Source organism: Thauera sp. 63 (assembly GCF_000310165.2).
GTDB classification, from domain to species: Bacteria; Pseudomonadota; Gammaproteobacteria; order Burkholderiales; family Rhodocyclaceae; genus Thauera; species Thauera humireducens.
The window spans coordinates 56887-114557 of the sequence record NZ_AMXC01000003.1 but is presented as its reverse complement, the minus strand read 5'-3'; the positions used below and the strand labels follow the sequence as shown (position 1 = coordinate 114557).

Genomic DNA, 57671 nt, shown 5'->3' with positions numbered 1-57671 from the left:
ATATGCAGTTCTGTATCCGCCGCCAGCTCACCGATCTGTATCCATGTCCATCACCGAAGCCCTGCCGCTGTATCAGTCATTGGCCGACGAACTGCGCGACGCGATGCGCGACGGCCGCCTGCCTGCCGGCGCCCGCCTGCCCTCGGTACGGGAGGCGGCCTCCAGCCGCAGTTTGAGCATCAACACCGTGCTGGCCGCCTACCGTCAGCTGGAAGCCGCTGGCCTCGTCGAGGCCCGCCCGCAGTCGGGCTATTTCGTGCGCTCGCGCCTACCCTCGCCGCCTCCTGCGCCAGCCGGGCACCTGCCGGAGGAAGGGCGCCCGGCCGATGGCGCCGTGCTGAGTCGCATCGCGACCGTGCTGGCGGCCCAGACCCGCCCCGACACCATCGACCTGTCGCTCGCCTGCCCGAAGGGCGGTGACTTCTATCCCGGCGAACGCCTCGCGCGCATCGTCGCCGACCTGTCGCGGCGCCGGCCCGCCCTGCTCACCGACTATTCGCTGCCACCGGGCTCCGCCTTGCTGCGCGAACAGATCTGCCTCCATGCCGCCGCGCTGGGCATGAACCTGTCCCCCGACGCCATCCTGATCACCAACGGCTGCATGGAAGCGCTGCAACTCGCGCTGCGCGCCGTCACCCGCCCGGGCGATACGGTGGGTCTGGAGTCGCCGACCTACTTTAACCTGATTCCGCTGATCGACCGCCTCGGGCTGAAGACCATCGAGTTGCCCACGCACCCGGACACCGGACTTTCGCTCGACGCGCTCGAGCTCTTGCTGTCCGAGGGGCGCCTGCAGGCGGTGGTGGCGATGCCCAACGTCCACAACCCACTCGGCACCGGCATGCCGCTGGCCGCCAAGCGCCGGCTCGCCGCCCTGGCCGCGCAGTACCGGGTGCCGGTGATCGAGGACGCCCTGTACGCGGAACTGCAGTTCGCCACGCCCCTGCAGCCGACGGCCAAGGCCTTCGACCGCGACTGCTGGATCATCGTCTGCGCCTCCTATACCAAGACGCTGGCACCGGGCTTTCGGATCGGCTGGATGGAGGGCGGCCGCTTCGGCCGGGCGCTGGCGGAACTGAAGTTCTGCTCCTCGGTGGCGCAGCCGGCGTTGCTGGCCGAGGCTGTCGGCAGGTTCCTGGAAAATGGCGGCTACGCCCAACACCTGCGCCGGCTGCGGCGGGTGTATGCGGGCCAGATCGAACGCCTGCGCGGCCTGATCGATGCGTCCTTTCCACGCGGCACCCTCGCCACGCAGCCCAGCGGCGGCTTCCTGCTCTGGGTCGAACTGCCCGAGGGCTGCAACACCAACGCGCTGTTCGACGCGGCCTTGCCGCTTGGCATCGGCATCACGCCCGGCAAGCTCTACGCCCCCAGCGGTCGCTACAGCCGGCACCTTCGCCTGTCAGGCTGCTATCCGTTCACCGAACGCCATGTGCAGGCACTGGGCACGCTCGGCGCCCTTGCCAGCGCGCAACTGACCGAGGGCTGAGCATGCCCTAGCGCGACACCAGTCCGGCATCCGACGGCTGCCGTGTCAGACGTCGTTGTCGGTTTCGTTGGCGATGCCGTCGTCCAGCCCGTCGCTGCCGAGTTCCTCGACCTCGAGCTCCACGGTCTGCAGACGACGCAGGCGGTCGGGCGCCTGCAAGGCGTGCTGTCCGCCGTTGAACAGATCGCGGTTGAGTACCGATATGGCTTCAACCCAGGCGGAAGAAGCCTCGCAGCCGATCTGCGCTTCGCCGTCGCGGCACACGGTCAGCGCCTTCCCTTCCACGGTGAAGTGCACGCCGGGCAAGGGGCGCACGCGCACCACGTCATCGGCATGCGCGGCAAAACGCAACATGGTCTCGCGTTCATCGCCCAGCAGGTCGAGGACCAATGCCGGCAAGGCGTAGATCGGCAGGTCGCCGGTGCGGACCGGGCCGCGCCGGCCGTCGATGACGATCAGCGGGGTGGCGACGAGGGTACGGAACATTGCATCGTCAAACTCGCTGCGGCTCGCGGCGAGGAGCCCGGACTCGGCATAGCCACCGTGGTTCCAGCCCAGCGACGGCAGGTGGTCACCGAACAGCACGACGATCGCGTCGGGATCGCGCCTTCGCAGCTCGGCCAGGAAGTGCATCAACTCTCGCGACTTGTAATACACGGTGTTCGCGTAGGCGCTCACCAGGCCGTTGTCGGTCGCGGCGGTGATCACCGGCGGGCGCGCTTCGTTGAGCGGGTAGTCCAGATGTCCGAAGTAGGTCAGCACGTAATTGAACAGCGGCCGACCACCGTCGAGCTCGGGACCGATGCGCTCGAGCACCTGGCGATACAGGGAGGCATCGCTGAGGAACTCGCCATTCATGTCGTCGAGCACGAAGTTGCGGTCGGACCAGTACTGCTCGAAGCCGACACGGCGATAGGCGTTGATGCGGTTCCAGAACGGCGCGGCGTTGGGATGCGAGGCCACGCTGCGATACCCTGCCTCGCCCAGGTGACGGGGCAGGCAGGGCACATCGCGGCGCAAGCGGCCTTCGAAGAACACCGCGTCGGTCTGCACCGGGAAGCCGCACAGCGCCTCGAACTCGGCGTTGGCGGTGTAGCCTCCGAACACGGGCGACAGCGCCCGCGCATTGCCCGCGGCCTTCCATAGCTTGCGGAAGGCCGGATCAAGCGGATCGGCCGACAGTCCGGCAGCCTTGAGCGGCAAGGGGTCCCAGAAGGATTCGAGCACGATCATGTGCACGTTGCGCCCGGCGCGGTCAGGGTGCTGCAGCGCAGCCTTGAAGAGCCTGCCCGGGGGCCTCGCGCCGAGCAGGCTCAAGGCCTGATCGACCTCGGCCATCTGCGGAGGCTGCGCACGGCGCGAGAGATTGCGCGCCGTCTCCTGCACGAGGTGCAGGGGCAGGCCCCGCATTTCATAGTTGCCACGCTGATTCCAGACCCAGTCGCCAAAACGCGCGTCCATCCAGCCGACCACCGGCGCCGGATGCGACACCACGGCCGTCACCGCCAGGACCGCGCCTCCGAGTGCGACCCAGGCCCTGGGTTGCCGCCATGCGAACATCCACAGCAAACTGGCCACCGGCAGGGCGAGCATCGCGACACTGCCCCACAGCTGCCAGCCTTCGAGCAACAGGAAAAGGTTTTTCGCGGCGACGAAGTCGTCGGGCATCACCGGGCCACCGAGCACCGCGAGCTTGATTGCGTTGGAAACGGTGAAGGCCGAGAACAGCACCCCCATCGTCAGCACAAAACGCATCACGCTGCGCGCCATCATGAACAGCAACCCGCCCACGAACAGGTGTGCGCCAAGATCGCGCGGCCATGCACCTGCTTCGGGTGACACGCCCAGGGCAAAGGCGATACCGGTCTGCGCGAGCAGGTACCACAGCGTGACCAGACCCAGCGCCCACATCCACTCGCGCACCCGCGCGGTCGCGGACCCCGTTCCACCCGGACAGTTCGACGACGAGGAATGAATGAATCGATGCACGGCGGATTTCCGGAGCCATTCTGGGGCCCCGATAATACCGCCGTAACACAAGCGTGAGTCGGAATGCATGTTACCGGATGCGGCGCTGTCGCCACGGGATCACGGCGGTGCCCTGCACGGGCATCGATGCGCCGCCCAGCCGTGCTCGACGCCCCCGCGGCGCGAACTCAGGCGCCGACGATCCCGTCCCACAGCAGCTTCAGCCCCGACAGGCCGAGTGCCAACGTGGCGAAAAGGTAGAACGGGCGCTCCGGGATGCGGCGAATCAGCCTCAAGCCGAGCCAGACCCCGATGGGGACCAGCGGCAGCAGCATTGCCGACATGATCAACCCGTCGCGCGAGAACAGTCCGATCGACAGGTAGAACGGCAGTTTTGCGAGGTTGATGACGGTGAAGAAGAACACGGACGTGGCAACGAAGGTGTCCTTCGGCAGCCGACGGCTGAGCAGGTAGGCCATGATCGGCGGCCCACCGGCATGTGCGAGCGTGCTGGTAAAGCCTGAGCCAGCTCCGCACAGCCAGGCGAAGCGACGCGATGCGGGAAGCTCGCCGGTGCCATCGGCCCGCCCGGTGCGCAGCAGACGGTCGGCCGCGAACCCGATCGCGATCAGACCCAGCACGATCTTGACCATGCGGTCCGACAGGACGCCGAACGCGAGCGTTCCGACGCCAATGCCGAGCAGGGCGGCGGGGATCAGCATGCGCAGGTCGCGCCAGTCGGCCTTGCCACGCCAGGCGCGGATACCGGCCATGTCCATCACGATCAGGACCGGCAACACCACCGCCACCGCGTCGCGCGGCGGAATCCACATCGACATGAAGGGAACGGCAAGTCCGCCCAATGCGCCGCCGAGGCCCGCCTTGGAAATGCCGGTGAGCAGGATCGCGATCGCGGTCACCACCCAGCCTGCGACATCCATGCTCATCGGACCTCCCCATCCGGATCCACGTACAGGACGGCCTGGTCCCGCCCGAGCCGCTTGGCTTCATACAATGCCGCGTCCGCCTGCTCGAAAAGCTCACGCATGAGCGGCCACTCGAGTCCCCCCTCGGGCCCGCCCTCGGGCGCAACCCGATGCGTCCGTGCGTACTCGACCGTGACGGCGTCGGCCTTCAACCAGGCTACGCCGATGCTGACGGTCGCATGCGACGCCACCGTCGATGCGGCATGCGGAATCTGCAGCCTGCGTACGGCCTCGCACATGCGTTGGGCCAGGTCGAGCGCGGCCTTCCCGTCCGTGAGCGGCAGCAGGACCGCGAACTCCTCACCGCCATAGCGGGCCACCAACTCGCCGGCACGACCGACGTGAGCCTGAAGCGCGGCGGCAAGGGTCTTCAGGCACTGATCACCGGCCGGGTGGCCATAGTGGTCGTTATAGAGCTTGAAGTGATCGACATCGATCATCAGCAGCGCGAGCGGGGTTTCGCCGCGCACGGCGAGCGCCAGCTGGAAGCTCGCGGCTTCGTCGAGCGCCCGGCGGTTCGCCACGCCGGTCAGCGGATCGACCCGCAGTTGCGCCTCCAGCCCCCCAAGACTGCGCTGCAGGGCCTGGGTCAACACCCGTTCGCGCTGCCAGGCACGCCGCAACACGAGGCCGAACACGCCGGCCGAAGCCAGCAGCAACAGGCTGACCGGCAAGGCCAACGCCAGAATCTCCCGCCTGCGCACGTCGGCAAACACCTCGGCCACCTCGACCGAGGACAGCAGCAGCCAGCGCGTACCGAACACCGGACTGGCCATCGCCATCACCGCGCGGCCCTGTTCATCGCTTGCGTAGAACACGCCCCGCACGCCCCCCAGCGCCTGCACGACGGCGGCCGGATTGCCCTCAAGCGGGTAGCGATACTGCAGCACCGCCGCTTTGACCTCGCGCGGCGCATTGAGATAGCGTGCCTGCTCGCCGTCACGCCAGACAATGCCGGAACGCGCCGTCTGGCTCGGCGTCGGCCAGGGCTCGAGCAGCGGCAAGAGCGCGGAACGCAGGTCCTGCACCAGCCACACCGCGCCGATCGCCACCTCGTCGTCGTAAAGCGGCGCGAACACACTGATGAAAGGAAAGGCAAACGCCCGATCGGACACCGGCTCCGCCATCACGGCCTTGGCCGATGAAAGCGCCGACCGCAAGGCGCCCAGATCGGCCAAGGGCACCCGCGTCCCTTCCCGACCGTCGTCTGCACGATTGCTCAGCAGGACGGTGCCCGCGGAATCGACGAAATGCACCGCGGTGTAATGTCCGAGCTCATTGAGCGCCCGCAAGCGGCGACGCACGCCTTCGCGAGCGCTGACCTCGCCGTCGCCCAACCAGCGGCCAAGTGCGGCTGACAACAGGGTGTCCTCGACCAGCATCTCCGCATCGCGCAATGATTGCTGCTGCCAGCCGACAACCGCCTGCAACTGCAACTGGTTGATAGACTGCAGTTCTCTCTCGGCCTGATGGCGGTGGCGGTTCTCGCGCTCGACATACACCCCGTGAAGCCACGCAGTCAGGCAGATCACCAGCAGCACGAGCAACGCGGCGGCGGCAAAAGCCCCCTTGCGGCGCTTCAGGGCGGGATCGGATGCGGGTCGGGGTACGCTAGGCAAGGCCGGCTCGGGAGAATTCGGGGATCAACGAGGAAATCGCATGACAAGGACTGCATGTTCCAACGCGTGGCGAGTGCTCGCACGCTGCCTGCTGGCTGGATTGGTCAGCGGGATGGCAATCGTTTCAGGATACGCTGCTGCGAAAGACCAGGTCGTGTTCGGGATCACGCTGGAGCCCGACCGGCTCGATCCGACCAGCGCGCCTGCAGCGGCAATCGGCGAAGTCGTGCACTACAACGTGCTGGAGGGGCTGGTAAAGATCGAAGAGAACGGCCAGACAAGCCCGATGCTTGCAGAATCCTGGGACATGTCGGCCGACGGCAGGACCTACACCTTCCGGTTGCGGCCCGGCGTGCGCTTTCATGACGGACAGGCGTTCGATTCGGCCGCAGTGAAGTTCTCGTTCGAGCGCGCCCGACGGCCCGACTCCGGCAACAAGTCGCGAACAAAACTGTTCGACAAGATCGAGCACATCAGCACCCCCGACCCGCTCACGGTCGTGCTGGTGCTGCGTCATCCCGATCCTCACCTGCTGTATCGCCTCGGCGAGAGCCCTGCGGTGATCCTGCATCCCGCCAGCGCCGATCGCGCCATGGCTGCCCCGGTCGGTACCGGGCCCTTCCGCTTCGAGCGATGGGACAAGGGGCACTCGATCACGCTCGTCAAATGGCCTGACTACCGCGACGCCGATGCCGTCCGCCTGCAGCGCGCGGTGTTCCGCTTCACCAACTCCTTTGTCGACAAAGTCGAGCTGCCACCCGAAGTGGATGTGTTCTTCAACTTCGCCACAAAAACGGTTCTGCGCAACCGGCTGAACGAACGCTATCAGGTACTCATCGGCGGCTCGAGCAGCAAGGCACTGCTCGCGATCAACAACCGCCACAAACCGCTCGACGACGTCCGCGTACGCCGCGCGATCAACCATGCGATCGATCGTGCCGCCGTGATCCAGCACATCCTCGATGGTCGTGGCAGCGCGATCGGAAGCCACTTCTCACCCACCGAAATCGGCTATCTGCATCTGGCCGACCGCTACCCCCACGACCCCGGGCGCGCCAGGGCATTGCTGACGGAGGCCGGCGTCGAGGGTCGCCTCAGGCTCAAGCTGAGCTTGCCGCCCACCCCCTACGCGCGAGACGGCGGGCAGCTGCTCGTGCAACAACTCGCCGCAGTCGGCATCGACACGAACGTGGAACTGGTCAGCTGGGCCGAATGGCTGAACGGCGCATTCAAGGGCGACTTCGAGCTGACGCTGATCAACCACGTCGAGCCGCTCGACTACGACATCTACACCGACCCGTCCTACTACTTCGGCTATGACAGCGTCGATTTCCGCGCGCTGGTCGAGGCCCACCGCAACGCCGACAACCCGCGCCAGCGCAACCGCCTGCTTGCCGACATCCAGCGCAAGTTGGCAGACGATGCCGTCAATGCCTGGATCTATGCGCCGCAGGTGTCCACCGTGGCACGCAAGGGGCTGGAAGGGCTATGGGTGAACTATCCGATCTACGTCCATGATCTCGCCGCACTGCGGTGGCGCTGAAGGGACGCCCTTGCGGACGAATTCGTAGCCAGGCGGTGTGCGGCACACCCTGCCGCCGTGAACGGACGGAGGGGGCGGATCGACTTACCCGATCCGCCCCCTCCGGGCTCGACGCCTACTCTCCGCCTTACCTCGGCAACAGGCTCTCGCCCATCAGGAACTCATCCACCGCGCGGGCGCACTGACGCCCCTCCCTGATCGCCCACACCACCAGTGACTGGCCGCGACGCATGTCACCCGCAGCAAACACCTTCGGCACGTTGGTGGCGTAGCAGCCTTCGCCATCGGTCGTCGCCCTGGCATTGCCACGCGCGTCCTTGCCGACGCCAAAGGCCTCGAGTACACCGCCCACCGGCTGGGTGAAACCCATCGCGAACAGGACCAGGTCGGCCTTGATCTCGAACTCGGAACCCGGCACCTCGGACATCCTGCCGTCCTTCCACTCCAGGCGACAGGCCTTGAGCGCCTTGACCTTGCCGTTTTTGCCGATGAACTCCTTGGTGGCGACGGCGAAGTCGCGCTCGCAGCCTTCCTCATGCGAGGACGAGGTGCGCAGCTTGGTCGGCCAGTAAGGCCAGGTCAGCGGCTTGTTCTCCTCCTCGGGCGGCATCGGCATCAGCTCGAACTGGGTCACGCTCGCCGCGCCGTGGCGGTTGGACGTGCCGACGCAGTCGGAGCCGGTGTCGCCACCGCCGATCACCACCACGTGCTTGCCCTTGGCCGAGATCGGGTTGGGTTTGTCACCGGCGACCTGCTTGTTCTGCGGGATCAGGAACTCGAGCGCGAAATGCACGCCCCCGAGTTCGCGGCCCGGCACCGGCAGGTCGCGCGGCACTTCGGCGCCGCCCGCCAACACCACGGCATCGAAGTCCTGCTGCAGCTGCTCGGCGCTGACCACTTCCCTGGCGTCACTTACAATGCCGGCCGGCATTTCCTTGGCCGCCACCAGCACACCGGTACGGAAGACGACGCCTTCGGCCTGCATCTGCTCGACGCGGCGATCGATCAGCCACTTCTCCATCTTGAAGTCGGGGATGCCGTAGCGCAGCAGCCCACCGATGCGGTCGTTCTTCTCGAACACCGTCACGTCATGGCCGGCACGGGCCAGTTGCTGCGCGGCCGCGAGGCCCGCCGGGCCAGAGCCGACCACGGCGACCTTCCTACCGGTCCTGACGTCCGCAACCTGCGGCACCACCCAGCCTTCTTCCCAGGCCTTGTCGATGATCGCGTGCTCGATCGACTTGATGCCCACCGCCTCGGTGTTGATGTTCAGCGTGCAGGCTGCCTCGCAGGGCGCGGGGCAGATGCGGCCGGTGAACTCCGGGAAGTTGTTGGTGGAGTGCAGCACCTCGATCGCTTCGCGCCAGTGGCCGCGATACACGAGGTCGTTCCAGTCCGGAATGATGTTGTTGACCGGGCAGCCGTTGTTGCAGAACGGGATACCGCAGTCCATGCAACGCGCGCCCTGGATCGACGCCTGCTCGTCGCTCAGGCGAACGACGAATTCCTTGTAGTTCTTCAGGCGCTTGCCGACCGGCTCGTAGGCCTCCGACAGGCGCTGATACTCCATGAAACCAGTTGGTTTGCCCATTTATGCGGCCTCCTTCTGTGCTTCGCGCTGCTGCGCCATCTCGGCCAGCGCGCGGCGGTACTCGTGCGGGAACACCTTGACGAACTTCTTGCGCCAGGTCGCCCAGTTGTTGAGGATCTCGCGGGCGCGAACGCTGCCGGCGAAACGGACATGGCGCTCGATCAGGCCCTTGAGGATGAGCTCGTCGCCCATGGTCAGGTGGTCGATGTCGACACGGCCGTGGGACTCGAGCTCGTCGCCCGACTCCGAGCCCTTGCGCGCGGCGATCTCGTCGGGCAGCGGCTCGAGCGCGACCTGCGCCATGTTGCAGCGCTGCTCGAAGGTGCCATCCTCGTCGAGCACGTAGGCCACGCCACCCGACATGCCGGCCGCGAAGTTGCGGCCGGTCTGGCCGAGCACGACGACGGTGCCGCCGGTCATGTACTCGCAACCATGGTCGCCCACGCCTTCCACCACCGCGGTGGCACCGGAGTTGCGCACCGCGAAACGCTCGCCGGCGACACCGGCGAAATACACCTCGCCCTCGGTCGCGCCATAGAGCACGGTGTTGCCGACGATGATGTTCTCGGGCGTATCACCGCGGAACTCCGCCTTCGGACGCACGACGATGCGCCCGCCCGACAGCCCCTTGCCGACGTAGTCGTTGCCCTCGCCCACCAGCTCCAGCGTGATGCCGCGCGCCAGGAAGGCACCGAAGCTCTGGCCGGCAGTGCCGTTCAGGCGGATGTGGATGGTGTCGGACGGCAGGCCGGCGTGGCCGTAGCGCGTCGCCACCTGGCCCGACAGCATGGCGCCGACGGTGCGGTTGATGTTGCGCACCGGCAGGTCGATATTGACCTTCTCGCCCTTTTCCAGCGCCGGCTTGGCGAGCGCGATGAGCTGGTTGTCGAGCGCACCTTCCAGGCCATGGTCCTGGACCTCGGTGTGCAGACGCGGCACTTCGACCGGCACGTTCGGCAGGTAGAAGATGCGCGAATAGTCCAGCCCCTGCGCCTTCCAGTGCGAGATGCCCTGCTTCATGTCGAGCAGGTCGGCGCGGCCGATGAGGTCGTCGAACTTGCGGATGCCCAGCTGGGCCATCAACTCGCGCACTTCCTCGGCGACGAAGAAGAAGTAGTTCACCACATGCTCGGGCTGCCCCTGGAAGCGCGCACGCAGCACCGGATCCTGGGTGGCGACGCCCACCGGGCAGGTGTTGAGGTGACACTTGCGCATCATGATGCAGCCTTCGACGACCAGCGGCGCGGTGGCGAAGCCGAACTCGTCGGCGCCGAGCAAGGCGCCGATGATGACGTCGCGGCCGGTCTTGATCTGGCCGTCGACCTGCAGCCGCACACGCGAGCGCAGGCGGTTGAGCACCAGGGTCTGCTGGGTTTCGGCCAGGCCGAGCTCCCACGGCGAGCCCGCGTGCTTGATCGAGCTCCACGGCGAGGCGCCGGTGCCGCCGTCATGGCCGGCGACGACGATGTGGTCTGCCTTGGCCTTGGCCACACCCGCCGCCACCGTGCCGATGCCGATCTCGGACACCAGCTTGACCGAGATGCTGGCCACCGGGTTGGTGTTCTTCAGGTCGTGGATCAGCTGGGCCAGATCCTCGATCGAGTAGATGTCGTGGTGCGGCGGCGGCGAGATCAGGCCGACACCCGGTACCGAGTGGCGCAGGAAGCCGATGTATTCCGACACCTTGTGGCCGGGCAGCTGGCCGCCTTCGCCCGGCTTGGCGCCCTGGGCCATCTTGATCTGGATCTGGTCAGCGTTGACCAGGTACTCGGTGGTGACGCCGAAGCGGCCCGAGGCCACCTGCTTGATCGCCGAGCGCAGCGAATCGCCGGCGTTCAGCTCGAGGTCGCGGGCGATGCGGTTCTCGCCGATCACCTGCGACAGCTTGATCGCCTGCGTCAGCGGCTTGAAGCGCATCGGATCCTCGCCGCCCTCGCCGGTGTTCGACTTGCCGCCGATGCGGTTCATCGCCACGGCCAGCGTGGTGTGCGCCTCGGTCGAGATCGAACCGAGCGACATCGCACCGGTGGCGAAGCGTTTGACGATCTCCTTGGCGGGCTCGACCTCGTCCAGCGGCACGGGCGTGACCGCTGCCTTGAGCTCGAACAGGCCGCGCAGCGTCATGTGGCGCCTGCTCTGGTCGTTGATGATCTTGGCGTATTCCTTGTAGGTGTCGGCCTTGCCCGAGCGTGTGGCGTGCTGCAGCTTGGCGATCGCATCCGGCGTCCACATGTGCTCTTCGCCCCGGACGCGGAAGGCGTACTCGCCACCAGCCTCCAGCATGTCGTGCAGCACCGGGTCGGCGCTGAAGGCCGCCTTGTGCTGGCGGATCGACTCCTCCATCACCTCGAACACGCCGATGCCTTCGACCTGGCTGGTGGTGCCGGTGAAGTACTTGTCGAGCAGCGCCTGCTGCAGACCGACGGCTTCGAAGATCTGCGCGCCGGTGTAGGACATGTAGGTCGAGATGCCCATCTTGGACATGACCTTCATCAGCCCCTTGCCGATGGCCTTGACGAAGTGCTTGACGTACTTGGCCGCCGATTCGGCGTCGCCCGCGAGGTGCTGCAGCGTCTCGAGGGCGAGGTAGGGGTGAACCGCCTCGGCGCCGTAACCGGCGAGCACGGCGAAGTGATGCACTTCGCGCGCCGAGCCGGTCTCGACCACCAGGCCGGCGCGGGTACGCAGGCCCTTGGCCACCAGATGCTGGTGGATGGCGGACAACGCCAGCAGTGCGGGGATCGCCACGCGATCGGCCGCAAGCTTGCGGTCGGACACGATCAGGATGTTGTAACCACCCAGCACCGCGTTCTCGGCATCGGCACAGAGCGAGGCCAGGCGCGCTTCGACGCCTTCCTTGCCCCATTCGGCCGGATAGCAGATGTCCAGCTCGGCCGAGCGGAACTTGTTCTGCGTGTAGCGCGCGATGTTGCGGATCTTGGCCATGCCTTCGAAGTCCAGCACCGGCTGGCTTACCTCGAGGCGGAACGGCGGGTTGATCTCGTTGATCTCGAGCAGGTTCGGCTTCGGCCCAATGAAGGACACGAGCGACATCACCATCTGCTCGCGGATCGGATCGATCGGCGGGTTGGTGACCTGCGCGAAGAGCTGGCGGAAGTAGTTGTAGAGCGGCTTGTTCTTGGACGACAGCACCGCCAGCGGCGAGTCGTTGCCCATCGAGCCGGTGGCTTCCTCGCCCGCCTTGCCCATCGGCTCGAGGATGAACTTGATGTCTTCCTGGGTGAAGCCGAAGGCCTGCTGGCGGTCGAGCAGCGGCGCGACGCGCTCGTCGGCTGCAGCGGTGTCGAGCACAGCCGGCGCCTCGAGGGTGTCGAGCTTGATGTTGATGCGGCGCAGCCAGTCGGCGTAAGGCTTGGCGTTGGCCAGCGACTCCTTGAGCTCCTGGTCGCCGATGATGCGGCCCTGTTCCATGTCGATCAGGAACATCTTGCCCGGCTGCAGGCGCCACTTCTTGACGATCTTGCTGTCGGGAATCGGCAGCACGCCCGACTCGGAGGCCATCACGACGAGGTCGTCGTCGGTGACGAGATAGCGCGCCGGACGCAGGCCGTTACGGTCGAGCGTGGCGCCGATCTGGCGACCGTCGGTGAAAGCCACCGCGGCGGGGCCGTCCCACGGCTCCATCATCGCCGCATGGTATTCGTAGAAGGCGCGGCGCTTCTCGTCCATCTGCGTGTGCGACTCCCAGGCCTCCGGGATCATCATCATCATCGCGTGGGCAAGCGAGTAGCCGCTCATCACCAGCAGTTCGAGCGCGTTGTCGAAGGACGCCGAGTCGGACTGGCCAGGATAGATCAGCGGCCAGATCTTCTGCAGATCTTCGCCCAACAGCGGCGAATGCACGCCCTTCTCGCGCGCGCGCATCCAGTTGTAGTTGCCGCGGAGCGTGTTGATCTCGCCGTTGTGGGCGATGTAGCGGAACGGGTGGGCGAGGTCCCACTTCGGGAAGGTGTTGGTCGAGAAGCGCTGGTGCACCAGCGACAGCGCGGACACCGCACGCGGATCGAGCAGGTCGGGATAGTACTCGCCGACCTGGTTGGCCAGCAGCAGGCCCTTGTAGTTCACCGTGCGTGCCGACATCGACACCATGTAGAACTCTTTGCCGTGCTTGAGGTTGAGCGCGCCGATGGCGTTCGCGGCGCGGCGACGCACGACGTAGAGCTTGCGCTCGAGCGCCTCGGTCACCATCACGTCGGCACCGCGGCCGATGAAGATCTGGCGGATCACCGGCTCCTTGGCTTTCACGGTCGGCGACATCGGCATGTCGTGGTTGACCGGGACGTCGCGCCAGCCGAGCACGACCTGGCCTTCGGCCACGACCGCACGCTCGATCTCTTCTTCACAGGCCAGGCGCGAAGCGGCTTCCTTGGGCATGAACACCATGCCCACGCCGTACTCACCGGGCAGCGGAAGGCTCACGCCCAGCTTCGCCATTTCCTCCCGGTAGAGCTGGTCCGGGATCTGGATCAGGATGCCTGCGCCATCGCCCTGCAACGGGTCGGCACCGACCGCACCGCGGTGATCCAGGTTCTTCAGGATCTCGAGGCCCTGCAGCACGATGTCGTGGGTTTTCCTGCCCTTGATGTGGGCGATGAAACCCACGCCGCAGGCATCATGTTCATTGGCGGGGTCGTAAAGACCCTGCTTTTGGGGCAGATCCATCTTCTATTCCTCAAACGACAACGGAGTTCACGCGTCAGGGGTCGGGCATCCCCAAAAAACGAACGCGCACAAAAAAGCCGGGCGCGCGCGCACCGGCTTTGTGGTTTGCACCAAAGTGGTGCATATAACGCTTTTTGGTGACCGTTTCAGCGAAATTGTGCTGCTGCATGCACCATTTCGGTAACCGCCACCAAAGATCTTCTTGACAAAAAACTATACGCCCGTGAAACCACAGGTTCAAGATTTTTTTTGCACTGCGGCACGCCATTTCGGCAAATTGTTCCACGACATGAAACACGACGGCGGCGTCAGTGGATCTCACCCACCGCAAACAGCCGACGATGCTCCTTCATCGCATAGCGGTCGGTCATGCCTGCAATGTAGTCGGCGATCGCCCGCGGCTTGTCGTCGCGCGCCCTGGACTGATACTGCGGCGGCAGGATGTGCGGATCGTCCATGAATGCGACGAACAGGTCACTGATGATGCGGCGCGCCTTGTTGGTCATCCGCAGCACCTGGTAGTGGCGATACAGGCTCTCGCGCAGAAAAAGCTTGAGCTCACGCAGGCGCGGCAACAGGCTGTCCGAGTAAGCCACGAGGCGCGGCGCGGCGCGGACGTCGTCGAGCGTGAGCACGCCTGCGGCGGCGATGTTGGCGCGCGTCTGCTCGAGCAGGTCGATCACCATCAGGTGAATCATGCGCCGCACGGTTTCGTTGATCAGCTTGCGCCCTGCAAGACCCGGCCAGCGTGCCTCGACCGCGCGCCGCTGGGTCGCGAAGAGCGCCACATCCTCGAGTTGCTCGAGCGTGATCAGCCCCGAACGCAGCCCATCGTCGATGTCGTGATTGTTATAGGCGATCTCGTCGGCAAGGTTCGCGAGTTGCGCTTCAAGCGAGGGCTGGAAGCCATCGAGGAAGCGTCGTCCAACGTCACCGAGCAGTTCGGCGTTGGCGCGGGAGCAGTGCTTGAGGATGCCCTCCCGCGTCTCGAACATCAGATTCAGGCCGTCGAAGGCGGCATAGCGATCCTCGAGCAGGTCAACCGTGCGCAAGGACTGCAGGTTGTGCTCGAAACCGCCGTAGTCCTTCATGCATGCATTCAGCGCTTCCTGTCCCGCATGACCGAAGGGCGTGTGCCCGAGGTCGTGCGCCAGCGCGATCGACTCGGCGAGGTCCTCGTTGAGATTGAGCTGGCGGGCGATACCGCGGGTGATCTGCGCGACTTCGATGCTGTGGGTGAGCCGGGTACGGAACAGGTCGCCTTCGTGATTGACGAACACCTGCGTCTTGTACTCGAGCCGTCGGAACGCTGTGGAATGAACGATCCGATCGCGGTCGCGCTGAAACTCGCCCCTCGCAACCGGAGCTGGCTCGTCGTGGGCCCGCCCACGTGAATTCGATTCGGAGACGGCATAGGGGGCGAGTTGCAGCATCGTTTCGTCCTCGATTCAGGAAGGAGCGGGTTTGAAGGCGGCGCATCTGCACGCCGGCCCTGTCGGCGTCACCTCAGCGACAGCGCACCTCGATGGCCCTGCCAATCTCGGCTGGCACCGCGTCGCCATGGATCACGCCCTGCCCCAATGAGCGCAGGAGGATCAACCGCAGCCTGCCCGCCTCAACCTTCTTGTCGTGGGCCATCAAGTCGAGGTAACGCTCGACCCCCAGCCTCGGACCATACACCGGCAAGCCTGCGCGCTCGAAAAGCGCTGCGACACGGGCAACGTCGGCCTCGGTCAGCCAGCCCAGGTGTCGCGAAAGCTCGACCGCCATCATCGTGCCGGCTGCAACCGCCTCGCCGTGCAGCCATTCGCCATAACCGAGTCCGGTCTCGATGGCATGCCCAAAAGTATGGCCGAGATTGAGCAAGGCGCGCTCGCCCTGCTCGGTCTCGTCGGCCGCCACCACCTCGGCCTTGTTGCGACACGAGCGCTCGATCGCGTACGCCAGCGCATCCGGCTCACAAGCTACGAGGCGCTCGAGGTTGCGTTCGAGCCAGCCCAGGAACTCGGCATCCCGTATCAGGCCGTATTTGATGACCTCCGCGAGCCCTGCGGAAAGCTCGCGTGCAGGAAGAGTGCTCAACGTGTCGATGTCGGCCAGCACCAGCCTCGGCTGGTAGAAGGCGCCAATCATGTTCTTGCCCAGTGGATGATTGATCGCGGTCTTGCCACCCACCGACGAGTCCACCTGGGCCAGCAGGGTGGTCGGGATCTGGATGAAGGGCATGCCACGCTGATAGCACGACGCGGCAAAACCGCCCATGTCTCCAACGACCCCGCCTCCGAGCGCGATGAGCGTGGTCGAGCGTTCGCAACGCTCAGCCAGCAGCATGTCGAAGATGCGGTTCAGCGTCGGCCAGTCCTTGTGCGCCTCGCCATCGGGCAGGCTGACTGCGCTCACCTGCACCCCCGCAGCCTCGAGCGCAGCGCGCAGGCGGTCGAGATAGAGCGGTCCGACCACGTCGTTGGTCACGACGGCCACCCGCCGGGTCCGGAGGTGCGGCAGGATCAGGTCGGCGCGATCGAGCAGGCCGCGGCCGATGTGGATCGGATAGGCGCGATCGCCCAGGGCAACGTTCAGCGTACGCATGGCGTCTTCTTCACTTTCTGCAGCGCATTTTCGATCATCCGCACCATCGCCCCCGGATTGCCGCGCCCGCCCTCCACGATGAGGTCCGCGACCTCACGATAGAGCGGATCACGCGCGAGGTAGAGTTCCTCGATGCGCTGGCGTGGATTCTCGACCTGCAACAACGGACGGTTACGGTCGTGGCGGGTGCGCTCGAACAGGACCTGAGGGGGAACGTTGAGGTAGATGACGACACCCCGCTCCCGCATCAGATCACGATTCTCGGGCGTCGTCACGACACCCCCACCCGTGGCGATAACGATGTCGGGCTCCCGGGTAAGCTCGTCCATCATCAGCGTCTCGCGGCGACGGAACCCAGTCTCGCCTTCGATCTCGAAGATCGTCGGCACGCTCACGCCGGTCCGCGCCACGATCTCATGGTCGCAGTCGGCGAACCGGACATTGCGCCTGCGCGCAAGCTCCTTGCCAACGGTGGTCTTGCCGGCCCCCATCATGCCGATCAGTATCAAGCAGGTCACGCGCGAATCGCCGGAAGTCCAGATGAAAAAGGGCGGGCACCCTCTCGGGATGCCCGCCGCGGCATTGTATCAGCAGCGTGAAGGACTTACCGCAGGGTCAGCGCATCAGCGACGATACGCGGCGTGATGAAGACCAGCATTTCACGGCGTTCGGAGTTCTTCATGTTGGTCTTGAACAGATGGCCCAGCACAGGGATGTCGCCCAGCAGAGGAACCTGCTCCGTCGTGCTGGTATCAGTCTCCTCGTAGATGCCACCGATCACGACGGTGCCACCGTTCTCGATCAAGACCTCGCTCTTGACCTTCTTGGTATCGATCGCCGGGCCTGCGCTTGTATCTTCGCCACGCGAATCCTTGTTCACTTCGATCGACAGTTGCAGACGACCGTCCGGGGTAATCTGCGGCTTGACCTTCAGCGACAGCACGGCCTTCTTGAACGAAGTACTCGTAGCACCCGAACTGCTGGCCTCCTGGTACGGAATCTCCGTACCCTGCTCGATCAGTGCCTCCACTTGATTAGCAGTCAGCACGCGCGGACTGGAGACGAGGCGAATCTTGCCATCAACCTCCTGTGCCAGAACCTCTAGATTAAGAAAGCGCGTCAGACTACTGTTGAACAGAGTGAGGTTCAGGGCGCCAAATGCCGACTGAAGCGAACCGGACCCACTGGTTACACTTTCACCAACATTACGACCAAACTCAGACTGCGGCTTCATACCGGGGCGGTTAATCTCGATCGGGTTGGCAGCAGTAAACTCGGACGACCCAAAACCCAGCCTCCCCCCGCCACCCAGCTTTCGCGTGGACCGATCCCCATACCCCAAACGAACGCCCAGATCTCGACCAAAGGTCTTGTTGGCCTCGACAATCCGAGCCTCGATCAGCACTTGCCGCGGTGCAATGTCGATTTCCTGCACGAGCCGCCGCAGGGATTGCAACCGCGACGCCACGTCGGTGACGAACACCTTGTTGCTGCGCTCATCGACGACCACACTACCGCGCTTGGACAGGATTGTCTGGTCCTTGCTCTTGAGGAAATCAAAGATCTCCTTGGCCTTGTGGTAGTTGATCTGAAAGCTTTCGGTCGCCAGCGGCTCCAGATCATTGATCTGCTGCTTCGCCTCGAGCTGGAGCTTTTCGCGGGCAGCAAGCTCATCGCCCGGCGCGATCCAGATCACGTTACCGTTCTTGCGCATATCCAGGCCCTTGGCCTGCAGGATGATGTCGAGCGCCTGATCCCAGGGCACATCCTTCAGCCGCAGGGTAAGGCTGCCCTGCACTGAATCGGACGTGATGATGTTGAAATTGGTGAAGTCGGCAATAACCTGCAAAACCGAGCGGACATCGATATTCTGGAAGTTGAGCGAGAGCTTTTCACCCTGATACTGCCCGCGCGTGCCCTGCACGAGCTTGTTCGGATCCTCGACGACGCGCTTGACCTCAAGCACGAACCGGTTGTCGCTCTGATAGGCATTGTGCTCCCACAAGCCATTGGGCGTCACCGTCAGGCGAACCTTGTCGCCCATCTGCTGCGCGGACATCGACGTGACCGGCGTACCGAAATCAGTGACATCGCTGCGACGACGCAAATGCTCGGGAAGCGAGGCGCCCAGGAAGTCCACCACGATGTTTCCACCCTGCTGGCGAATATCGATACCGGTATCGGGGCTGCCAAGATCAACAACGACCCGCCCCTCGCCGTCCTTGCCGCGGCGGAAATTTACGTCGCGCACCCCCTGTCCGACCGCGGCTGTCGAGCGCGATTCGGCGAAGTTGCCCTGTGCCTGCGCCACGACACTGCCCTGCATCTCCTGCACGCTGGCGGGGCGGATTGCGATCACCACGCTGCGACCATCGATACGGACGTCATGGGGGTTCATCTTGACCATGTTCAGCACGACGCGCGTCCGGTCGCCCGCCTGGACAATGTTGGCACTGCGCAGATCGCCCTGTTCGATTGTCTGGGTCGTGCGCCCCAATGCATTGCCGGTCGCCGGGAAATCGAATGCGATACGCGCCGGGTTCGCCACGCTGAAACTCGGCGGCGGAGCACTCAACGGCTCTTTCATCGTCAGGCGGACATAGAGCGTACCCCCCTGTTCGGCGACTTCGAATCCTTCAATCTGGTTGGCAAAAGCCTGCACCTGCGCGGCATCCTGCGCGAGTACGGTGGGAGCGGGCGCAATGCCCGCGCAAGCGGCTGCCAGCAGCAGCATTCCGATGCGGTGTTTCATTTTCCGGCCTCCTGCCGCTCCTGCAATGTCAGCGCACTGGTCCGCTCGACCCAATCGCCATGCACGTCTTCGACGAGTTCCTTCAGTGTCACTTCGTTCTCGCTGATCTTGGTCACGACACCGAAGTCCTGCCCCATGTGATTCCCCACCTTCACCTGATGGAGGTTCTTGCCGGCCAACACCAATGCGTGGGAATTCTGCCCTTGCATCAGTACGCCCACCATGCGCAAGGACTCGAGCGGGTATGCCTCAAGGGGCTCCTTTCGCCGCTCCATGTCAGGGCGCAACGCAGTGTTCGCCGCACGCTTCTCGACTTCCATCCGCCCCGTACGGAACGGGTCATCTCCTGTCGTGCCCTGGTAGGAAACGACCGGAAAAGGCTTGATCTCAGGTAAAGGCTTGACCGAACCACGCATGGCTCGTGCCTGCTCGCCCATCCAGGCCTGAATGTCCTGCTGTTCGCCACCAGAGCAGCCGGCGACGAGGACGGCGCAAGCGACGAATGCCGCCTTGTTCATCGTTTCTTCCCCTTCGCAGCCTTGGCAGCCTGTCGTTGTTGCGCCAACTCATCCTCGTCGAGATAGCGATAGGTGACTGCCTTGGCCTCCAGCTTCAGACGCCCATCCTTCTCCGTACTCATCGCGATGTTGTTGAGAGTGACGATCCGCGGCAGCCCGGCGACATCGCTCGCGAACTCACCCAACTCGTGGTAACCCCCGGTCACGCGGATGTCGATGGGCATCTCGGCGTAGAACTCCTTCACGAGATTCGCACCCGGCTTGAACAGTTCGAACTGCAAGCCACGCCCCAGACCTGCCTGGTTGATGTCGGCAAGCAGCGAATCCATTTCTGCCCGGTTGGGCAACTGTTTTAGCAAGGCCCCGAACTGTCGGTCGATCTCCGCGAGTTGCCGCTTGTGCTCTTCCAGGTTAACGGCCTGCCGCTTCTTGCTTACCCAGCTATCGCGCAACTGCCGCTCCTCCGCTTCGCGCTGAGTGAGCGTGTCAGCTTGATGCTGCCAATCGAACCACCAGAACGCGCCCAGCGTGGCCGCGAACAATGCCAGCATGACCGCAACGCGCGGAGCCAGCGGCCACAAGCCGGGATCACTCGAGTCGAGCCCCTTGAAATCCCTGGCCAGACGCTGAAAGTCGAACTTTCGCACCGTCTTCTGTGTGTCCAACATCTTCATTTTCGCGCCCCCTTGCCCTTGGCCGCAGGCGCGGGCTTCTGCTGGACCGGCTCTTCGGTCTTGGGTCGCTCGATGTTGATCCCGAGCGTGAACTCACTGACCCGCCGCCCCTCGACAGTCGATGCCTTAACCTCCACCAGCGTAGGCCGCTCGAGGAATGGGGACTCCTCCAGGTTCCGCATCAGGTGCGACACCCGGGCATTGGATTGCGCGTAGCCAACCAGCGTCACCCGCGCTCCCGCCTGCTTGACGGACTTCAGATAAACGCCTTCAGGCATTCCTCTGGCGAGTTCGTTGAATATATGCACAGCCTCGGAGCGCGTCCCCTGCAGCGACTCGATGACCTGCTTGCGCGCAAGCAAGGAATCAATCTGTTCCTGAAGACGACGAATTTCGGCGATTTCCTGGTCGAGCTTGGCGATCTCGGCCTTGAGAAAGGCGTTACGAGCCTCCTGCCGCTCGATATAGCCCGAATAGACAGAATGGACGATGAAGCCGATGAGTGCGCCAATGACGACCATCGCCACCGAGAAGCCATAAAACCGCTGCTTGCGCAGCTTTCGCTTCTCGGCGCGGTGCGGAAGCAGGTTGATCCGTATCATGCGTCGAACCTCCGCAGGGCGAGACCGCAGGCCACCATCAGCGAAGGCGCATCAGCCAGCAGATTCTTCGGCCGCACCTTCGATGAGACGGTCATGCCGACGAAAGGATTGCCGATGATGGTCTCGACCTGGGTGCGAGCGGCCACCACCTCGGCCAGCCCAGGCATGACGGCGCATCCCCCGGCCAGAACAAGGTGATCGACCTGGTTGTATTGGGTGGAGGTGAAGAAGAACTGCAGCGCCCGGGATACCTCGAGGGCAAGACTGTCCATGAAGGGGCGCATCAACTCGCGCGAGTAGGTATCGGGCAGCGCCCCCGCGCGCTTGGCCACCTCGGCCTCATCGATGCTCATTCCGTACTGCCGGGCGATATCCTGGGTCAGCTGATTGCCACCGAACGCCTGCTCCCGCGCATACACCTGCTGCCGATTGCGGAAGACCGTGACATTCATGACGTTGGCGCCAACATCGACCAGACCGATGACCTTGTCTTCACCGCCATTGGGCAACTGGCGGCTGACGAGCTCAAGCGCGGACTCGGTCGCCAGCGACTCTACATCGACCACGGTCGCCTTCAGGCCCGCCGCCTGCGCCACCGCAACGCGGTCCTCGACCTTGTCCTTGCGGGAAGCGGCGATCAGCACCTCGAGTTCGTCGGGGCTGCCCGGCGCCGGACCGATGACCTGGAAATCCAGGTTGACCTCGTCGAGCGCGAAGGGGATGTACTGATTCGCCTCGGACTCCACCGAGAGCTCCATTTCCTGCTCTCGCAATCCCGTCGGAAGGATGATCTTCTTGGTAATGACTGACGAAGCGGGCAGCGCCATTGCGACATTGCGCACCCCAGGGCCGAAGCGACGCAAGGCACGCCTGACGGCATCGCTCACCGCCTCGAGATTGGCAATATTGCCGTCTGTGACCGCATCACGCGGCAAGGGCTCAATGGCATAGCGCTCGACTTTGTAACCTTCCTTGTCCCCCCCGGCGAGCTCAACCAGCTTGACCGATGAAGATGAGATATCGAGCCCAGCAAGCTGATTTGCAGCAGAGCCGAAAAAGGGGAGTTCAATCACAAAGAAAGTCCTTACATTTCTTTATGTTACGAGTCAAAGCTGACTTTTGTCATGAAATGCTATCAACAAGACCCGATACATGTAAAGGGAACTGTTTCACAACTAACGACTGGAAACAGCATCTCTGAAGGGCATCCCGTATAATGCGCGCCCTATTGACATCAATGTGGACTGCTGATGCGCTGGGTCCTTTATCCGGTCGCGGCGCTGCTGGCGCTTGCAATTCTCGGCCTGGCGACACTCGCGGCAGTGTCGCTCTTCGCCTGGCCGAACCTCCCCTCCCTTGACGCGCTGACCGATTACCGTCCGCGTGTCCCGTTGCGAGTATATACGGCAGATGGGCATTTGCTTGGAGAGTTTGGCGAGGAGCGGCGCGATGTCGTTCGCATAGCCGAGGTTCCCTCGGTGCTCAAGCACGCAATCCTTGCAGCCGAAGACGAGCGCTTCTACGAGCACGCCGGCGTGGATCCCGTTGGGATTGCGCGAGCGGCACTGGCAAACCTGACGTCGGGCGGCCGCGGGCAGGGCGCATCCACCATCACCATGCAGGTTGCGCGAAATTTCTTCCTTACGCGCGAAAAAACCTACAATCGCAAGCTTTACGAAATTCTACTCGCGCTCAAGATCGAGCATGAGCTCAGCAAGGATCAGATCCTCGAGCTCTACATCAACCAGATCTACCTGGGACAGCGCGCCTACGGCTTCGCCGCCGCCGCCCGCGCCTACTACGCAAAGACGCTGGACGCACTCACGCTGCCCGAAGCCGCGATGCTTGCGGGGCTTCCCAAGGCACCATCGGCCTTCAACCCGATCGTCAACCCGGCGCGCGCGACAGTGCGACAACAGTATGTATTGCGCCGCATGCTCGAGGCCGGATTCATCGGACGCGACGCCTTCGAGGAGGCACTTGCGGTCGCAACGCCAACGCGTAGTCAACGCGACACGCATGTTGCGCGAGCACAACAAGACAACAGCATCCACGGCGAGTATGTGGCCGAAATGGCTCGTCAGATCGCGGTCGAGCAGTTTGGCGACCAGGCCTATGAGCTGGGCATCCGGATCGTGACGACCATCACGCGCAAGGATCAGGAAGCGGCCTACGCGGCACTGCGCAAGGGTGTGCTCGATTACGACAGGCGACATGGCTATCGTGGTCCGGAGGCATTCGTCGACCTGCCACAGAGCGGCGTCAGCGATGAACGTCTGGATGAGGCACTGTCGGACATCAACGATCACGATGACCTGCTGGCCGCGCTGGTGTTGCAGGCCTCCCCGAAAGCCGTGACGGTCTACCGCCGCGGCGAAGAAATCACGATCAGCGGCAACGGCCTGCGCTTTGCCGCGCCGATGCTCGCAGAAAAGGCCCCACAGACAAGGCGAATCCGCCGCGGCGCGATCATCCGGATCCGCGATACGGGTGACAAGACCTGGGAGATCGCGCAACTGCCGGAAGTGCAGGCCGCACTGGTTTCCGTCGCCCCGAAGGATGGCGCGGTGCGCGCCCTGGTCGGCGGCTTCGACTTCGCCCGCACGAAGTTCAACCACGCCACTCAGGGGCAGCGCCAGCCAGGGTCGAGCTTCAAGCCGTTCATCTACTCGGCCGCACTCGAACGCGGCTACGGCCCCGGACACGTGGTCGCCGACGATCCGCTCTACTTCCCTGCCGGCGTGACGGGCAGCCAGGCGTGGGAGCCCAAGAACTACGATGGCAAGTTCGCGGGGCAGATGACTGTGCGCGACGCTCTCACACGCTCGCGCAACCTGGTGTCGATCCGACTGCTGCAGGACATCACGCCAGTCTTCGCCCAGGATTACGTTGGACGCTTCGGGTTCGACCCAGCCAAGCACCCGCCTTACCTGACGATGGCGCTGGGCGCCGGTAGCGTCACGCCGTGGGAAATGGCCTCGGGCTACGCCGTGTTCGCCAACGGCGGATTCCGCATCGACCCCTATGTCGTGAAGGAGATCTACGACGGCAATGGCCGCCTGGTCGCGCGCACCGACCCTCCCGTGGCGGGGCAGAGTGCGCCACGCGTGCTTGATCCGAGAAATGCCTGGCTGATGGACTCGATGATGCAGGACGTGATGCAGCGAGGAACGGCTGCGCGCTCGCGCAGCCTCAAGCGCAACGACCTGGCGGGCAAGACAGGCACGACCAACGACTATCTGGACGCCTGGTTCTGCGGCTACAACCCGGATGTTGTCGCCATCACCTGGGTCGGCTACAGCCAGCCGCGCAATCTCGGCCGTGGCGAAACCGGCGGCGCGGCGGCATTGCCGATCTGGATCAACTACATGAGCAAGGCGCTGGAAGGCAGCCCGGAGGCCCAGCGCCCGCGTCCCGACGGCCTGGTCCAGATTCAGGCCGGAGACGGCAGCCGGATGGATTACCAGTACGCCGAATACGAGCCGCCGGAACCTCCGCTTGCCCCCGACTGGCTGCGGAACATGTTTGCATCCGACGATCAGGGCCCTGCGCTCGAGGCGCCTGAAGAAGCCATTCCGCCGACGCCCATCCCCCTCAGTCGCCCGATTCCAGCCGCGCAAGCACCTGCACCGGTCGAAGACCGCATGCCGGTGCCCATCCGGCGCTGACGGATCAGTCCGGACGGACCAGGCTGACGGCCTCGCCAGCCTGGTCGCTCACCAGCGCAGCCAGCATTGCCCACAGCTCGTCGCCTCCGCGCGTATTGGCCCAGCGACCCTGCTCATGGCGAAAGTGGAATCCGCCGGACCGGGCAGCCACCCAGATCTCGCGCGCGGCGCTATGGCGGTTGATGATCATCTTGCTGCCGTTGTCGAACTCGACCTCCAGGATGCCGCCGGGCTTGGGTTCGATGTCGATATCGGCGCCGCACGCCTCCAGTGCGTTCTCGATACGCTCGAGCTCAGCCTCGGCCAGCGCGTTGAATGCAGCCTCTTCCATGCGGATCCCTTCTGTTAGCATTCCAGTTTTTCATGAATGACGGCGATGCGAGCCAAAATTACCGCAATCGCGCTTTCCTGCGCGCTCCTTTCGGCCTGCGGCATCAAGGGCCCGCTCTACCTGCCTGCCCCCAAGACCGGCACGTCCGGCCCGGCGGCACCGGGCGCCGATCATAGCAAACCCGTCCTGCACCCGGACCCGTTCTCAGACCGCGAGCTCCAATGACTGACCAGAACAACATCGCCGCCCCGCTGCCGACACCGACCCTGCACGCCGAAAACGGCGTGCTGACCCTCGAAAGCCTGTCGCTGACCCAGATCGCCGAGCAGTACGGCACGCCCACCTACGTTTACTCCAGGGCCGCACTGACGGCTGCCTTCGACGCCTGGAAGCAGGCCCTGAGCGGCCGCAAGGCGCTCGTCTGCTACGCGGTCAAGGCCAACTCGAATCTCGGCGTCCTGTCCGTGTTCGCCCAGCTGGGTGCGGGCTTCGATATCGTCTCGGGCGGCGAACTGGCCCGCGTGCTGGCGGCCGGCGGTCGCGCCGACCGGGTCGTGTTCTCGGGCGTGGGCAAGACCCGGAGCGAAATGCGCCAGGCCCTACTGGCAGGCATCCGCTGCTTCAACGTCGAATCCGCGACCGAGCTGGAGCGCCTCGACGCAGTCGCCGCTGAACTTGGCAAGACCGCACCGATCGCCCTGCGCGTGAATCCCAACGTTGATCCCAAGACGCACCCGTACATCTCCACCGGACTCAAGGACAACAAGTTCGGCGTCGCCTTTGCCGATGCCCAATCGCTCTACCGCCGCGCAGCGACGCTGCCCAACCTGCACATCGCGGGCATCGCCTGCCACATCGGCTCTCAACTGCTCGACCCGGCCCCCGTCGCCGAGGCCGCACAGAAGGTGGCGGACCTGGTGGATCGGCTCGCCGCCGACGGCATCGTGCTCGAGCACATCGACCTTGGCGGTGGACTCGGCATCCGCTATCGCGACGAAGCCCCGCCAAGCGTGGCGCAGTATCTCGCTCCGCTGCTGAAGGTGTTCGAAGGTCGCAAGGAAGAGCTCTGCTTCGAACCCGGCCGGTCACTGGTCGGTAACGCAGGGCTGCTGCTGACCCATATCGAATACCTCAAGCCCGGCGAGACGAAGAACTTCGCCATCGTCGACGCTGCCATGAACGATCTCGCGCGTCCGGCCCTCTACGATGCGTGGCACGAGGTGGTCGAGGTCGTCGAGCGCGATGTGCCCGCGCAGACCTACGACATCGTCGGCCCGATCTGCGAGAGCGGCGACTTCCTCGCCCGCGGACGCGAACTGGCCGCGACCGAAGGCGACCTGCTGGCAATCCTTTCTGCCGGCGCTTACGGCATGACCATGAGCTCCAACTACAACACCCGCCCGCGCGCCGCCGAAGTGATCGTCGATGGCAAGCAGTCGCATCTGGTCCGCGAGCGCGAATCCGTTTCGGCGCTGTTCGCCGACGAAAAACCGCTGAGCTGAATCCAGCTCCGGGGCGGGTCGCCTCAGGCGCCCGCCTCCTCCAGACTCTCGGACTCCTGGTACAAGGCGCGACCGAAGGCTTTCCACGCCCTGCCGCCGCTGGTATGCACCCCGATCTGCGCGCTCTGTCGCATCGTATTGAGCATCAACTCGGACAATGCAAACAGTTCGCCGGTCAGCTTGTCCTGCCGGATCGGGCTGCGCAGCAGTCGCATGACGTTGCCAGGTTCGCTGCTCAGGGCCTGCCGCGCGAGCTCCCGCAGCCGCACCTGATCGTCCCAGTCGATCCCCAAGGCCAGTCCCCGCTTATAGATTTCGCGCTCCAGCTCGTCGGCCGTGCGCGCATAATGCCCAAATCCACTCATTCCCAAGCCCCCGCAACCACGCCGGAAAGTACCGCTCCGACGACCGCACCCATGCATTCAGACGGGCAGTTTTCTTCTTCACAGCCTGCATTCTACAGACCCAAGAGGGTGAATTTGTCGCACTGCATCAAACGACTGTGTCGTAGTACCCTGCCGCGCGACATTCAGTTCGCATTTAGAGCCACCTTCTGCAGCCTCGTGCTGTTTGCCCTCCCGGCCGCCGCGCACGACGCACTGCCTCCCGCCGTGCAGCTGGCCCTGGCATCGGCGCAGATTCCCGACAGTGCGGTGTCGGTGTGGGTGCAACCCGTCGACGCAGCAGCGCCAAGCCTTCGCCATAACGCGGACACCGAGATGAATCCAGCCTCGGTGATGAAGCTGGTGACGGCCTTCGTTGCCTTCGACCAGCTCGGCCCGGCCCATACCTGGAGTACCCGTATCGCCAGCGACGCCGGCATGTCGCAAGGCGTCCTCAGCGGAAACCTGTACATCGTCGGCAGCGGCGACCCGGCACTGGACAAGGACCGGATCGGCAAGCTCCTGCGCCGCCTGCGGGGACTCGGCATCGAGCGCATCGCGGGCGACATCGTACTCGACGGCTCGGTGCTGCAACTGCCCCCCCACGACCCCGATGCCTTCGACGGGCGCGGCCTGCGGCCCTACAACAGCGGCCCTCACGGTCTGCTGATGCATTACAACACCCTGGAGCTGGCGCTCTTTCCCGGTCGCCAGCCCAATCAGGCGGTGACCGTCCTCGCCGAGCCGCCCCTGGCGGGCGTGGTGGTCGACAATCGCATCGTCACCTCGGCAGCAGGCTGCGACGTGTGGTATCGCGACCTCGAGGCACGCATCGAACCGGGCCGCCGCCTCGTGCTGAGCGGCAGCCTGCCGGCTGCCTGCGGCCCGCGTACCTGGAGCGCGGCGCCGCTGCCGCCGGCAGAGTTCGGTGCGGCGATGGTCGCGACCCTCTGGGCCGAAGCCGGCGGACGCCTGGACGGCCAGATCCGGTCCGGACTGATGCCACCCGATGCGCAGGTCCTGCTCACGCACGAGTCGCCGCCGCTTGCCGACATCGTGCGCGACATGAACAAGTGGTCGAGCAACGTCATCGCGCGCCAGTTGCTTGCCAGTCTGGGCGCGAGGTCTCCAGCGGAAGCGCCCGAGGCGCCGGACGCGGTTGCGCGCGGCGCGCACGCAGCAGCCGAGGGGCTCGCTGCGGCGGGGCTGAGTGTGGATGGCCTGATCATCGAGAACGGCGCCGGGCTATCGCGCATCGAACGGATCCGCGCCGGCACCCTAGGCCAGATGCTGATGCTCGCGTGGCAGCGACCGTGGATGCCTGAGTACATCTCGGCCCTGCCCGTCGCAGGGCTCGACGGTACCGCTCGCCGCCGGCTGCGCAACAGTCCGGCCAGCGGTCAGGCACACATCAAGACCGGAACGCTCAACGGCGTGCGCGCGATCGCCGGCTACGTCCTCGACCGCAACAGCCGCCGCCACGTGGTGGTCATGATGGTGAACCACCCGGAGGCCGGCGCCAGTGCATCAGCACAGGACGCCCTGCTCGAATGGGTGTGGAGCGCGCAGCCCTGAGGGCCGCAACCGCTCAATCCATCGGCAGCGCACGCCGCCCGATCAGGGCGAGCCAGCCCCGCACCACGCGATACAGCACCCACAGCCCGGCCACGCCGATCAGCAGCAGTGCGAACGGAATGCCGATCACGGTCAGCGCCAGCAGGACGGCGACAGCGATCCACAGCACGGCAAACCAGAACGTACGGATCTGCCAGCGGAAGTGACTCTCGACCCACGTGCCGCGCACCGCGGCCTGATTCCAGTAGTTCAGGATGATCGCGGCGATCGACGGCAGGCTGGCGACGAAACTGCCGATGATGGTCGCGGAGCCGACGACACCGGTGAACACGGCGAAGGCATGCAGCGCATAGATCAGGTGCGTGACCGTGACCATGTTCTCGGAGGGCTGGCCGGCCTGCAGCGGCGCGGGAACGGGGTTGCTCATCGTTTTTCCTCAGGACAGGGGGCGGTCGACCGAAGCGGCTATCTCCCTGATGACGGACGCTTGGACCTGCAGGGTGCCACGTCGTTCCGCCGCAGCGCAACATGAACGGCAGGCACCCAAGCCCTGCCGGCCGGGTCAAAGGCCCAGTTCGTCCCACATTGCATCGACCTTCGCCTTCACCGCCGTTTCCATGACGATCGGCGTACCCCACTCCCGGCTCGTCTCGCCCGGCCACTTGTTGGTGGCGTCGAGCCCCATCTTGCTGCCGAGGCCGGCCACCGGACTGGCGAAATCGAGGTAGTCGATCGGGGTGTTGTCGACCAGCGTGGTGTCGCGGGTGGCGTCCATGCGCGTGGTCAGCGCCCAGATCACCTCCTTCCAGTCGCGGATGTTCACGTCCTCGTCCACCACGATGATGAACTTGGTGTACATGAACTGGCGCAGGAAGCTCCAGATGCCGAACATCACGCGCTTGGCGTGGCCCGGGTACTGCTTGCGGATGCTGACCACCGCCAGGCGGTAGGAGCAGCCCTCGGGCGGCAGGTAGAAATCGACGATCTCGGTGAACTGCTTCTGCAGTAGCGGCACGAAGACTTCGTTGAGCGCCACGCCCAGCATCGCCGGCTCGTCGGGCGGCTTGCCGGTGTAGGTGCTGTGGTAGATCGGGTCGCGGCGCATGGTGATGCGCTCGATGGTGAAGACGGGAAAGTCGGAGACCTCGTTGTAGTAGCCGGTGTGGTCGCCGTAGGGCCCCTCGGGCGCCATGTCATTCGGGTGGATCGCGCCTTCGAGCACGATCTCGGCCGAGGCGGGCACCTGCAGATCGTTGCCCAGGCACTTCACCAGTTCGGTCTTGGCGCCGCGCAAGAGGCCCGCGAACTGATACTCCGAGATCGAATCCGGCACCGGCGTCACCGCGCCGAGGATGGTCGCCGGGTCGCAACCCAGCACCACCGAGACCGGGAAGGGCTCACCGGGATGCGCGCGCTGGTGCTCGAGGAAGTCCAGGGCGCCGCCGCGGTGCGCCAGCCAGCGCATGATCACGCGGTTGCGGCCGATCACCTGCTGGCGGTAGATGCCCAGGTTCTGCCGCTTCTTGTGCGGCCCGCGCGTCACCACCAGGCCCCAGGTGATCAGCGGCGCGGCGTCGCCGGGCCAGCAGTGCTGGATCGGCAGCTTCGCCAGATCGACCGCCTCGCCCTCCCACACCACCTGCTGGCAGGGCGCGGAGCGGACTTCCCTCGGCGCCATGTTGAGCACCTGCTTCAGCACCGGCAGCTTCTCCCACGCGTCCTTCAGCCCCTTGGGCGGCTCGGGCTCCTTCAGGTAGGCGAGCAGTTTCCCGACTTCGCGCAGCGGTGTGCTCCAGTTGCCGTCGGCCACATCCTCGCCCATGCCCATCGCCACCCGCTGCGGGGTGCCGAAGAGGTTAGCGAGGACGGGAATCGCCTGCGGCACCCCCTTGGTCATCGGGCGCTCGAACAGCAGCGCCGGGCCGCCGGCGCGCAGCACGCGGTCGGCGATCTCGGTCATCTCCAGGTGGGTATCGACCGGCACGGCGATGCGCTTCAGTTCGCCGCGCGCCTCGAGTTGGGTGATGAAGTCGCGCAGGTCATCGTATTTCATGCGGGCGTCTCTTGAAAGGTGCAGTGCGCACGTGGCGCGGGTCTGACGACAGACTCCGCCGTCGATCTCAAGTTGCAGCCGGGATCAGCGATGGGCGTTGATCGCGTCGCGGGTGTCGAGCGCCACCTTGCGCGCGGCCTCGGCGAAATCCTCGCCCCTGCCCGCATACAGCACTGCGCGCGAGGAGTTGATCATCAGTCCGGCCCCCTTCGCGGTCCGCCCGGCCGCCATGGTCGCGGCGATGTCGCCGCCCTGCGCGCCGATGCCGGGCACCAGCAGCGGCATGTCGCCGGTCAGTTCGCGTACGCGCGCGATCTCGCCCGGGAAGGTGGCGCCGACCACCAGGCCGCAGTTGCCGCTGGCGTTCCAGTCCTCTGCCACCGTGCGGGCGACGTGCTCGTAGAGCTTCATGCGCCCCCGCGGCGTGTCGACGTCGAGGAACTGCAGGTCCGACCCGCCCTGATTGGACGTGCGGCACAGCAGGATCACCCCCTTGTCGGGGTAGGCCAGGTAGGGATCGACCGAGTCGCGGCCCATGTAGGGGTTGACCGTGATCGCGTCGGCCTTGAAGCGCTCGAAGGCTTCGATGGCGTACTGCTCGGCAGTGCTGCCGATGTCGCCACGCTTGGCGTCGAGGATCACCGGCGTGTCGGGATGGGCGAGGTGGATGTGCTCGATCAGCGCTTCGAGCTGGTCTTCGGCGCGGTGGGCGGCGAAATAGGCGATCTGCGGCTTGAAGCAGCACACCAGGTCGGCTGTGGCGTCGACGACGGCCTTGCAGAACTCGAGGATGGCATCCGGCCTGCCCTGCAGGTGCGCGGGAAACTTGGCGGGATCGGGGTCGAGGCCGACGCACAGCAGGCTGTTACGCTGTTGCCAGGCGGCTTCGAGGGCGGTCATGAAGTGCATGTCAGGGTCCAGAGAATACGCAGTGAGGCCGACGCCGCGCTCAGGCCCGGCGCAGCAGGTCGTCGATGAAGAGACCCGCGAAGATCGCGGCACCCAGCCAGTTGTTATGGCGGAAGGCCTTGAAGCAACCGGCGCGGTCGCGCTCACGGATCAGGGTGTAGTGGTAGCCGGCAATGCCTGCCGCGACGAGCAGGCCGGCGAACCAGGCCACGCCGCGCTCCGCTGCCACGCCCACCGCGGCGAGCAGGCCAAGCGTGATCGCGTAACACAGCATCACCGCCGCGACGTCGAAGCGCCCGAAGGTGATCGCCGATGTCTTGATGCCGATCTTGAGATCGTCAGGTCGGTCAACCATGGCGTACTCGGTGTCGTAGGCGATCGCCCAGAAAACGTTGGCCAGCAGCATCACCCAGCCCACCAGCGGCACCTCGCCGAGGATGGCGGCGAAGCCCATCGGGATGCCGAAGCCGAAGGCGATTCCCAGGTAGCCCTGCGGGATGGCAAGGAAGCGCTTGGTGAACGGGTAGCTTCCCGCCAGGAAGAGGGCCGGCAGCGACAGCCAGAGCACGGTCGCATTGAGCGGCAGGATGAGCAGAAACGCCAGCAGCGCCAGGCCGGCGGCCAGCAGCAAGGCCTCGCGCGGGCTCACCGCCCGAGTGGCCAGCGGACGGTTGCGGGTGCGTTCGACATGACCGTCGAAGTCGCGGTCGGCATAGTCGTTGATGACACAGCCGGCAGAGCGCATCAGGAAGGTGCCGACGACGAAGATCACCAGCACCTGCAGCGGCGGCCAGCCATCGGCGGCGAACCACAGCGCCCACAGCGTCGGCCACAGCAACAGCAGCGTGCCGATGGGCTTGTCGATCCGCATCAGGCGGGCGTAGTGCGGCAGCTTGTCGGTGAGGCTCATCGTGTCGGGCATCGGGGCAGATCGAAAATCGCGGGCAGGAAGAACTCGCTGACCATCAGCGCGCGGTGGTGACGATGGAACAGCGAACGACGCCCCCACACTTCACGCGGCACAAGCTCCGAGGGCGCGTGCGCGGCCAGGGCAGCGCGGACGCGATGATAACGCGCATCGCGTGCATCGAGCCGGGCACAGGCGAGCGGTGCGCGCGAGATGGCCCGATCTGCGAACAAGGCGGCCCCCAGGGGACGGGCGCCGAAGCCATGGAAGAGGTTCCAGGCGCCACGCACATGTCCACGGGGCAACAGCGTGCGGGCGAACACCACCGGACGGCCGTCGGCGAGCAGCAGGACTTCCCTCACCCACACCCGCTCGCCGGGGCGCAGGCCGAGCAGCGTCGCCTCGTCGGGCACGGCCGAGGCGAGTCCCTGGGACAGCAGGTTCACGCTGACGTGCTCGCAGCGCGCGCGAATCCGCGCGGTCAGCGACGACGGGTCGGTGAGCCAGGGAATGAGGTGAGACGGCGCGCGGGTGCGCGGCGGGGCGGCCAGCCAGGTTTCGCTAGGAGGACGGATCAGCATGCTTGGTCGTCAGGACGAGGCCGGATTGTACTAGCGGAGCGCAGCAACCGAGAGCGCCTACCACCGTCGGGAGGGGTGGGCATTCGTTCCGAAGACTGCGGAACTCGCTCCGCTCGGACAGTCCTCGCCTTCTCCACGAACGCCCACCCCTCCCGGCTACCTCATTACGGCGATGCACGCTCACGCGCGCAGCAAGGCTTCCCGCCCGCCCAGCCAGCGCTGCATCAGGCGCTCGCTCGCCTCGGGCATGTCGCGCAGCATGCGCTCGGCCCATTCGCGTGCCGGATCGATGAGGTCGGTGTCGTCCTCGAGACTCGCATAGCGCAGCAAGGGCAGTCCGCTCTGGCGCGCACCGACGAACTCGCCGGGGCCGCGGATACGCAGGTCGGCGCGGGCGATCTCGAAGCCGTCGGTGTTCTCGTAGATCACCTTCAGGCGCTCGCGGCCGGTCTGCGACAGGGGCTGGGCGTAGATCAGGATGCAGACCGACTCGGCGCTGCCACGGCCGACTCGGCCGCGCAACTGATGCAACTGGGCGAGGCCGAAGCGCTCGGCGTGTTCGATGACCATCAGGCTGGCGTTCGGGACATCGACGCCCACCTCGATGACGGTGGTCGCCACCAGCACGTCGAGTTCGCCAGCGGAGAAGGCCTTCATCGTGGCGGACTTCTCGTCGGCCTTGAGGCGCCCATGCACCAGGCCGACCTTGAGCTCGGGCAGCGCTGCAACCAGCGTCTCGAAGGTCTCGACTGCAGTCTGCAGCTGCAGCGCCTCCGACTCCTCGATCAGCGGGCACACCCAGTAGGCCTGGCGGCCGCCGAGGCAGGCCTGCCGCACCCGCTCGACGACCTCGTCGCGGCGGGCGTCGGACACCAGCTTGGTGCGGATCGGCGTGCGCCCGGGCGGCAACTCGTCAAGTACCGATACATCGAGGTCGGCGTAGTGAGTCATCGCCAGGGTGCGCGGGATCGGGGTGGCCGACATCATCAGCATGTGCGGGCGCCGGCCCGCCTCGCCCTTCTCGCGCAGCGCGAGACGCTGGCGCACGCCGAAGCGGTGCTGCTCGTCGACCACCGCCAGCGCCAGCCGCGGCAAGGTCACCGGATCCTCGATCAGCGCATGGGTGCCCACGGCCAGCAGCAGCTCGCCGCTGCGCAGGCGTTCGAGCTCGGCCTCGCGCTCGCGCTTCCTGCGGCTGCCCGACAGCCAGGCCACCCCGATGCCGAGCGGCGCGAGCCAGTCGGACAGCTTGCGCCAGTGCTGCTCGGCGAGGATCTCGGTCGGCGCCATCATCGCCGCCTGCCAGCCGTTCTCTGCGGCCTGGAGCATCGCCAACGCCGCAACCAGGGTCTTGCCACTGCCAACATCGCCTTGCAGCAGGCGCTGCATCGGGTGCGGCGCAGCGAGGTCGAGGGCGATCTCGGCCACCGCGCGCGACTGGGCGCGGGTGGGCTGGAAAGGCAGGGTGTCAAGCAAGGCCGCGGTCAGCTGGCCGCGAGCGGGCAGCGACACGGCCTGGCGGGCGCGGCGGGCGTTGTAGGCACGGCGCAGCGACATCTGCTGCACCAGCAATTCCTCGAACTTGACGCGGCGCCAGGCCGGATGCTCGCGCAGCTCGAGCGCGGCCGGGTCGGCATCGGGCGCGGGATGATGCAAGGCGCGCAAGGCCTCGCCAAAGCCCGGCAACCCCAGGCCGCGACACGCCGCCGCGGGCAGCGGATCGTCCAGCATCTCGCTGGCGAGCGCGCGATCGATGAGCTTGCGCAGCGTGGCCTGCCCCACGCCCGCGGTGGTCGGATACACCGGTGTCAGTGCGTTCGGCAGGGCCTCCCCCGCCTCCACTGCGCGCACGCGGGGATGGACCATCTCGTCGCCGAAGAAGCCGCCCCGCACCTCCCCGAACAGGCGCACGCGACGCCCGGCCGCAAGCTGCTTCTGCTGCGAGGGATAGAAATTGAGCCAGCGGGCGACAAGTGTTCCGGAATCGTCGGCAATGCGCACGACGAGTTGCCTGCGCGGACGCAGCACGACCTCGCTCGACCGAACCTCGCCTTCCACCTGCACGGCAAACCCCGGGCGCGCGGCGGCGATGGGGGTCAGCCGCGTCTCGTCCTCGTAGCGCAGCGGCAGGTGAAGCAGCAGGTCCTGCGGCCCGCGGATGTCGAGCTTCGCCAGTTGTCCGGCAAGCTGCGGGCCGACACCGGGCCAGCCACGCAGGCGCAGCGCGGCCTCACGCACAGCAGCGGTGGCGACGGGCTCCGCGGGCGTCGAAGCGATCGATTTCGGGGAACGGGGCACGGAAACGCATGGGATGCTGCTGGCGCAGCACCCCTGGTGCACGCAGACAGTGCGGACTCAGCCGAGCACGATGGTGAGGTCGGCCTCGACCAACGCACCACGCGGCAGTTCGCGGACGCCCACGGTGGCACGGGCCGGATAGGGCTCGGCGAAGTAGCGCGCCATCACCTCATTGACCACACCGAAGTTAGACAGGTCGGTGAGGTAGATCGTGATCTTGACGACGTCGGCGAACGACGCGCCAGCGGCCTCAGCGACCGCCTTCAGGTTGCAGAACACCCGCACGGCCTGCGCTTCGACGCCGTCGACCAACTGCATGCTGGCGGGATCGAGACCGATCTGGCCGGAGAGGTAGACCTGGTTGCCGACCTTGACGGCCTGCGAATACGGGCCGATCGCGGCCGGTGCGTTGGGCGTGGAGATGATGGTGCGGGCCATGGCGAAAACCTCTGCGTTCGAAAGGCCCGCATTGTAAACCGCGACTGCCCGCCTGCGGCCGACTGGCGGCCGCGCGGCGGGATTCAGTCCTGCTGGCGCAGCGTGATGTCGCAGCCCATGCGGCCGATGACCTTCTGCAGGCCAAGACGTGCGCGGGTGTTGATCACCAGCGGCGCCATGAAGTTGGCGCTCAGGCCAGCGGAGGCCGGATTCGCGTTTGTACCGTCCTGTGCCCGCACGATCACCGCGACCGCCAGATCCTCCTGGTTCTGGAGCTGCAGCAATTCGGTCTCGGCGTCGGTCAGGACGAACTCGAGATTGACACCGAGGCGGGCCGGCGGCGTGACCGAAAAGCCGACCTCGGGGTCCTCCGCACTCTGCAGCAGGAAGACCTCAGGCTCACGCCCCTCCTCATGCACCAGCGCAAAGCGGCGGCAACTTTCGAATCCGGGCAGCCCCTCGGGAAACTCGATGATGAGATCGTCGGCAATCTCTGCGCTGCCGAACTCGGGGCTCTTGATCTTCATGGTGCGACTCCTCTGGATGGAAGGTTTCTACGCCCGGTTCAGGGCTTCTTGCGTACGGGTGGCAACAGCATACCGGCTTCATGGCCCGCCTTGCGCAAGGCGGCCTGCGCCTTCTCCGCCGCTGCACGGTCGGTGAAGGGGCCCAGCACGACCCGGCTCTGGATCGTCGCGGGCAAGCCCTTGGCGGTGAGCTCGCGCTGCAGGGTGAGGGCATTCGCCGGATCGCCGAACACGCCGAGCTGGATACGGAAGCCGTCGGCCGGTGCCGGCGGAATGACGGGCAGGGCGGACGGCGGCGCGATGGGCGCTGCCTGCACTTCGGGCGCCGCATCAGCGGCAGGCGTGACGGGTTGCACCGGGGCCGCGACGGGTACGGGCATAGGCGAGGGCGCGGAGGGCGCTGCCCGCGCAACTGGCGTCACGGCATCGGCCGGAGCAGGCAGCGCGTCCTGCGCGTCCCGGGTCGCACCCGGTTCCGGCTGCACGGGGGCCTCCGGGGTACGGATCGCGATCACCGGCGCGGCCGGCGGCAAGCCGATCTGCCCATTTCCGGCGACAGCGCGCTCCGGCACGGTCCCCTGCTGTTCCAGCATCAGTGCCACGACGAGCAGCAAGCCCGCCGCGGCCAGGGCCAGACCTGCGCGCTTGAGGGCCCGGTTGCGCTGACCGAGTTGAGGATCGCTCGTCGCGTTCATCGCGGGGCGCCTCCGCTGCGCGCGAGCGAGAGCACGAGTTCGGCCTCGGCCACGGTAATGCCGCAGCGCGCAGCGATCTCCTCGGCAGCCATGCCCTGCTCGGCAAGGCGCAGCGACTCGCTGTATTCGGGCGACACGCCGCTCGCACTCGCGCCCGCATCCTCGAGCTGCGTACGCAGGCCGGCTACCTCGAGCTGCAGGGCATCGATCTCGGCATGCTGGCGCGACACGAGCGCCCGCAGCTCGGCTACCTCCCGCCGCAGGTGACGGGATTCGAGTTCGAGCTGGAAGGTATCCGCAGAGCGCTCCACTACGGCATCGGAAGCAGCTTGGGGCGCAGCGGGAGGCGGCGTCACAGGACGAGGCCGAAGCTCGGGGGCGTAATCGAAGCCGTCGTCCTCAGCGCCCTCGTCGTCGACCACCGTCACCGCTGGCGCGCTCGTGGCACGCGGTGGTGCGCGCCGCGCGACGATCAGCGCGCGCAGCAACTGCCAGGCAGCAAAGCCCACGCACACGACTACAAGCAGCCACACGAGCTGACGCAGGCTCACTCCGCCCTCCCCCCCGACAAACGCCGACCGAGGTCCGACTGCCGGAGCGCCGCGGTCATCTGCGTTGAAAAAGGAAGGGTCATGGACACGGGTGGGGACGAGTGAATTGGCCCGATAATACTGGCCGCCCCTGCCGACGACAAACCAAGATGGATTTTTCGCTCCCTGCCCTGCTGTTCTGGCTGAAGAAGCTGCTCGCCGCGCTCGTGCTGCCGCCGCTGCTGCCCCTGCTGCCGGTCGTCGCCGGCCTGCTCCTGCTGCGCCGCCGCCCACGCCTCGGGCGGGTGCTGGCGTGGGGCGGCGTGGCGCTCAACCTCTTGCTGACCCTGCCGGCCAGCGTCGGCTGGCTGGCGAAGCAGCTCGAAGACCCGAGACCGCTGTCCCTCGAGGCGAGCCGCGGCGCACAGGCCATCGTGGTCCTCGGCGCCGGGCGGCGCGACTATGCGCCGGAATATGGCGGGGAGACCCTTAACCGGCTCGCGCTCGAGCGGGTGCGCTACGGCGCCCGGCTCGCGCGCACGACGGGTCTGCCGCTGCTCGTCAGCGGCGGCGGCATCGGGGACGAGACCGCCGAGGCCGTCCTGATGAAATCCGCGCTTGAGGAAGACTTCGGCCTTACGGTGCGCTGGGCCGAAGCGCGCTCGCGGGACACGCGCGAGAACGCGCTGTTCTCGGCGCAGATCCTGCGCGAGGCTGACGTACGACACGTCCTGCTCGTCACCCATGCCATGCACATGCCGCGTGCGCAGGCGGCATTCGAGTCGGCGGGGCTCATCGTGACGCCGGCGCCGACGGGGTGGCTCGCTGACCACGGCGCCCCCTCCGAAGCGCGCTTCCTGCCCGGCCAGCTCCCCAATGCGAACAGTGCCTATGCCGGCTGGTTCGCGGTGCACGAGGCGATCGGGCGACTGGTCTACCGCCTGTCGCAATGACCGCCCGTGCGAACGGCCTTCGTGATCGACTCGCTGACCGACTTCAGTGACTGACTTCAGTGACCGCCGAACGACGGCGCGCGTTTTGCCAGGAAGGCGGTGACACCCTCGGCAAAATCGTCGGTGGCGGCACAACGCGCGAAGGCTTCCGCCTCGCTCTGCAGCTGCGACTCGAGCTGGTTGTCGTGCGAAGCCGTGAGCAGACGCTTGATCTCGGCGTAGGCGTGCTGCGGCCCCGATAGCAAGCGACGCGCCAGCGCCGCGACCTCGTCGTCGAGCCGGTCGGCGGGCACGACGCGGTTCGCCACCCCCAGGCGCAGCGCCTCGGCGGCATCGAAGCGCTCGGCCAGCAGCAGCAGCTCGGCCGCCTTGCGCCGACCGACGATGCGGGGCAGGAAGTACGATGCGCCGCCGTCGCCCGACAGCGCGATCGAGGCGTAGGCGGTGGTGAACTTCGCGTTGTCGGCGCAGACCGCAAGATCGCAGCCCAGCATCAGCGACAGGCCGAAACCGGCGCAGGCACCACGCACCTTTGCGATCACCGGCTGCGGCAGGTTCTGCAGGATCTCCACGGTGGGGTTGATGTGCTGCACGATCAGCGCCTTGAATTCCGCCAGACGCGCCTCACGCGACAGATGCAGCTGGCCCGCGAAGTCCTTCAGGTCGCCGCCCGCCATGAAATGGTCTCCCGCCCCCTGAACGACGACCACGCCGTAGTCCTTGCGCGCCGCGAGCGCGCGTGCGGCCGCGGCCAGGTCGGGCATCATCGCGATCGACAGGGCATTGAGCGCCTGCGGCCGGTTCAGGGTCAAGGTCGCGATGCCATCGGTGACATCGAGCAGAACGGTATCCGCCATCGGGAAATCCTCCAGAGAAAAATGCCCGCCATGCGCACGGGCGCAACAGCGGGCATTCTGACACGGAGCGCCGCGCGCCCGCGCTACTGCAGGACTCCGGCGCTCAGCCGCCGAAGTCGTCGAGCATGATGTTCTCGCGCTCGACACCGAGATCCAGCAGCATCTTGATGACTGCCGCGTTCATCATCGGGGGGCCGCACATGTAGAACTCGCAGTCCTCGGGGGCCGGATGGTCCTTGAGGTAGTTCTCGTACAGCACGTTGTGGATGAAACCCGTGTAGCCGGTCCAGTTGTCCTCGGGCAGCGGATCCGACAGCGCCAGGTGCCACTTGAAGTTCGGATTCTCCTCCTGCAGCTTGTCGAACTCCTCCACATAGAAGGCCTCGCGCATCGAGCGCGCGCCGTACCAGAAGGTGATCTTGCGCTTGCTGCTCAGGCGCTTGAGCTGGTCGAAGATGTGCGAACGCATCGGCGCCATGCCCGCCCCGCCGCCGATGAAGACCATCTCGTGGTCCGTGTCGCGGGCGAAGAACTCGCCGAACGGACCATACACCGTGACCTTGTCGCCCTTCTTGAGGTTGAACACCCACGACGACATCTTGCCCGGCGGAATGTCGTCGCGCCCCGGCGGCGGCGAGGCGACGCGGATGTTGAACTTCACCACGCCCTTCTCGTCCGGATAGTTCGCCATCGAATAGGCGCGGATCACGGTCTCGTCCACCTTGGAGACGAAGCGCCACATGTTGAACTTGTCCCAGTCGCCGCGATACTCGTCCTGGATGTCGAAGTCCTTGTAGTTCACGACGTGCGGCGGGCACTCGAGCTGCACGTAGCCGCCAGCTCGGAAGGCCACTTCCTCGCCCTCGGGCAGGCGCAGCGTCAGTTCCTTGATGAAGGTGGCCACGTTGGGGTTGGACTCCACCGTGCATTCCCACTTCTTCACGCCGAAGACCTCTTCCGGCACCTCGACCTTCATGTCCTGCTTGACCGGGGTCTGGCAGGACAGGCGCCAGCCTTCCTTGGCGTCGCGCTTGGTGAAGTGGGACTCCTCGGTCGGCAGCATGGAGCCGCCGCCTTCCTTGACCACGCACTTGCACTGCGCGCAGGTGCCGCCACCGCCGCAGGCCGAGGGCAGGAAGAGCCCGCTTTCGGCCAGGGTCTGCAGCAGCTTGCCACCGGCCGGGACGGTGATCTTCCTTTCGCCATTGATGTCGATGGTGACGTCGCCGCTGGCCACCAGCTTGGAGCGGGCAACGATGATGAACACGGCCAACGCAAGCACGATGGCGGTGAACATCCCGATGCCGAGTACGATTTCGGTATTCATGTGTTCATCCCGTCCTTAGAGCTGCACGCCGGAGAAGGACATGAAGCCCAGCGACATCAGCCCGATGGTGATGAAGGTGATGCCCAGGCCCTGCAGGCCCTCGGGCACGTCGCTGTACTTCAGCTTCTCTCGGATGCCCGCAAGCAGCGCGATCGCCAGCGCCCACGAGGCGCCCGAGCCAATGCCATACACCGTGCTTTCAGCGAGGTTGTAGTCGCGCTCGACCATGAACAGCGAGCCCGCCATGATCGCGCAGTTCACCGTGATCAGCGGCAGGAACACGCCCAGCGCGTTGTAGAGGCTGGGCACGTACTTGTCGAGCAGCATCTCGAGGATCTGCACGATGGCCGCAATCACGCCGATGTAGGACAGCAGGCCAAGGAAGGACAGGTCGACGTCCGGCAGCCCCGCCCACGCCAGCGCGCCTTCGCGCAGCAGGTAGGTGTAGATCAGGTTGTTGGCCGGGACCGTGATGGTCTGCACCACGATCACCGCGACGCCGAGGCCGATCGCGGTCTCGACCTTCTTCGAGATGGCGATGAAGGTGCACATCCCGAGGAAGAAGGCGAGCGCCATGTTCTCGATGAACACGGCCCGCACGAAGAGGCTCAGATAGTGTTCCATTTCAGTAGGCCTCCTTGGTCACGACCTGAGGAGCCATCTTGAAGGCCGGCTTCTCGACCTGATCCTTCTTCCACGAACGCAGCGCCCAGATCAGCAGACCGATCAGGAAGAACGCGGATGGCGGCAGCAGCAGCAGGCCGTTGGGCACGTACCAGCCACCATCCTTGGCGAGCGCGATGATCTCGACCCCGAACAGCTTGCCGGCGCCGAACAGCTCGCGGATCACGCCCAGCGTCAGCAGCACGACGCTGTAGCCGAGGCCGTTGCCGATCCCATCCATGAAGGACAGCAGCGGCGGATTCTGCATGGCGAACGCTTCGGCGCGACCCATCACGATGCAGTTGGTGATGATCAGGCCGACGAACACCGACAGCTGCTTGGCGAGGCTGAAGGCATAGGCCCGCAGGATCTGGTCGACCACGATCACGAGCGAGGCGATGATCACCATCTGCACGATCATGCGGATCGAAGCCGGAATCTGGCTGCGGATCATCGAGATGAACATGCTCGAGAACCCCGTCACCAGCGTCAGGGCGATGGACATCACGAGCGCCGTCTTCAGGTTGGACGTCACCGCGAGCGCCGAACAGATGCCGAGGATCTGCAACCCGATCGGGTTATTGGCAAAGATCGGGTTGAGCAGGACTTCCTTTATGGTGGGCTTGGACATGATCAGACCCCCTGGGTACGAAGTTTGGCGAGGAAGGGACCGAAGCCCTGCTCGCCCAGCCAGAATTGCAGCAGCCTGTCGACACCGTTACTGGTCAACGTGGCGCCAGCAAGTGCATCGACCTGATGCGTCGCCTCGGGGTTCGCCGGATCAACGCCCCCCTTGACGATGCGGATCGCCGGTTTGCCCTGTTCGTCGAACAGGGTCTTGCCCGGCCACAGCGCCTTCCACTTCGGATTGTCGACTTCGCCGCCAAGGCCCGGCGTCTCGGCATGCTGATAGAAACCGAGGCCGACCACCGTGTTGAGGTCGCTCTTCACCGCGACGAAACCATGCAGTGTCGACCACAGGCCGTAACCGCGCACCGGCAGGATCAGCGAATCGAGCCGGCCGTCCTGCTCGACCATGTACACGGTCGTGAAGCGCTCCCGTCGCTTGATCAGCGCGATGTCCTGCTCGCCGGCCAGAGCCTCGGACAGCTTCGGGTCCTTGGCCGCCTTGAGCGGATCGAACACGTTGGGATCGTAGGCGTCGGTGTACTCGCCGGTTTCGAGATCCACGACGCGGGCCTTGATCCGGCTGCTGAACAGATCCTTGATCTCGCGCGAGGACATCGAGGCTTCGCCGAGACCGGCGATTGCAAGGATGCTGCGCTGCTTGTCGAGCTGGCGGTTCTCGATCTGCACCGGCTTCAGCGAAACCGCTGCACCGGCGACGAAGACCGAGCTGACGAGGCTGACCGCCAGCGCCACCAGCAGCGTGCGGCTCGTCGATTCTTTCTTAGACATTGCGCGCAAGCCTCCGCTTGATGTTGGCCGCGATCACGAAATGGTCGATCAGCGGCGCACACAGGTTGGCGAACAGGATGGCCAGCATGATGCCCTCGGGGAAAGCCGGGTTAACCACGCGCACCAGCACGGTCATGACACCGACCAGGGCACCGAAGATCCACTTGCCGGTGTTGGTCATCGACGCCGACACGGGGTCGGTCGCCATGAACATCATGCCGAAGGCGAAACCGCCCATGACCAGGTGCCAATGCCAAGGCACGGAGAACATCGGGTTGGTGTCCGAGCCGATGGCGTTGAACAGCAGGCTCATGCCGACCATGCCCAGCATCACGCCGGCGACGATGCGCCAGGAGGCGATCTTCATGATCAGCAGCACCGCGCCGCCGATCAGGATGGCCAGCGTGCTGGTCTCGCCGATCGATCCGTGCACCGTGCCGAGGAAGGCGCTCATCCAGTCGATGCCATTGCCGACCACCGCCTCGATGCCGCCGGCCGCGCCGAGCGACAGCATGGTCGCGCCGGTGTAGCCGTCGACTGCGGTCCACACGGCGTCGCCCGAAATCTGTGCCGGATAGGCAAAGTACAGGAAGGCACGGCCGGTCAGCGCCGGGTTGAGGAAGTTCTTCCCGGTGCCGCCGAAGACTTCCTTGCCGATCACCACGCCGAAGCTGATGCCCAGCGCCACCTGCCAGAGCGGGATGTCCGGCGGGCAGGTCAGCGCGAACAGCACCGAGGTGACGAAGAAGCCTTCATTCACCTCATGACGGCGGATCGCGGCAAACAGCACTTCCCAGAAGCCACCGACGATGAAGGTCGTCAGGTAGATCGGCAGGAAGTAGGTCGCCCCATGCAGGAAGTTGGCCCACAGGCTGGCCGGGTCCAGCCCCGCCAGCGCGCTGGTCAGCGCGATGCGCCAGCCGTCCTGCGCCGCCATCAGCTCGGCGCTGCCGGCGAGGATGGTGTTGGCCTGGTAGCCGACGTTCCACATGCCGAAGAACATCGCCGGGAAGGTGCACAGCCACACCGTGATCATCATGCGCTTGAGGTCGAGACCGTCGCGCACATGGGACGTGGTGCGGGTGACACTGCCAGGCTTGAACAGGGCGGTGTCGATGGCTTCGTACAAGGCGTAGAACTTCTCGTACTTGCCGCCTTTTTCGAAATGATGCTCGATGCTGTCGAGCCAGGAGCGCAGACCCATTCTCAACCCTCCTTCTCGATGCGTGTGAGGTTATCCCGCAGGATGGGACCGTATTCGTACTTGCCGGCGCACACGTAGGTGCACAGCGCCAGGTCTTCCTCGTCCAGTTCCAGGCAGCCCAGCTTCTGCGCCATCTCGGTATCGCCGACGATGAGCGAGCGCAGCAGCTGCGTCGGCAGGATGTCGAGCGGCATGACTTCCTCGTAGTTGCCGATCGGCACCATCGCGCGCGCGCTGCCGTTGGTGGTGGTGGTGAAGTTGAACAGCCTGCCGGGCGAGAGCTTGGAGATGTAGAGGTTCATCACCGAGTGCTTGTCGACGCCCGCGCGCAGATAATGCAGCATCTCGCGCTCGGTGCCTTCCTCCAGGCAGGACACCTGCAGGTGGTAGCGTCCCAGGTAGGCGCAGGCGCCGCGCGAGCTGCGGCCGCCAAACACCGAACCGGAGATCACCCGCACCTTCTTGCCGGGCAGCAGCTCGCCGGCGGTGAGCTCGTCGAGATTTGCACCCAGACGCGCACGCACCAGGCGCGGCTTGTCGACCATCGGCCCGGCGATGGACACGACGCGCTCGGTCCACAGGCGGCCGGTGGAGAACAGTTTGCCGATCGCGATCACGTCCTGGTAGTTCAGGTGCCACACCGATTTGTGCGCATTGACCGGATCGAGGAAATGGATGTGGGTGCCTGCCAGGCCTGCCGGATGCGGGCCGGCGAAGGTCTCGGCGCTGACGTTGGCCAAGCCGGAACAGGGCATCTTCGTGCCCTCCGCGTGACACACGACCACGCGGGCGATGCGGGCCAGCGCCTTGAGACCGCGCGCGAAGTCGGCGGCGTGTTCGGCAATGACGATGGTCGGATCGACGGCGAGCGGATGGGTGTCCATCGCGGTGACGAAGATCGAGCTCGGCGTGCCATCCACCGCCGGCACCTTGCTGTAGGGGCGTGTGCGCAAGGCGGTCCACAGACCCGAGTCGATCAGGTTCTGGCGCACCTTGTCCTGTGCCAGCGTCTCGAGTTCGGCATCGGTGTAGCGAGCGAACTCGACCGCTTCCTCGCCTTCGAGGTCGATCACCACCGACTGCAGCACGCGCTGCTCGCCGCGATGGATTGCACTGATCGTGCCCGCGCCCGGCGCGGTGTAGACCACGCCCGGCGTCTTCTTGTCGGAGAAAAGGACCTGGCCCAGCTTCACCCGGTCACCGACCTGGACTGACATCGTCGGCTTCATGCCGTGATAGTCGAAGCCGATGACGGCCACGCTGCGCACAGGCCGACCGGCCTCGACACGCTGCGCCGGGGCGCCGGTGATGGGCAGGTCCAGTCCGCGTTTGATTCTAATCATGCGTCTCTCGCCCAAACTGTCGTGACTATGGGCGGGAGGCGAGCGTCCTCCGGGCAGGACTGCCATCCGAAGGCTGCCGACGCGCTCCCGCATCAAACAAACCCACGGATTATAAAAGATTGTTACCAACCGATCACGGTGATCGATCAGGTGACGTGCACGTTATCCGTAATATCCGAAGGGTGGAAACGGCGGATGGCAGTCCTCGACCGCCATCCGCTCGATCCCTCACGGGACAACGGCCAGCCCCAGCGAGAGCACCCGTCAGACGCGCTCGAACACCCCTGCGGCGCCCATGCCGGTGCCGACGCACATGCTGATCATGCCGTAGCGCAGACCGGGATCGCGCTGCATCGCGGCCATCAGCGTCGCGGTGCGGATTGCGCCGGTCGCGCCCAGGGGATGGCCCAGCGCGATCGCCCCGCCCAGCGGATTGACCTTGGCCGGGTCCATCTCGAGCTGACGCATCACTGCCAGCGCCTGGGCGGCGAAGGCCTCGTTGAGTTCGGTCCACCCGATGTCGCCCATGCCCACCCCTGCACGCTGCAGGGCGCGCGGAATGGCCTCGATCGGCCCGATGCCCATGACCTCGGGCGGCACGCCGGCCACCGCAAAGCTGGCAAAGCGCGCGATCGGCCTGACGCCGTAGCGCTTGACCGCCGCCTCGCTCATCAACAGCACCGCGGCCGCCCCATCGGACATCTGCGAACTGTTGCCCGCCGTCACCGAGCCGCGCGCAGCGAACACCGGCTTGAGGCTGGCGAGCTTGTCCGTGGCCGAATCCGACCGCGGCCCCTCATCCTGCGTCAGCACCCGCTCGACGATGCGCACCGTGCCGCCTTCGCCCGGCACATGTGACTTCACCGCATACGGCACGATTTCGGCCGCGAACTGCCCGGCGGCGATCGCCGCGCAGGCGCGCCGGTGAGATTCGACCGCGAAGGCATCCTGGTCCTCGCGGCTCACGTCCCACTGCTGCGCCACCCGCTCCGCCGTCAGCCCCATGCCGTAGGCGATGGCGACATTCTCCGCATGCGCGAAGATCGCCGGGTTGAGGCTGACCTTGTTGCCCATCATCTGCGGCATCGCGCTCATGCTCTCGGTGCCCGCGGCGATCATCACGTCGGCCTCGCCGAGGCGGATGCGGTTGGCGGCGTCGGCCACCGCCTGCAGCCCCGAGGCGCAGAATCGATTGATCGTGATCCCCGGCACGCTGTCGGGCAGTCCCGCCAGCAACAGGCCGATGCGCGAGACGTTCATGCCCTGCTCGGCTTCCGGCATCGCGCAACCGGTAATGACGTCGCCGATCTCGTTGCCGTCGAGGTTGGGCACCTTCGCGACCACCTCGCGCAGTACCTTCGCCAGCATGTCGTCCGGCCGCACGTTGCGGAAAGCGCCGTTGCGCTTCGCCACCGGCGTGCGCACTGCGGCGACGATGTAGGCGTCCTGAATCTGTTTGCTCATTCTTCGAGTCTCCTCAGTTGCGCAGCGGCTTGCCCGTCTCGAGCATGTGCGCGATGCGCTGCTGGGTCTTTTCGGTCTTCAGCAGTTCCACGAACTGTGCGCGCTCGACGTCCAGGATCCACTGCTCGCTGACGCGGCTGTTGGTCTCGACCTCACCGCCGCACAAGGCAATGGCCGCCGCCTTGGCGACGCGGTAGTCGTGCGCCGAGATGAAACCGCCCTCGGCCATGTTCACCAGCATCATTTCGCAGGTCGCGATGCCGTTGCGCCCCGCCACAGTGACGGCCGGATTGACCAGCGCCGGCCGCCACGCCGATTCGGCCATCGCCCGTGCGCGCCGGATCGCGGCGTAGAGGATCTCGTTGGCGTTGATCACCACGTCGTCCCCCGCCCGCCCGAAGCCGAGCTGGATCGCCTCCAGCGCGCTCTTGGCGACGGTTGCCATCGCGATCGTCTGGAAGGCGTTCTGGATGTAGGGAAAGACGTCGCCACCCGCCGCACGCTGCGCCATCGCATGGGCCTGCAAGGCGAACTCCTTGCTGCCCCCGCCTGCCGGGATCAGGCCGACGCCGGCCTCGACCAGGCCGACGTAGCTCTCGAGCGCGAACACGCGGTGCGCGGCATGCATCACGAACTCGCAGCCGCCGCCCAGCGCCATGCCCTGCACCGCCGCGACGACTGGCACCTGCGCATGCTTGATGCTCATCGACGCGCGCTGGAACTTCGCCACCATCTTCTCGAGCAGGTCGAACTGCCCGGCGCGGCAGGCCTCGCCCACCTGCTGCAGGTTGGCACCGACCGCAAACGGCGCCGGCTGCCAGACCACCAGGCCGTCGAGGTCGGCCTCGGCGCGCGCGATGGCCTCGAGCAGGCCGTCCATCACCTCGTCGCCGATCGCGTGCATCTTCGACACGATCGACACGATGCCGATGCGCGCGTCCAGGTCGGCGCGCCGCCACAGGCGGACGCCGGCGTTCTCCCACAGCGTCTCGCCGCGGTCGTCCGGCGCTTCGCCCAGGACCCGATCCGGATAGAGCTGGCGCTGATACGCGGGCAGCGCCGCGCGTGGCTTCAGCACTTTCTCCGCGGCACTGAAGGAACCCGCAGCCGCATGCACGCCGTCGCGCTCGAACACCCAGGGCGGCAATGACACGCTCGACATCGCTCGGCCGTGCTCGATGTCCTCCTGGATCATCGTCGCCACCTCACGCCAGCCCGCCGCCTGCCAGGTCTCGAACGGCCCCTGCGCCCAGCCGAAGCCCCAGCGCATCGCCAGATCGACATCGCGCGCGTTGTCGGCGATGTCCCCCAGATGCACCGCGCAGTAGTGGAACACGTCACGGAAGATCGACCACAGGAACTGCGCCTGCGGATGTGGGTGCGCCGCGAGCTGGGCGAACTTCTCCGCCGGGTCCTTCAGCTTGAGGATCGCCTCGACCTCCGGAAAGACCTCGCCGCCGCTGTCGCGGTAGTCCTGCAGGTGCAGGTCGAGCACCTGGATCTGCTTGCCCTGCTTGCGGTAGATACCGCACCCGGTCTTCTGCCCCAGCGCCCCCTTGGCGATCAATGCCTGCAACCACGCGGGCATGCTGAAGTGCGCATGCCAGGGGTCGTTGGGTAGCGTCGCCTGCATCGTGCCGACGACGTGCGCCAGCGTATCGAGCCCCACGACGTCCCCGGTGCGGAAGGTGGCGCTCTTGGGCCGGCCGATGCGCGGGCCGGTCAGCAGGTCGACTTCGTCGAAGGCGAGCCCCAGGCGCTGGGTGTGGTGCAGTACGGCGAGGATCGAGAACACACCGACGCGGTTGGCCACGAAGTTGGGCGTGTCCTTGGCGCGCACGATGCTCTTGCCCAGACGCGTCGTCAGCCAGGCCTCGAGCGCATCGAGCATTCCCGGATCGGTTTCGGCGGTGGGGATCAGCTCCACCAGCGGCATATAGCGCGGCGGGTTGAAGAAATGGATGCCGCAGAAGCGGCTGCGCGCCCCGGCTGGCATGCCGGCGGAGAGCGCATTGATCGACAGGCCGGAGGTATTCGATGCGAACACGGCGCCGGGCTTGAGGTGCGGGGCGACCTTGGCGTAGAGGTCGAGCTTCCACTCCATCTTCTCGGCGATGGCCTCGATGACGAGATCGCATTCGCCCAGCCGGGCGAGGTCGCTACCGTAGTTGGCGGCCTCGACGTACTGTGCGCGATCCTTCGCCGCGAACGGCGCCGGATCGAGCTTCTTCATGCCGGCGACGGCCTTGTCGACGATGCCGTTGGCCGGGCCTTCCCTGGCCGGCAGGTCGAAGAGGATCACCGGCACGTCGGCATTGGCGCAATGGGCGGCAATCTGCGCGCCCATGACGCCGGCGCCGAGCACGGCAACCTTGCGGATGATGAGACGACTCATGCGGTTCTCCGGATGCGAAGCGGCCGGACCACCGGGCCCGGCCGCGGCCCGCTGGCGGGGTTAGAAAGCGTGGTTGAGCTGGACCGAGAAGATGTTCACCGAGGTATCGAACGAGCCACGGACGAACTGCGCGGTCTGGTTGGTTCCGAGCACCGTACGGCGGTCGATCTTCTCCTTGTCGAAGAAGAGGTGCGCATAACCGGCATCGACCGAGGTCTGCTTGCTCAGCTTGTAGTTGAAGCCGACGGCCAGCCAGGTGCGGTCGGAGTCCGGCAGGCGCACGGTGCGGTCCGCGGCATTGCGCACGGGCGACTGGTCATAGGCGACGCCCGCGCGCAGGCGCAGCGCGTCGGTGTACTGGTACTGCATGCCGAGGCCGACGCGGTAGCTATCCTTGAAGCCGAGGTACTCGTCGGTGAGCGTCACCCCCGCGGTGCCGTGCTGGACCTTCAGACGCGGGATCGAGCTCCAGCCCGTCCAGGTGTAGTCCGCGAGGATCTGCAACTTGTCGGTGGCCTGGTGGGAGATCGCCAGCGAGGCGGTATCCGGCAGCTCGATCGACACCTTCGCGGGCGTCGAACCCGGCCCTGCCTCGACCTTGCCATTGACGTCCAGATCGATGGTGGAACGGTAGGTTAGACCCACGCGCGTCGCCGGCGTCAGCTGGAACATCGCACCTGCGTTCCAGCCCCAACCGGAGTCGTCGCCCGACAGCTTGCTCTCGACGTCAACCGTGCGCGGCAACAGTGCAGTCACCGGCTGCATGCCACGCAAGTCGGCCTCGAACTTCACGTAATTGACGCCAAAGCCCAGCGAAACCATGTCGTTGACCCGGAACGCGATGCTCGGGTTGATGTTGATCGCCTTGATCTCCGAGTAGTTGCCCTGGTAGCGCCCGATGAAGGTGTCGTCCCATTCGGTGGCGTTACCGAAGGTCGGTGAGATTCCCAAGCCGAGGCGCAGATCCTTGTTCACCGACATGGCCCAGTATGCGGCGGGCACCAGCGAGTTGCCGCCCGCATCGCCACCGTCGGTGCCGAGCGGATAGGCGGGTACCGGCGGCGCAGCAACACGCAGGGCATTCGTTCCCTTGTCCGAGAACTCGAGCGAGCGATGCAGCACGGTCAGCGCGCCCGACACATGGTGGCCCTCGCTCAGGTAGAGCATCCCTGCCGGATTGAAGTAGATCGTGCTCGCATCCTCGGCCACCGCCGCCGAACCGGCATAGGCATAACCCGTCCCCGCCCCGTTCTGGTTCTGCAGCGCAAAACCCGCAGCCATTGCGTTGCCCGTCGCCAGCGCGGCGGTTGCCGCAGCCACATTCATTGCCAGACGCTTCAGTTGCATGTGATGTCCCCTCACTTTGTCATGACTTGCGGGTTTGTCCCGCTCTACTGAAAAAACGCACTACTCACCAACAAAACTCATCCGGCTGGCAGCGGACGCTTGCGTCCCTTGTCGTCGAGGGCGACATAGGTCAGTCGCGCCTCGGTCACCTTGACCACAACGGGGTTCTCGGGATCGCGCTCGGCGAACACCTCGACATCGACCGTGATCGACGTACGCCCGATCGAACTGACCTCTGCGTAGAAGCTCACGAGATCGCCGACCGATACCGGCTGCTTGAAGACGAAGGAATTGACTGCGACCGTCGTCACGCGCGAACGCGCACGGCGCACGGCGGGAATCGCACCGGCGATGTCGACCATCGACATCACCCAACCGCCGAATACATCACCCGCCGGGTTGAGGTCCGCAGGCATCGGCATGACCCTCAGCGCGGGCTGCTTGTCATGGGGTAGCTCAGAGACAGGTACGGATGGCTCGCTCATGGTTCACTCCTGGGTGACGGTTTGCGGCGCACCTTCCGCCTGGCCCGGGATGTCGCCAATCCGGGTTTTCCCGCGGCTGCGGTCGTAGTGCAGCGGCCCACCGGTGTGCGGGGCAAAGCCCGCGCCGAAGATCACCCCCGCATCGGCCAGATCGGCATCGGCGACCACGCCCCCTCGCACGCAGCGCTCGGTGGCGGCCAGCAGCGGCGCAAGGATGCGTTCGGCCAGTTCGGGCCCGGCTGCGCCGGCCTCGCCCTTCTGCGCCTTGCCATCGACCCAGCGGTAGTAGCCTTCGCCGCTCTTGCGTCCGAGCTTGCCTTCCTCGACCAGGCGCAACAGGCGCTGCGGCGGCCGCGCGCCCTCGCCGGCCAACGCCTTGCCGGCGGCAACCGCGATGTCCAGCCCGACGGTATCGACCAGCTCGACCGGACCGATCGGCATGCCGAAGCGCACCAGCGCGGCATCCACGGTTTCCGGCGAGCGCCCCTCCTCGACGCAGCGCAGCGCCTCGAGCATGTAGGGCCCGAGCACCGCATTGACGAGGAAGCCGGGCGCGCTCTTCACCGGCAACGGCAGCTTGTCGATGGCACGCACGAAGCCGGTCGCACGACGCAGCACTTCGGCATCGGTACTTTCCCCCTGCACCACCTCGACCAGGGGCAGCATCGGAACCGGATTGAAGAAATGGATGCCGACGAGGCGCGACGGGTCCTGCAGCGCCGTGGCGATGTCCTCCAGCCGCAGGCTGGAGGTGTTGGTGGCGAGCACCGCGTCGGGCTTCGCGCGACGCTCGAGATCGGCGAACAGGCTGCGCTTGACCTCGAGATTCTCGAAGATGGCTTCGATGATGAGATCGGCGCGCGCGACACCCTGCCCCTGTGGATCGGGAATCAGCCGGTCCAGCGCGAAGCGGACCTGACGCGCGTCGCCCTTGTAGCGACGCTCGAACAGCTTCGCCGCGCGCTGGACGGCCGGCGCGATGCGCTCGACCGACTGGTCCTGCAGTGTCACCCGCATGCCGCGCAGCGCGCACACCGCGGCAATGTCGCCACCCATCACGCCGGCGCCGACCACATGCACATGCTTCGGTGCGAAATCGTTGTCCTTGCCGAAGGCCTTCAGGCGCTCCTGCAGGAAGAACACGCGTACCAGGTTCTTGGTCGTCGGCGAGGCGAAGATCGCCTCGAGCGAGGACGGATCGCCCGCCGGCACTGCAAGCGCGTTGCCCTCGTGCTTCTCCCAGATGTCGACGATGGCGAAGGGCGCAGGATAGTGGTCGCGGCTGACCTTCACGGCGGCCTGCTTGCGCGCCTTGTCCGCCACCTTGACGCGCAGCGGGCCGTTCATCGCATAGCGCAGCACGCGCTCCTGCAACGGCAGCTTGCGCGGCGGGGCATCGGACAGCGCCATGATGCGCGCGGCGGACTCCATTACGCGCACGGGAACGCAGTCGTCCACCAGCCCGAGGCGCCTGGCTTTGTCCGCATCGACGCTCTTTCCGGTCAGCATCATGTCGAGCGCGGCCGCCGGGCCGATCATGGCCGGCAGGCGCAGCATGCCGCCCCAGCCCGGGACGATGCCGAGCATCACTTCCGGCAGGGCGAGCCTGGTGCCGGGCTCTTCCACCGCGATGCGGTAACGGCACGCGAGCGCCAGTTCCAGGCCGCCGCCCAGGCAATGCCCGCGGATCAGCGCGAGCGTCGGGTATCGCACTGCGGCGAGGCGGTTGAAGAGGCTCCAGCCGCGCTCGACCAGGGCGCGCGCGGCGGCGGGCGAATCGAGCTGCGTGAATTCCTCGATGTCGGCACCGGCGATGAAGCCGGCGGACTTGCGCGAGGCAATCACCAGCGCCTTCGGCGAGCGCGCATCCAGCGCATCGAGCACCTGCGCGAACTCGGCCATGACCTCCACCGACAAGGTGTTGGCTGCGGCATCGGCGCAGTCGATCTCCAGCCAGGCCAGACCGTCGTCCTCCCGGCGCAGTCGCCAGTGCTTCCAGGTCTGTTGCGTGAATTGCGTCATTGCACGACCTCCACGAGCATCGCGCCGCCCTGCCCACCGCCGATGCAGATCGACGCCAGCCCAAGCCTGCCGCCGGTGCGGCGCAGCACGTGCAGCAAGTGCAGGACGATGCGGGCACCGCTCGCTCCGACCGGATGCCCCAGCGCCACCGCACCGCCATCGACGTTCAACCGTGCCGAATCGGGCGCACCCGGTGCGGCATCCACTCCGAGATGGGTGCGGCAATATTCGTCATCATCGAACGCGCGCAGGCACGCGATCACCTGCGCAGCAAACGCCTCGTTCAGCTCCCATGCGTCGAGATCGTTCGGTGCCAACCCGTGGCGCTGCAGGATCGGCATCGCCGCATGCACTGGCCCCAGCCCCATCTGATCCGGTGCGAGCCCGGCCCATTGGCTATCGACGATGCGTCCGATCGGTCGCAGGCCATGACGCTCGACCGCTTCGGCCGACGCCAGCAGCAGCCAGGCCGCGCCGTCGGTAATCTGCGAACTGTTGCCAGGCGTGACGCGGCCGTACTTCTTGTCGAAGAAGGGCTTGAGCTTCGCCAGCCCGGCCATCGACGAATCGCGCCGCACGCCGTCATCGGCGCCGTACACGGTGCCGTCCCGGTCGATCAGCGGCACGATTTCGTCCGAGTAGTGGCCGGCGTCCTGCCCGGCGACCACGCGCCGGTGGCTCTCCACCGCATAGGCGTCCATCTCCTCGCGCGTGATGCCGAACTTGAATGCGAGATTCTCGGCGGTCTGCCCCATCAACTGGCCGACGATGGGGTCGGTCAGCCCCTTCATGATGCCGATGACCGGTGCGAGGTAAGTCAGACGCAGGTACTTGAGCGCCACCAGCTTCTGACCGACCGTCTTGGTCGCATACCAGTTCGCCAGCCAGCGCACCATCTTCTCGGAGAACAGCAGCGGGGCGTGGGACAGGGCATCCACACCGCCGGCCAGCACCAGCCCCGAACGGCCGCACTGGATGTTGGCGATCGCAGAATCCAGCGCCTGCATGCCCGAAGCGCAATTGCGCATCACCGTCCACCCGGGCACGGCATTGCCGCACCCCATGCGCAGCGCCACCACGCGACCGATGTTCACTTCATCCGCCGCCGGACTGGCGCAGCCCAGGATCACCTCGTCGAGCTGGTCGGGCGCGAAGGACTGGCGCATCAGCAGCGCCGTACCCGCCGCGGTGGCCATGTCGGCCGCGGTGAAGGGACCGGGGCCGGTACGCGCCTTCAGGAAGGGCGTACGTGCGCCATCGACGATGAACACTTCACGACTCATGCCGCCTCCTTCAGGGCCGGCGCGACCGTCGGCGCCTCGTCCAGCGCGGCCTTGAGGCCGAAGTCATACGGGAAGTCATCGACACGGATGACCTTGTCGCGCAGCAGGTTGCGGCGCTCGACGATGCGATACTCGTCCTCGCTGATCACGCCGGCATCGCGCGCCTGGCGCCACATTTCGTCCGCGTCGCCAGTGGTGAGCAGACCGGGCTTGAAGCGGCCGTCGCGCTGCGCCTGCTTGAGCTTGTCCTCGACCGGTTCCGCCGCGATCGTCGCCGCCAGCGCCGCTTCGAGCGCGCCGACGGGCTCCTCGATATCCGTCGGCAGATAGACGTCGGACGTCAGCCGGTCGCGGGTGGCCGATGGCGTGATCAGCAGCGCCGCGACCTCATGCCCCAGCTTGTCGGACGGCACCACGTAGGGCCGGCCGAGCGGGAACACCACGAGACGGCGCAGCACGAGAGCGAAGAGCCTGTTCGGGAAGTTCGCGATCACGCCCTCGAAAGCCTGCTGGATGCGGAACATGCAGTCCCAGATCGCCCAGTGCATCAGCGGCGCATCGGCAGCCGGCCGGCCGTCGGCCTCGTAGCGCCTGAGCGTTGCCGTGGCCAGGTACATCAGCGACAGGATGTCGCCCAGGCGGGCCGACAGCTTCTCCTTGCGCTTGAGCGCGCCGCCCATGGTCCCCATCGAGATGTCGGCGATGAAGGCGAAGGCGGCCGAGAAGCGCGTGAGCTGCTGGTAGTAGCGGCGCGTCTCGGGCGCGACGTCCGACGGCACCTTGACGAAGTGCGAGCCGGTCAGGCCCATCACCACCGCACGCGCCGCGTTCGACACCGTGAAGCCGACGTGCCCCCACAAGGCCTTGTCGAAGGCGCGCGCGTCATTGCGCTGCGCGGCGCCCATCTCCTCGAGCACGAACGGATGGCAACGGATTGCGCCCTGACCGAACAGGATCAGGCTGCGCGTCAGGATGTTGGCCCCCTCCACCGTAATACCGACCGGAATCTGCTGGTAGGCACGGCCGAGGAAGTTCTGCGGCCCCAGGCAGATGCCCTTGCCCCCGATCACGTCCATGCCGTCATTGACTACCTGGCGCGCGCGCTCGGTGACGTGATACTTGACGATCGCCGACACCACCGACGGCTTCTCGCCCAGATCGATCGCGCCCGCGGTCATCACGCGCGCCGCGTCACACAGGTAAGTGTTGGCGCCAATGCGCGTCAGCGCCTCCTCGACGCCTTCGAAACGACCGATCTGGGTCTTGAACTGGTAGCGCACGCGGGCGTAGGCACCCACGGCGCGCGCGGTCAGCTTCTGCATGCCGGCATTCGAGCCCGGCAGCGAGATCGAGCGCCCGGCCGCTAGGCACTCCATGAGCATGCGCCAGCCCTGGCCGGCCATCTTCGGCCCGCCGATGATGAAATCGAGCGGCATGAAGACCTCCTTGCCACGCACCGGCCCGTTCATCCACACCGCGTTCAGCGGAAAGTGGCGGCGACCGATGTCCACGCCGGGATGGTCGTGTGGCACCAGCGCGCAGGTGATGCCGATATCCTTGTCGCCACCGAGCAGCCCGTCGGGGTCGTAGAGACGGAAAGCCAGGCCGAACACGGTGCACACCGGGGCGAGCGTGATGTAGCGCTTGTCGAAGTTCACACGCACCCCCAGCACTTCCTCGCCGTTCCACATGCCCTTGCACACCACGCCGGCATCGGGAATGGAGGCGGCGTCCGACCCTGCCCACGGGCTGGTCAGCGCGAACGCCGGAATCTCGCGGCCGCAGGCCAGTCCGGGCAGGTAATGCTGTTTCTGCTCGGGCGTACCGTAATGCAGCAGCAGCTCCGCCGGGCCAAGGGAGTTCGGCACCATCACCGTCACCGCCGGGGCAGACGAGCGGGTCGACAGCTTGGTGATGACCTGCGAGTGGGCATAGGCCGAGAAGCCCTTTCCGCCATATTCCTTCGGGATGATCATCCCGAGGAAACCCTTGTCCTTGATGTACCGCCACACCTCGGCCGGCATGTCCTGCTGCTGGGTGCACGCCCAGTCGTTGGTCAGGCGGCACAGCTCCTCGACCTCGTTGTCGAGGAAGGATTGTTCCTCGGCCGTGAGACGCGGCCAAGGGTAGTTCTGGAGCTTCTTCCAGTCGGGCTCGCCACGGAACAACTCACCCTCCCACCACACCGTACCGGCTTCCAGCGCATCCCGTTCGGTCTGCGACATCGTCGGCAACGCCTTGCGGAAGGCCTTGAAGATCGGCGCCGTCACCCATTGCCGGCGCAGCGCGTCGACGAGGAACAGGCTCATCGTGCCGCCATATGCGACAAGCGCAAGCAGCGTCACCGCCACCGGCCAGTCAGCCGCCCAGCCCATTGCCGCGAGCCACACCAGGCCCGCCAGCAACCAGGCAAAAAGTGGCGCTCGCCCGTAGGCGAGCGCACCTGCCAAGGGAGGGAGGGAAACCAGCAACAACCAGATCATCACGTTCTCCTCTTGCCGGGCGCTCGGTTTCGATTCGGCGCCCTGTCGTTGAAATCAGTCGGTATCGGTCGCCCCGAAGTCGGGCAACGGCGCGCGCAGGCCCCCGAGCAGGAAGCTCATCAAGCGCGGCAGGAGCTTCGCCGGGTCATCGGTCTCGTAGGGCATGCCCGCCATCGCATGCACGCTTTCGATGCCGGCAATGGCAAAGGACATCGCCCCCATCATGAAATGGAAGCGCCACATCACCTCGGTGCGCGGCACACCCGGCAGCGCGCGGAAAAGCGCCCCGAGGAAGCGATCCATCACTTCGGCGTACTCCTCGGCGAGAAACTGACGGACGAAGGCGTTCGGCTCGTCGTAGGTGCGACTGAGCAGGCGCATGAAGAGGTTGCCGCCATGCTCGGTGTCGGCAGCCAGCGCCAGCGCCGTCCCGAAGAAGGCCTCGACGATGCGGCTCGGCTTCAGGGGCGCCTCGCCCGCCTCGACCTCCAGCCGGTCGAGCGCGGCAAGCCGTGTCTCGTTCAGCGCTGTCAGCCTGCGGCGAAAAACCGCCTGGATCAGCGCGTCCTTGCTGCCGAAGTGGTAATTGACCGCAGCGAGATTGGCATTCGCCGCCCCGGTGATCATGCGCATCGAGGTGCCTTCAAAGCCATGCTCGACGAACAGCCGCTCGGCCGCATCGAGGATGCGGTCACGCGTTTCGGGCGGTGAATTACGGCGCTCAGCGGACATCGGCAATCTCTTTCAAACGTTTGTTTGAATAATACATTCTCTTTATTCACTGTCAAGCGCCGTTTATGGAACGGCGCCCCGGAAGACACGGGTTTGACTCCCGACCGGCCGGGCAACAGAATCGGGCGCTTCCGCCGCCCCATCCCGGACTGCCTCAATGAGACGCGCCCCCTCCGCCGCCCTGCCCGCCACCGAGCCGACCGAACGTCACGACTGGCAGACCCTGAAAAGCCTGTTTCCCTTCATCTGGGCCTACAAAGGCCGGGTGATCTTCGCGCTCGCC

At 65.9% G+C, this 57671-nt stretch carries 49 protein-coding genes (1 of these 49 running past the window's edge); 8 read left to right on the top strand and 41 right to left on the bottom strand.

Annotation, left to right across the window (positions count from 1 at the left end; all coding sequences use genetic code 11):
• The first annotated feature begins 43 nt into the window (after positions 1 to 43).
• Entirely contained in the window at positions 44 to 1489 is a 1446-nt protein-coding gene (locus C664_RS04340) for an aminotransferase-like domain-containing protein (RefSeq protein ID WP_004253815.1), read from the top strand.
• Positions 1490 to 1534: 45 nt separating this feature from the next.
• Here the strand turns inward: C664_RS04340 and C664_RS04335 are convergent, their stop codons facing one another.
• The 3 genes from C664_RS04335 to C664_RS20900 form a co-directional block, all read right to left on the bottom strand.
• Positions 1535 to 3478: an LTA synthase family protein gene (locus tag C664_RS04335; protein ID WP_232435064.1), complete on the bottom strand. Its 1944-nt coding sequence runs from the start codon at positions 3476 to 3478 to the stop codon at positions 1535 to 1537.
• 167 nt (positions 3479 to 3645) lie between these two features.
• Entirely contained in the window at positions 3646 to 4404 is a 759-nt protein-coding gene (locus tag C664_RS04330; RefSeq protein ID WP_004253811.1) for a sulfite exporter TauE/SafE family protein, read from the bottom strand.
• A complete protein-coding gene (locus C664_RS20900; protein WP_157353951.1) occupies positions 4401 to 6062 on the bottom strand; it encodes a GGDEF domain-containing protein in 1662 nt (553 codons plus the stop codon). Before C664_RS20900 ends, C664_RS04330 begins: the two co-directional genes overlap by 4 nt.
• A 112-nt stretch (positions 6063 to 6174) precedes the next feature.
• Here C664_RS20900 and C664_RS04320 point away from each other — a divergent pair, with 112 nt between their 5' ends.
• Positions 6175 to 7605, top strand: a complete 1431-nt coding sequence (locus tag C664_RS04320) for an ABC transporter substrate-binding protein (RefSeq protein WP_004253807.1) — start codon at positions 6175 to 6177, stop codon at positions 7603 to 7605.
• 127 nt (positions 7606 to 7732) lie between these two features.
• Here C664_RS04320 and C664_RS04315 read toward each other — a convergent pair whose 3' ends face one another.
• From C664_RS04315 to C664_RS04270, 11 genes are all read right to left on the bottom strand, one after another.
• On the bottom strand, positions 7733 to 9196 hold the full coding sequence (locus C664_RS04315; RefSeq protein ID WP_004253805.1) for a glutamate synthase subunit beta: 1464 nt from the start codon (positions 9194 to 9196) through the stop codon (positions 7733 to 7735).
• Complete coding sequence (locus C664_RS04310) at positions 9197 to 13879, bottom strand: glutamate synthase-related protein (RefSeq protein ID WP_004253801.1); 4683 nt, start codon at positions 13877 to 13879, stop codon at positions 9197 to 9199.
• A 34-nt stretch (positions 13880 to 13913) separates the two neighbouring features.
• Entirely contained in the window at positions 13914 to 14165 is a 252-nt protein-coding gene (locus tag C664_RS20590) for a hypothetical protein (protein ID WP_157353948.1), read from the bottom strand.
• A gap of 22 nt (positions 14166 to 14187) precedes the next feature.
• Complete coding sequence (locus tag C664_RS04305; RefSeq protein WP_004253799.1) at positions 14188 to 15312, bottom strand: deoxyguanosinetriphosphate triphosphohydrolase; 1125 nt, start codon at positions 15310 to 15312, stop codon at positions 14188 to 14190.
• 73 nt (positions 15313 to 15385) lie between these two features.
• On the bottom strand, positions 15386 to 16468 hold the full coding sequence (gene aroB, locus C664_RS04300; protein WP_004253795.1) for a 3-dehydroquinate synthase: 1083 nt from the start codon (positions 16466 to 16468) through the stop codon (positions 15386 to 15388).
• Positions 16456 to 16986: a shikimate kinase gene (locus C664_RS04295; protein WP_004253792.1), complete on the bottom strand. Its 531-nt coding sequence runs from the start codon at positions 16984 to 16986 to the stop codon at positions 16456 to 16458. The genes aroB and C664_RS04295 overlap by 13 nt, the downstream gene beginning before the upstream one ends.
• An 86-nt stretch (positions 16987 to 17072) precedes the next feature.
• Entirely contained in the window at positions 17073 to 19220 is a 2148-nt protein-coding gene (gene pilQ, locus C664_RS04290) for a type IV pilus secretin PilQ (protein ID WP_004253790.1), read from the bottom strand.
• Positions 19217 to 19738, bottom strand: a complete 522-nt coding sequence (locus C664_RS04285; protein ID WP_004253787.1) for a pilus assembly protein PilP — start codon at positions 19736 to 19738, stop codon at positions 19217 to 19219. Before C664_RS04285 ends, pilQ begins: the two co-directional genes overlap by 4 nt.
• A complete protein-coding gene (locus tag C664_RS04280; protein WP_004253783.1) occupies positions 19735 to 20412 on the bottom strand; it encodes a type 4a pilus biogenesis protein PilO in 678 nt (225 codons plus the stop codon). The genes C664_RS04285 and C664_RS04280 overlap by 4 nt, the downstream gene beginning before the upstream one ends.
• Positions 20409 to 21014, bottom strand: coding sequence for a PilN domain-containing protein (locus C664_RS04275; protein ID WP_004253781.1), 606 nt, complete (start codon positions 21012 to 21014; stop codon positions 20409 to 20411). The genes C664_RS04280 and C664_RS04275 overlap by 4 nt, the downstream gene beginning before the upstream one ends.
• Positions 21011 to 22087, bottom strand: coding sequence for a pilus assembly protein PilM (locus C664_RS04270; protein WP_004253778.1), 1077 nt, complete (start codon positions 22085 to 22087; stop codon positions 21011 to 21013). The genes C664_RS04275 and C664_RS04270 overlap by 4 nt, the downstream gene beginning before the upstream one ends.
• 177 nt (positions 22088 to 22264) lie before the next feature.
• Here C664_RS04270 and C664_RS04265 point away from each other — a divergent pair, with 177 nt between their 5' ends.
• A complete protein-coding gene (locus tag C664_RS04265) occupies positions 22265 to 24682 on the top strand; it encodes a penicillin-binding protein 1A (RefSeq protein WP_004253776.1) in 2418 nt (805 codons plus the stop codon).
• A 4-nt stretch (positions 24683 to 24686) separates the two neighbouring features.
• Here the strand turns inward: C664_RS04265 and cyaY are convergent, their stop codons facing one another.
• Positions 24687 to 25013, bottom strand: coding sequence for an iron donor protein CyaY (cyaY, locus tag C664_RS04260; protein WP_004253774.1), 327 nt, complete (start codon positions 25011 to 25013; stop codon positions 24687 to 24689).
• A 36-nt stretch (positions 25014 to 25049) separates the two neighbouring features.
• Here cyaY and lptM point away from each other — a divergent pair, with 36 nt between their 5' ends.
• Together lptM and lysA are read left to right on the top strand one after the other, a co-directional pair.
• Positions 25050 to 25238: an LPS translocon maturation chaperone LptM gene (gene lptM, locus C664_RS21230; protein ID WP_038010915.1), complete on the top strand. Its 189-nt coding sequence runs from the start codon at positions 25050 to 25052 to the stop codon at positions 25236 to 25238.
• A complete protein-coding gene (gene lysA / locus C664_RS04250; protein WP_004253769.1) occupies positions 25235 to 26515 on the top strand; it encodes a diaminopimelate decarboxylase in 1281 nt (426 codons plus the stop codon). Before lptM ends, lysA begins: the two co-directional genes overlap by 4 nt.
• 23 nt (positions 26516 to 26538) lie before the next feature.
• On the opposite strand, the gene C664_RS04245 is transcribed toward lysA, so the two are convergent.
• Entirely contained in the window at positions 26539 to 26880 is a 342-nt protein-coding gene (locus C664_RS04245; protein WP_004253766.1) for a hypothetical protein, read from the bottom strand.
• A 198-nt stretch (positions 26881 to 27078) separates the two neighbouring features.
• Here C664_RS04245 and dacB point away from each other — a divergent pair, with 198 nt between their 5' ends.
• Entirely contained in the window at positions 27079 to 28473 is a 1395-nt protein-coding gene (gene dacB / locus C664_RS04240; RefSeq protein ID WP_004253764.1) for a D-alanyl-D-alanine carboxypeptidase/D-alanyl-D-alanine endopeptidase, read from the top strand.
• 13 nt (positions 28474 to 28486) lie between these two features.
• On the opposite strand, the gene C664_RS04235 is transcribed toward dacB, so the two are convergent.
• The 10 genes from C664_RS04235 to C664_RS04190 all read right to left on the bottom strand — a co-directional run bounded on the left by C664_RS04235 (position 28487) and on the right by C664_RS04190 (position 37432).
• On the bottom strand, positions 28487 to 28900 hold the full coding sequence (locus C664_RS04235) for a DUF4870 family protein (RefSeq protein ID WP_004253761.1): 414 nt from the start codon (positions 28898 to 28900) through the stop codon (positions 28487 to 28489).
• Positions 28901 to 29035: 135 nt separating this feature from the next.
• Positions 29036 to 30526 carry a 4-hydroxy-3-polyprenylbenzoate decarboxylase gene (gene ubiD, locus C664_RS04230; RefSeq protein ID WP_004253758.1) on the bottom strand — a complete coding sequence of 497 codons (1491 nt, stop codon included), beginning with the start codon at positions 30524 to 30526 and terminating at the stop codon, positions 29036 to 29038.
• Between the two features lie 84 nt (positions 30527 to 30610).
• On the bottom strand, positions 30611 to 31435 hold the full coding sequence (gene pyrF, locus C664_RS04225; RefSeq protein WP_004253756.1) for an orotidine-5'-phosphate decarboxylase: 825 nt from the start codon (positions 31433 to 31435) through the stop codon (positions 30611 to 30613).
• A gap of 40 nt (positions 31436 to 31475) precedes the next feature.
• Positions 31476 to 32357, bottom strand: coding sequence for a 4-hydroxybenzoate octaprenyltransferase (ubiA, locus tag C664_RS04220; RefSeq protein WP_004253754.1), 882 nt, complete (start codon positions 32355 to 32357; stop codon positions 31476 to 31478).
• The gene (locus tag C664_RS04215; protein WP_004253753.1) at positions 32342 to 32923 is read right to left on the bottom strand and encodes a chorismate--pyruvate lyase family protein; all 582 of its coding nucleotides are present in this window, start codon (positions 32921 to 32923) and stop codon (positions 32342 to 32344) included. The genes ubiA and C664_RS04215 overlap by 16 nt, the downstream gene beginning before the upstream one ends.
• Positions 32924 to 33103: 180 nt before the next feature.
• Positions 33104 to 35161: an ATP-dependent DNA helicase RecG gene (gene recG, locus C664_RS04210; RefSeq protein WP_004253751.1), complete on the bottom strand. Its 2058-nt coding sequence runs from the start codon at positions 35159 to 35161 to the stop codon at positions 33104 to 33106.
• 117 nt (positions 35162 to 35278) lie between these two features.
• Positions 35279 to 35659, bottom strand: a complete 381-nt coding sequence (locus tag C664_RS04205) for a RidA family protein (RefSeq protein WP_004253749.1) — start codon at positions 35657 to 35659, stop codon at positions 35279 to 35281.
• An 83-nt stretch (positions 35660 to 35742) separates the two neighbouring features.
• Positions 35743 to 36186, bottom strand: a complete 444-nt coding sequence (gene fliW / locus C664_RS04200; protein WP_004253748.1) for a flagellar assembly protein FliW — start codon at positions 36184 to 36186, stop codon at positions 35743 to 35745.
• 38 nt (positions 36187 to 36224) lie between these two features.
• Positions 36225 to 36881: an SPOR domain-containing protein gene (locus C664_RS04195; protein WP_004253746.1), complete on the bottom strand. Its 657-nt coding sequence runs from the start codon at positions 36879 to 36881 to the stop codon at positions 36225 to 36227.
• Complete coding sequence (locus C664_RS04190) at positions 36878 to 37432, bottom strand: DUF2802 domain-containing protein (protein WP_004253744.1); 555 nt, start codon at positions 37430 to 37432, stop codon at positions 36878 to 36880. The genes C664_RS04195 and C664_RS04190 overlap by 4 nt, the downstream gene beginning before the upstream one ends.
• 149 nt (positions 37433 to 37581) lie before the next feature.
• Between C664_RS04190 and C664_RS04185 the strand changes: the two genes are divergently transcribed.
• Positions 37582 to 38364, top strand: coding sequence for a YdcF family protein (locus tag C664_RS04185; RefSeq protein ID WP_004253742.1), 783 nt, complete (start codon positions 37582 to 37584; stop codon positions 38362 to 38364).
• A gap of 56 nt (positions 38365 to 38420) precedes the next feature.
• On the opposite strand, the gene C664_RS04180 is transcribed toward C664_RS04185, so the two are convergent.
• The 15 genes from C664_RS04180 to C664_RS04110 all read right to left on the bottom strand — a co-directional run bounded on the left by C664_RS04180 (position 38421) and on the right by C664_RS04110 (position 57388).
• Entirely contained in the window at positions 38421 to 39221 is an 801-nt protein-coding gene (locus tag C664_RS04180) for an enoyl-CoA hydratase/isomerase family protein (protein WP_004253740.1), read from the bottom strand.
• A 103-nt stretch (positions 39222 to 39324) separates the two neighbouring features.
• Positions 39325 to 40548 (bottom strand): NADH:ubiquinone reductase (Na(+)-transporting) subunit F, encoded by a 1224-nt coding sequence (nqrF, locus tag C664_RS04175; protein ID WP_004253738.1) that lies wholly within the window; start codon positions 40546 to 40548, stop codon positions 39325 to 39327.
• Between the two features lie 15 nt (positions 40549 to 40563).
• Positions 40564 to 41172 (bottom strand): NADH:ubiquinone reductase (Na(+)-transporting) subunit E, encoded by a 609-nt coding sequence (gene nqrE / locus C664_RS04170; RefSeq protein ID WP_004253736.1) that lies wholly within the window; start codon positions 41170 to 41172, stop codon positions 40564 to 40566.
• 1 nt (position 41173) lies between these two features.
• A complete protein-coding gene (locus C664_RS04165) occupies positions 41174 to 41842 on the bottom strand; it encodes an NADH:ubiquinone reductase (Na(+)-transporting) subunit D (RefSeq protein ID WP_004253734.1) in 669 nt (222 codons plus the stop codon).
• Between the two features lie 2 nt (positions 41843 to 41844).
• The gene (locus C664_RS04160) at positions 41845 to 42630 is read right to left on the bottom strand and encodes a Na(+)-translocating NADH-quinone reductase subunit C (protein WP_004253732.1); all 786 of its coding nucleotides are present in this window, start codon (positions 42628 to 42630) and stop codon (positions 41845 to 41847) included.
• Positions 42623 to 43834: an NADH:ubiquinone reductase (Na(+)-transporting) subunit B gene (locus tag C664_RS04155; protein ID WP_004253730.1), complete on the bottom strand. Its 1212-nt coding sequence runs from the start codon at positions 43832 to 43834 to the stop codon at positions 42623 to 42625. The genes C664_RS04160 and C664_RS04155 overlap by 8 nt, the downstream gene beginning before the upstream one ends.
• Before the next feature lie 2 nt (positions 43835 to 43836).
• Positions 43837 to 45177: a Na(+)-translocating NADH-quinone reductase subunit A gene (locus C664_RS04150; protein WP_004253728.1), complete on the bottom strand. Its 1341-nt coding sequence runs from the start codon at positions 45175 to 45177 to the stop codon at positions 43837 to 43839.
• 264 nt (positions 45178 to 45441) lie between these two features.
• Positions 45442 to 46641: an acetyl-CoA C-acyltransferase gene (locus C664_RS04145; RefSeq protein WP_004253724.1), complete on the bottom strand. Its 1200-nt coding sequence runs from the start codon at positions 46639 to 46641 to the stop codon at positions 45442 to 45444.
• 13 nt (positions 46642 to 46654) lie between these two features.
• Entirely contained in the window at positions 46655 to 49036 is a 2382-nt protein-coding gene (locus C664_RS04140) for a 3-hydroxyacyl-CoA dehydrogenase/enoyl-CoA hydratase family protein (RefSeq protein ID WP_004253722.1), read from the bottom strand.
• A gap of 60 nt (positions 49037 to 49096) precedes the next feature.
• A complete protein-coding gene (locus tag C664_RS04135; protein WP_004253719.1) occupies positions 49097 to 50383 on the bottom strand; it encodes an OmpP1/FadL family transporter in 1287 nt (428 codons plus the stop codon).
• Between the two features lie 77 nt (positions 50384 to 50460).
• Complete coding sequence (locus C664_RS04130; protein WP_038010909.1) at positions 50461 to 50868, bottom strand: acyl-CoA thioesterase; 408 nt, start codon at positions 50866 to 50868, stop codon at positions 50461 to 50463.
• A gap of 3 nt (positions 50869 to 50871) precedes the next feature.
• On the bottom strand, positions 50872 to 52890 hold the full coding sequence (locus C664_RS04125) for a 3-hydroxyacyl-CoA dehydrogenase NAD-binding domain-containing protein (protein ID WP_004253713.1): 2019 nt from the start codon (positions 52888 to 52890) through the stop codon (positions 50872 to 50874).
• Positions 52887 to 54173 (bottom strand): acetyl-CoA C-acetyltransferase, encoded by a 1287-nt coding sequence (locus C664_RS04120; protein WP_004253710.1) that lies wholly within the window; start codon positions 54171 to 54173, stop codon positions 52887 to 52889. Before C664_RS04120 ends, C664_RS04125 begins: the two co-directional genes overlap by 4 nt.
• Positions 54170 to 56656, bottom strand: coding sequence for an acyl-CoA dehydrogenase (locus C664_RS04115; RefSeq protein WP_004253706.1), 2487 nt, complete (start codon positions 56654 to 56656; stop codon positions 54170 to 54172). The genes C664_RS04120 and C664_RS04115 overlap by 4 nt, the downstream gene beginning before the upstream one ends.
• Positions 56657 to 56710: 54 nt before the next feature.
• Positions 56711 to 57388 carry a TetR/AcrR family transcriptional regulator gene (locus C664_RS04110; protein ID WP_004253703.1) on the bottom strand — a complete coding sequence of 226 codons (678 nt, stop codon included), beginning with the start codon at positions 57386 to 57388 and terminating at the stop codon, positions 56711 to 56713.
• Between the two features lie 157 nt (positions 57389 to 57545).
• Here C664_RS04110 and C664_RS04105 point away from each other — a divergent pair, with 157 nt between their 5' ends.
• Positions 57546 to 57671, top strand: partial view of an ABCB family ABC transporter ATP-binding protein/permease gene (locus tag C664_RS04105; protein ID WP_004253700.1) — the 5' portion only. It continues 1686 nt past the right edge of the window; 126 of the gene's 1812 nt are visible here — the first part of the coding sequence; it begins with the start codon at positions 57546 to 57548; the stop codon falls past the right edge of the window.

Bases quoted from the DNA above. Each gene is read 5' to 3' on its own strand.
- C664_RS04315 (WP_004253805.1), bottom strand. From the start codon at position 9,196: ATGGGCAAACCAACTGGTTTCATGGAGTATCAGCGCCTGTCGGAGGCC.
- C664_RS04165 (WP_004253734.1), bottom strand. From the start codon at position 41,842: ATGTCCAAGCCCACCATAAAGGAAGTCCTGCTCAACCCGATCTTTGCC.
- C664_RS04275 (WP_004253781.1), bottom strand. From the start codon at position 21,014: ATGATACGGATCAACCTGCTTCCGCACCGCGCCGAGAAGCGAAAGCTG.
- fliW (WP_004253748.1), bottom strand. From the start codon at position 36,186: ATGAAGATCAAGAGCCCCGAGTTCGGCAGCGCAGAGATTGCCGACGAT.
- pyrF (WP_004253756.1), bottom strand. From the start codon at position 31,435: ATGCACTTCATGACCGCCCTCGAAGCCGCCTGGCAACAGCGTAACAGC.
- C664_RS04110 (WP_004253703.1), bottom strand. From the start codon at position 57,388: ATGTCCGCTGAGCGCCGTAATTCACCGCCCGAAACGCGTGACCGCATC.
- pilQ (WP_004253790.1), bottom strand. From the start codon at position 19,220: ATGAAACACCGCATCGGAATGCTGCTGCTGGCAGCCGCTTGCGCGGGC.
- C664_RS04265 (WP_004253776.1), top strand. From the start codon at position 22,265: ATGCGCTGGGTCCTTTATCCGGTCGCGGCGCTGCTGGCGCTTGCAATT.
- C664_RS04140 (WP_004253722.1), bottom strand. From the start codon at position 49,036: ATGAGTCGTCTCATCATCCGCAAGGTTGCCGTGCTCGGCGCCGGCGTC.
- C664_RS04155 (WP_004253730.1), bottom strand. From the start codon at position 43,834: ATGGGTCTGCGCTCCTGGCTCGACAGCATCGAGCATCATTTCGAAAAA.
- C664_RS04185 (WP_004253742.1), top strand. From the start codon at position 37,582: ATGGATTTTTCGCTCCCTGCCCTGCTGTTCTGGCTGAAGAAGCTGCTC.
- nqrF (WP_004253738.1), bottom strand. From the start codon at position 40,548: ATGAATACCGAAATCGTACTCGGCATCGGGATGTTCACCGCCATCGTG.
- C664_RS04305 (WP_004253799.1), bottom strand. From the start codon at position 15,312: ATGCTGCAACTCGCCCCCTATGCCGTCTCCGAATCGAATTCACGTGGG.
- lysA (WP_004253769.1), top strand. From the start codon at position 25,235: ATGACTGACCAGAACAACATCGCCGCCCCGCTGCCGACACCGACCCTG.
- ubiD (WP_004253758.1), bottom strand. From the start codon at position 30,526: ATGAAATACGATGACCTGCGCGACTTCATCACCCAACTCGAGGCGCGC.
- lptM (WP_038010915.1), top strand. From the start codon at position 25,050: ATGACGGCGATGCGAGCCAAAATTACCGCAATCGCGCTTTCCTGCGCG.
- C664_RS04215 (WP_004253753.1), bottom strand. From the start codon at position 32,923: ATGCTGATCCGTCCTCCTAGCGAAACCTGGCTGGCCGCCCCGCCGCGC.
- C664_RS04205 (WP_004253749.1), bottom strand. From the start codon at position 35,659: ATGGCCCGCACCATCATCTCCACGCCCAACGCACCGGCCGCGATCGGC.
- C664_RS04150 (WP_004253728.1), bottom strand. From the start codon at position 45,177: ATGATTAGAATCAAACGCGGACTGGACCTGCCCATCACCGGCGCCCCG.
- C664_RS04280 (WP_004253783.1), bottom strand. From the start codon at position 20,412: ATGAAGATGTTGGACACACAGAAGACGGTGCGAAAGTTCGACTTTCAG.
- C664_RS04145 (WP_004253724.1), bottom strand. From the start codon at position 46,641: ATGAGCAAACAGATTCAGGACGCCTACATCGTCGCCGCAGTGCGCACG.
- C664_RS04115 (WP_004253706.1), bottom strand. From the start codon at position 56,656: ATGATCTGGTTGTTGCTGGTTTCCCTCCCTCCCTTGGCAGGTGCGCTC.
- C664_RS04340 (WP_004253815.1), top strand. From the start codon at position 44: ATGTCCATCACCGAAGCCCTGCCGCTGTATCAGTCATTGGCCGACGAA.
- C664_RS04180 (WP_004253740.1), bottom strand. From the start codon at position 39,221: ATGGCGGATACCGTTCTGCTCGATGTCACCGATGGCATCGCGACCTTG.
- C664_RS04135 (WP_004253719.1), bottom strand. From the start codon at position 50,383: ATGCAACTGAAGCGTCTGGCAATGAATGTGGCTGCGGCAACCGCCGCG.
- C664_RS04160 (WP_004253732.1), bottom strand. From the start codon at position 42,630: ATGTCTAAGAAAGAATCGACGAGCCGCACGCTGCTGGTGGCGCTGGCG.
- C664_RS04330 (WP_004253811.1), bottom strand. From the start codon at position 4,404: ATGAGCATGGATGTCGCAGGCTGGGTGGTGACCGCGATCGCGATCCTG.
- C664_RS04125 (WP_004253713.1), bottom strand. From the start codon at position 52,890: ATGACGCAATTCACGCAACAGACCTGGAAGCACTGGCGACTGCGCCGG.
- ubiA (WP_004253754.1), bottom strand. From the start codon at position 32,357: ATGCCCGACACGATGAGCCTCACCGACAAGCTGCCGCACTACGCCCGC.
- nqrE (WP_004253736.1), bottom strand. From the start codon at position 41,172: ATGGAACACTATCTGAGCCTCTTCGTGCGGGCCGTGTTCATCGAGAAC.
- C664_RS04320 (WP_004253807.1), top strand. From the start codon at position 6,175: ATGGCAATCGTTTCAGGATACGCTGCTGCGAAAGACCAGGTCGTGTTC.
- C664_RS04245 (WP_004253766.1), bottom strand. From the start codon at position 26,880: ATGAGTGGATTTGGGCATTATGCGCGCACGGCCGACGAGCTGGAGCGC.
- C664_RS04120 (WP_004253710.1), bottom strand. From the start codon at position 54,173: ATGAGTCGTGAAGTGTTCATCGTCGATGGCGCACGTACGCCCTTCCTG.
- C664_RS04285 (WP_004253787.1), bottom strand. From the start codon at position 19,738: ATGAACAAGGCGGCATTCGTCGCTTGCGCCGTCCTCGTCGCCGGCTGC.
- C664_RS04310 (WP_004253801.1), bottom strand. From the start codon at position 13,879: ATGGATCTGCCCCAAAAGCAGGGTCTTTACGACCCCGCCAATGAACAT.
- aroB (WP_004253795.1), bottom strand. From the start codon at position 16,468: ATGCGTACGCTGAACGTTGCCCTGGGCGATCGCGCCTATCCGATCCAC.
- C664_RS04130 (WP_038010909.1), bottom strand. From the start codon at position 50,868: ATGAGCGAGCCATCCGTACCTGTCTCTGAGCTACCCCATGACAAGCAG.
- C664_RS04195 (WP_004253746.1), bottom strand. From the start codon at position 36,881: ATGAACGCGACGAGCGATCCTCAACTCGGTCAGCGCAACCGGGCCCTC.
- C664_RS04235 (WP_004253761.1), bottom strand. From the start codon at position 28,900: ATGAGCAACCCCGTTCCCGCGCCGCTGCAGGCCGGCCAGCCCTCCGAG.
- cyaY (WP_004253774.1), bottom strand. From the start codon at position 25,013: ATGGAAGAGGCTGCATTCAACGCGCTGGCCGAGGCTGAGCTCGAGCGT.